This is a genomic window from Streptococcus parasanguinis CC87K, from assembly GCF_000507765.1.
GTDB lineage: Bacteria > Bacillota > Bacilli > Lactobacillales > Streptococcaceae > Streptococcus > Streptococcus parasanguinis_J.
The window spans coordinates 918,597-976,267 of the sequence record NZ_KI669401.1; the positions used below are offsets into that span (position 1 = coordinate 918,597).

At 43.1% G+C, this 57,671-nt stretch carries 55 protein-coding genes and 1 tRNA gene (1 of these 56 only partly in view); 10 read left to right on the forward strand and 46 right to left on the reverse strand.

Features of this window, described 5'->3' with window-relative positions; genetic code table 11:
• Positions 1–227: 227 nt before the first annotated feature.
• The 3 genes from HMPREF1195_RS04465 to HMPREF1195_RS04475 form a co-directional block, all read right to left on the reverse strand.
• Positions 228–959: a cyclase family protein gene (locus tag HMPREF1195_RS04465; RefSeq protein ID WP_023918690.1), complete on the reverse strand. Its 732-nt coding sequence runs from the start codon at positions 957–959 to the stop codon at positions 228–230.
• Positions 960–971: 12 nt separating this feature from the next.
• Positions 972–2,114 (reverse strand): 5-methyltetrahydropteroyltriglutamate--homocysteine S-methyltransferase, encoded by a 1,143-nt coding sequence (locus tag HMPREF1195_RS04470; RefSeq protein ID WP_014713636.1) that lies wholly within the window; start codon positions 2,112–2,114, stop codon positions 972–974.
• Between the two features lie 160 nt (positions 2,115–2,274).
• Positions 2,275–2,487, reverse strand: a complete 213-nt coding sequence (locus tag HMPREF1195_RS04475) for a YdbC family protein (protein WP_003002541.1) — start codon at positions 2,485–2,487, stop codon at positions 2,275–2,277.
• 90 nt (positions 2,488–2,577) lie between these two features.
• Between HMPREF1195_RS04475 and HMPREF1195_RS04480 the strand changes: the two genes are divergently transcribed.
• A complete protein-coding gene (locus HMPREF1195_RS04480) occupies positions 2,578–2,910 on the forward strand; it encodes a hypothetical protein (RefSeq protein ID WP_013903885.1) in 333 nt (110 codons plus the stop codon).
• 15 nt (positions 2,911–2,925) lie between these two features.
• On the opposite strand, the gene HMPREF1195_RS04485 is transcribed toward HMPREF1195_RS04480, so the two are convergent.
• Together HMPREF1195_RS04485 and HMPREF1195_RS04490 are read right to left on the reverse strand one after the other, a co-directional pair.
• A complete protein-coding gene (locus HMPREF1195_RS04485; protein ID WP_023918693.1) occupies positions 2,926–4,212 on the reverse strand; it encodes a peptidase U32 family protein in 1,287 nt (428 codons plus the stop codon).
• 96 nt (positions 4,213–4,308) lie between these two features.
• Positions 4,309–5,238 carry a peptidase U32 family protein gene (locus HMPREF1195_RS04490; protein ID WP_003015582.1) on the reverse strand — a complete coding sequence of 310 codons (930 nt, stop codon included), beginning with the start codon at positions 5,236–5,238 and terminating at the stop codon, positions 4,309–4,311.
• Positions 5,239–5,367: 129 nt separating this feature from the next.
• On the opposite strand from HMPREF1195_RS04490, the gene HMPREF1195_RS04495 reads away from it, so the two are divergent.
• Positions 5,368–5,661: a DUF3270 family protein gene (locus HMPREF1195_RS04495; protein ID WP_003013511.1), complete on the forward strand. Its 294-nt coding sequence runs from the start codon at positions 5,368–5,370 to the stop codon at positions 5,659–5,661.
• 370 nt (positions 5,662–6,031) lie between these two features.
• On the opposite strand, the gene HMPREF1195_RS04500 is transcribed toward HMPREF1195_RS04495, so the two are convergent.
• The 8 genes from HMPREF1195_RS04500 to HMPREF1195_RS04540 all read right to left on the reverse strand — a co-directional run bounded on the left by HMPREF1195_RS04500 (position 6,032) and on the right by HMPREF1195_RS04540 (position 12,117).
• Positions 6,032–6,490, reverse strand: a complete 459-nt coding sequence (locus tag HMPREF1195_RS04500; RefSeq protein ID WP_023918695.1) for a YtxH domain-containing protein — start codon at positions 6,488–6,490, stop codon at positions 6,032–6,034.
• Positions 6,491–6,504: 14 nt separating this feature from the next.
• Positions 6,505–6,888, reverse strand: a complete 384-nt coding sequence (locus HMPREF1195_RS04505) for a DUF948 domain-containing protein (protein ID WP_013903891.1) — start codon at positions 6,886–6,888, stop codon at positions 6,505–6,507.
• 3 nt (positions 6,889–6,891) lie between these two features.
• Positions 6,892–7,674, reverse strand: coding sequence for a prolipoprotein diacylglyceryl transferase (lgt, locus tag HMPREF1195_RS04510; RefSeq protein ID WP_021153590.1), 783 nt, complete (start codon positions 7,672–7,674; stop codon positions 6,892–6,894).
• The gene (gene hprK / locus HMPREF1195_RS04515; protein ID WP_023918696.1) at positions 7,671–8,603 is read right to left on the reverse strand and encodes an HPr(Ser) kinase/phosphatase; all 933 of its coding nucleotides are present in this window, start codon (positions 8,601–8,603) and stop codon (positions 7,671–7,673) included. Before hprK ends, lgt begins: the two co-directional genes overlap by 4 nt.
• Positions 8,604–8,775: 172 nt before the next feature.
• Positions 8,776–9,150 carry a hypothetical protein gene (locus HMPREF1195_RS04525; protein WP_023918698.1) on the reverse strand — a complete coding sequence of 125 codons (375 nt, stop codon included), beginning with the start codon at positions 9,148–9,150 and terminating at the stop codon, positions 8,776–8,778.
• 12 nt (positions 9,151–9,162) lie between these two features.
• Positions 9,163–9,444: a PspC domain-containing protein gene (locus HMPREF1195_RS04530; RefSeq protein ID WP_003005023.1), complete on the reverse strand. Its 282-nt coding sequence runs from the start codon at positions 9,442–9,444 to the stop codon at positions 9,163–9,165.
• Positions 9,445–9,518: 74 nt separating this feature from the next.
• Positions 9,519–9,974, reverse strand: coding sequence for a SprT family protein (locus tag HMPREF1195_RS04535; protein ID WP_023918700.1), 456 nt, complete (start codon positions 9,972–9,974; stop codon positions 9,519–9,521).
• Positions 9,961–12,117: a Tex family protein gene (locus HMPREF1195_RS04540; protein ID WP_023918702.1), complete on the reverse strand. Its 2,157-nt coding sequence runs from the start codon at positions 12,115–12,117 to the stop codon at positions 9,961–9,963. Before HMPREF1195_RS04540 ends, HMPREF1195_RS04535 begins: the two co-directional genes overlap by 14 nt.
• A 147-nt stretch (positions 12,118–12,264) precedes the next feature.
• Here HMPREF1195_RS04540 and HMPREF1195_RS11220 point away from each other — a divergent pair, with 147 nt between their 5' ends.
• From HMPREF1195_RS11220 to zwf, 4 genes are all read left to right on the forward strand, one after another.
• On the forward strand, positions 12,265–12,414 hold the full coding sequence (locus HMPREF1195_RS11220; RefSeq protein ID WP_023918704.1) for an SPJ_0845 family protein: 150 nt from the start codon (positions 12,265–12,267) through the stop codon (positions 12,412–12,414).
• Positions 12,414–13,319, forward strand: a complete 906-nt coding sequence (locus HMPREF1195_RS04545; RefSeq protein WP_023918706.1) for a permease — start codon at positions 12,414–12,416, stop codon at positions 13,317–13,319. The genes HMPREF1195_RS11220 and HMPREF1195_RS04545 overlap by 1 nt, the downstream gene beginning before the upstream one ends.
• Positions 13,316–14,131, forward strand: coding sequence for a TIGR03943 family putative permease subunit (locus tag HMPREF1195_RS04550; RefSeq protein ID WP_023918708.1), 816 nt, complete (start codon positions 13,316–13,318; stop codon positions 14,129–14,131). Before HMPREF1195_RS04545 ends, HMPREF1195_RS04550 begins: the two co-directional genes overlap by 4 nt.
• A gap of 193 nt (positions 14,132–14,324) precedes the next feature.
• On the forward strand, positions 14,325–15,791 hold the full coding sequence (zwf, locus tag HMPREF1195_RS04555) for a glucose-6-phosphate dehydrogenase (protein ID WP_023918710.1): 1,467 nt from the start codon (positions 14,325–14,327) through the stop codon (positions 15,789–15,791).
• 91 nt (positions 15,792–15,882) lie between these two features.
• On the opposite strand, the gene ftsY is transcribed toward zwf, so the two are convergent.
• From ftsY to yycF, 10 genes are all read right to left on the reverse strand, one after another.
• Positions 15,883–17,541, reverse strand: a complete 1,659-nt coding sequence (gene ftsY, locus HMPREF1195_RS04560) for a signal recognition particle-docking protein FtsY (protein ID WP_023918712.1) — start codon at positions 17,539–17,541, stop codon at positions 15,883–15,885.
• The gene (locus tag HMPREF1195_RS04565; RefSeq protein ID WP_023918714.1) at positions 17,542–18,363 is read right to left on the reverse strand and encodes a Cof-type HAD-IIB family hydrolase; all 822 of its coding nucleotides are present in this window, start codon (positions 18,361–18,363) and stop codon (positions 17,542–17,544) included. It abuts the gene before it with no gap.
• Positions 18,360–19,166, reverse strand: a complete 807-nt coding sequence (locus tag HMPREF1195_RS04570) for a Cof-type HAD-IIB family hydrolase (protein ID WP_023918716.1) — start codon at positions 19,164–19,166, stop codon at positions 18,360–18,362. Before HMPREF1195_RS04570 ends, HMPREF1195_RS04565 begins: the two co-directional genes overlap by 4 nt.
• Positions 19,156–22,692 (reverse strand): chromosome segregation protein SMC, encoded by a 3,537-nt coding sequence (gene smc / locus HMPREF1195_RS04575; protein ID WP_023918717.1) that lies wholly within the window; start codon positions 22,690–22,692, stop codon positions 19,156–19,158. The genes HMPREF1195_RS04570 and smc overlap by 11 nt, the downstream gene beginning before the upstream one ends.
• Positions 22,683–23,384: a ribonuclease III gene (rnc, locus tag HMPREF1195_RS04580; protein WP_023918719.1), complete on the reverse strand. Its 702-nt coding sequence runs from the start codon at positions 23,382–23,384 to the stop codon at positions 22,683–22,685. Before rnc ends, smc begins: the two co-directional genes overlap by 10 nt.
• 99 nt (positions 23,385–23,483) lie before the next feature.
• Positions 23,484–23,870: a YbaN family protein gene (locus tag HMPREF1195_RS04585; protein WP_023918721.1), complete on the reverse strand. Its 387-nt coding sequence runs from the start codon at positions 23,868–23,870 to the stop codon at positions 23,484–23,486.
• A gap of 33 nt (positions 23,871–23,903) precedes the next feature.
• The gene (locus HMPREF1195_RS04590; RefSeq protein WP_023918723.1) at positions 23,904–24,455 is read right to left on the reverse strand and encodes a hypothetical protein; all 552 of its coding nucleotides are present in this window, start codon (positions 24,453–24,455) and stop codon (positions 23,904–23,906) included.
• A 148-nt stretch (positions 24,456–24,603) separates the two neighbouring features.
• Positions 24,604–25,413 carry an MBL fold metallo-hydrolase gene (locus tag HMPREF1195_RS04595; RefSeq protein ID WP_023918725.1) on the reverse strand — a complete coding sequence of 270 codons (810 nt, stop codon included), beginning with the start codon at positions 25,411–25,413 and terminating at the stop codon, positions 24,604–24,606.
• A gap of 7 nt (positions 25,414–25,420) precedes the next feature.
• A complete protein-coding gene (gene vicK, locus HMPREF1195_RS04600; protein WP_023918726.1) occupies positions 25,421–26,773 on the reverse strand; it encodes a cell wall metabolism sensor histidine kinase VicK in 1,353 nt (450 codons plus the stop codon).
• Entirely contained in the window at positions 26,766–27,467 is a 702-nt protein-coding gene (yycF, locus tag HMPREF1195_RS04605; protein WP_003008151.1) for a response regulator YycF, read from the reverse strand. Before yycF ends, vicK begins: the two co-directional genes overlap by 8 nt.
• Positions 27,468–28,351: 884 nt before the next feature.
• Between yycF and HMPREF1195_RS04610 the strand changes: the two genes are divergently transcribed.
• Positions 28,352–29,401, forward strand: a complete 1,050-nt coding sequence (locus HMPREF1195_RS04610) for a DUF389 domain-containing protein (RefSeq protein ID WP_023918728.1) — start codon at positions 28,352–28,354, stop codon at positions 29,399–29,401.
• A gap of 211 nt (positions 29,402–29,612) precedes the next feature.
• Here the strand turns inward: HMPREF1195_RS04610 and thrS are convergent, their stop codons facing one another.
• The 4 genes from thrS to ccpA form a co-directional block, all read right to left on the reverse strand.
• Positions 29,613–31,556 (reverse strand): threonine--tRNA ligase, encoded by a 1,944-nt coding sequence (gene thrS, locus HMPREF1195_RS04615; RefSeq protein ID WP_023918730.1) that lies wholly within the window; start codon positions 31,554–31,556, stop codon positions 29,613–29,615.
• A gap of 353 nt (positions 31,557–31,909) precedes the next feature.
• Positions 31,910–33,232: a glycosyltransferase family 4 protein gene (locus HMPREF1195_RS04620; RefSeq protein ID WP_023918732.1), complete on the reverse strand. Its 1,323-nt coding sequence runs from the start codon at positions 33,230–33,232 to the stop codon at positions 31,910–31,912.
• Between the two features lies 1 nt (position 33,233).
• Positions 33,234–34,232 (reverse strand): LTA glycolipid anchor biosynthesis glycosyltransferase, IagA/BgsA family, encoded by a 999-nt coding sequence (locus HMPREF1195_RS04625; RefSeq protein ID WP_037599374.1) that lies wholly within the window; start codon positions 34,230–34,232, stop codon positions 33,234–33,236.
• A 141-nt stretch (positions 34,233–34,373) separates the two neighbouring features.
• On the reverse strand, positions 34,374–35,378 hold the full coding sequence (gene ccpA, locus HMPREF1195_RS04630; RefSeq protein WP_023918735.1) for a catabolite control protein A: 1,005 nt from the start codon (positions 35,376–35,378) through the stop codon (positions 34,374–34,376).
• Between the two features lie 160 nt (positions 35,379–35,538).
• On the opposite strand from ccpA, the gene HMPREF1195_RS04635 reads away from it, so the two are divergent.
• A complete protein-coding gene (locus HMPREF1195_RS04635; protein WP_003008166.1) occupies positions 35,539–36,621 on the forward strand; it encodes a M24 family metallopeptidase in 1,083 nt (360 codons plus the stop codon).
• Between the two features lie 240 nt (positions 36,622–36,861).
• On the opposite strand, the gene HMPREF1195_RS04640 is transcribed toward HMPREF1195_RS04635, so the two are convergent.
• From HMPREF1195_RS04640 to HMPREF1195_RS04655, 4 genes are all read right to left on the reverse strand, one after another.
• The gene (locus HMPREF1195_RS04640; protein ID WP_023918737.1) at positions 36,862–37,311 is read right to left on the reverse strand and encodes an Rrf2 family transcriptional regulator; all 450 of its coding nucleotides are present in this window, start codon (positions 37,309–37,311) and stop codon (positions 36,862–36,864) included.
• A 112-nt stretch (positions 37,312–37,423) separates the two neighbouring features.
• Positions 37,424–38,266, reverse strand: coding sequence for a metallophosphoesterase family protein (locus HMPREF1195_RS04645; protein ID WP_023918739.1), 843 nt, complete (start codon positions 38,264–38,266; stop codon positions 37,424–37,426).
• Between the two features lie 138 nt (positions 38,267–38,404).
• Entirely contained in the window at positions 38,405–41,128 is a 2,724-nt protein-coding gene (locus tag HMPREF1195_RS04650) for an ABC transporter permease (protein ID WP_023918741.1), read from the reverse strand.
• Positions 41,129–41,141: 13 nt separating this feature from the next.
• A complete protein-coding gene (locus HMPREF1195_RS04655; RefSeq protein ID WP_023918743.1) occupies positions 41,142–41,843 on the reverse strand; it encodes an ABC transporter ATP-binding protein in 702 nt (233 codons plus the stop codon).
• 168 nt (positions 41,844–42,011) lie between these two features.
• Between HMPREF1195_RS04655 and HMPREF1195_RS04660 the strand changes: the two genes are divergently transcribed.
• Entirely contained in the window at positions 42,012–43,358 is a 1,347-nt protein-coding gene (locus tag HMPREF1195_RS04660) for an Nramp family divalent metal transporter (RefSeq protein ID WP_003013089.1), read from the forward strand.
• Between the two features lie 493 nt (positions 43,359–43,851).
• The gene (locus HMPREF1195_RS04665; protein WP_023918746.1) at positions 43,852–44,394 is read left to right on the forward strand and encodes a TetR/AcrR family transcriptional regulator; all 543 of its coding nucleotides are present in this window, start codon (positions 43,852–43,854) and stop codon (positions 44,392–44,394) included.
• Between the two features lie 415 nt (positions 44,395–44,809).
• On the opposite strand, the gene tehB is transcribed toward HMPREF1195_RS04665, so the two are convergent.
• From tehB to HMPREF1195_RS04740, 15 genes are all read right to left on the reverse strand, one after another.
• Positions 44,810–45,670, reverse strand: coding sequence for an SAM-dependent methyltransferase TehB (gene tehB, locus HMPREF1195_RS04670; RefSeq protein WP_023918748.1), 861 nt, complete (start codon positions 45,668–45,670; stop codon positions 44,810–44,812).
• Positions 45,671–45,799: 129 nt separating this feature from the next.
• Positions 45,800–46,267 (reverse strand): SsrA-binding protein SmpB, encoded by a 468-nt coding sequence (gene smpB / locus HMPREF1195_RS04675; protein ID WP_003005443.1) that lies wholly within the window; start codon positions 46,265–46,267, stop codon positions 45,800–45,802.
• Positions 46,230–48,590, reverse strand: coding sequence for a ribonuclease R (rnr, locus tag HMPREF1195_RS04680; protein ID WP_023918750.1), 2,361 nt, complete (start codon positions 48,588–48,590; stop codon positions 46,230–46,232). Before rnr ends, smpB begins: the two co-directional genes overlap by 38 nt.
• Before the next feature lie 96 nt (positions 48,591–48,686).
• A complete protein-coding gene (gene secG, locus HMPREF1195_RS04685; protein WP_003008189.1) occupies positions 48,687–48,920 on the reverse strand; it encodes a preprotein translocase subunit SecG in 234 nt (77 codons plus the stop codon).
• Positions 48,921–48,961: 41 nt separating this feature from the next.
• Positions 48,962–49,111, reverse strand: a complete 150-nt coding sequence (gene rpmG, locus HMPREF1195_RS10685; protein WP_003005699.1) for a 50S ribosomal protein L33 — start codon at positions 49,109–49,111, stop codon at positions 48,962–48,964.
• On the reverse strand, positions 49,101–50,300 hold the full coding sequence (locus tag HMPREF1195_RS04690) for a multidrug efflux MFS transporter (protein WP_277612641.1): 1,200 nt from the start codon (positions 50,298–50,300) through the stop codon (positions 49,101–49,103). Before HMPREF1195_RS04690 ends, rpmG begins: the two co-directional genes overlap by 11 nt.
• 16 nt (positions 50,301–50,316) lie before the next feature.
• A complete protein-coding gene (coaE, locus tag HMPREF1195_RS04695) occupies positions 50,317–50,913 on the reverse strand; it encodes a dephospho-CoA kinase (protein WP_023918753.1) in 597 nt (198 codons plus the stop codon).
• A complete protein-coding gene (mutM, locus tag HMPREF1195_RS04700; protein ID WP_023918755.1) occupies positions 50,914–51,738 on the reverse strand; it encodes a DNA-formamidopyrimidine glycosylase in 825 nt (274 codons plus the stop codon).
• A gap of 46 nt (positions 51,739–51,784) precedes the next feature.
• Entirely contained in the window at positions 51,785–52,684 is a 900-nt protein-coding gene (gene era / locus HMPREF1195_RS04705; RefSeq protein WP_003004993.1) for a GTPase Era, read from the reverse strand.
• A gap of 29 nt (positions 52,685–52,713) precedes the next feature.
• A complete protein-coding gene (locus tag HMPREF1195_RS04710; RefSeq protein ID WP_037599376.1) occupies positions 52,714–53,112 on the reverse strand; it encodes a diacylglycerol kinase family protein in 399 nt (132 codons plus the stop codon).
• Positions 53,093–53,590, reverse strand: a complete 498-nt coding sequence (gene ybeY, locus HMPREF1195_RS04715; RefSeq protein WP_003005431.1) for an rRNA maturation RNase YbeY — start codon at positions 53,588–53,590, stop codon at positions 53,093–53,095. The genes HMPREF1195_RS04710 and ybeY overlap by 20 nt, the downstream gene beginning before the upstream one ends.
• A 97-nt stretch (positions 53,591–53,687) precedes the next feature.
• A complete protein-coding gene (gene tetB(46), locus HMPREF1195_RS04720; RefSeq protein ID WP_023918758.1) occupies positions 53,688–55,424 on the reverse strand; it encodes a tetracycline efflux ABC transporter Tet(46) subunit B in 1,737 nt (578 codons plus the stop codon).
• A gap of 1 nt (position 55,425) precedes the next feature.
• A complete protein-coding gene (gene tetA(46), locus HMPREF1195_RS04725; RefSeq protein WP_023918760.1) occupies positions 55,426–57,150 on the reverse strand; it encodes a tetracycline efflux ABC transporter Tet(46) subunit A in 1,725 nt (574 codons plus the stop codon).
• 393 nt (positions 57,151–57,543) lie between these two features.
• A tRNA-Thr gene (locus HMPREF1195_RS04735) sits at positions 57,544–57,616 on the reverse strand.
• Positions 57,617–57,666: 50 nt separating this feature from the next.
• Positions 57,667–57,671, reverse strand: the 3' end of a protein-coding gene (locus HMPREF1195_RS04740; RefSeq protein ID WP_023918762.1) for a GNAT family N-acetyltransferase. It continues 565 nt past the right edge of the window; only the last 5 of its 570 coding nucleotides appear in the window; its start codon lies beyond the right edge, outside the window — the gene reads right to left on this strand; it ends in the stop codon at positions 57,667–57,669.

Sequence of the window (57,671 nt, forward strand, 5' to 3'; positions counted from 1 at the left end):
ACCGATTTCTGTCCCACTCTCTTTTCTTTGTGTAAGCCCTATAAAGATTTGGCTTACACCGGTACGTCTACATCTCAAAACATTGACAAAATAATTAACGAATATCCTTTTTATTTTCTCTAAATCAGGTTTTTAGATGGAATATCAGATGATAACGAAAATAGTTTCGAAAATACAAAAAGACAAACGTCCAAATGCGACGTCTGTCTTCAAGCTTTTCTCTTTGTTTATGGTAAGATGGCAATGGCACGGACAGGTGAACCAGTTGCCTTGTCCCAGTGAGGGAAAGCAATCGAAATCAAAGCACCTACAGCTGGAACTTGGTCCAATTGGTTCAAGACTTCAACTTGGTAGATATTTTGTTCCAAGAGGTAGTATTCATTGACCAAGCCATGCTCTGCTGCTGGAATACCTGCATCGGTATCAAAGGTTTCATGACCCACAGCCTTAACATGGCGTTCATGAATCAAGAATTCCAAGGCTTCACGGCTCCATCCTGGACTTTGTTGAACCCCATTTTCATCAAGATTGCGCATAGCATCTTGATCTGGCCAACGTTTTGACCAATCACTACGGAAGGCAACAAAAGCACCCTCAGCAATTTGTCCATGCTCTGCCTCAAAGTCTAAGATATCTTGTTTACTCAAGATAAAGTTTGGATTGGCAGCAACTTCTTTAGACCTGTCGATAACATAAAGTGGCAAAAGGAGATCTTTGAGGTCAATCTCATCCAACCAACGACCCCCTTCTACAAAGTGAATCGGTGCATCAATATGCGTTCCGTATTGACCAACCACTGTAAATTTTTGAACATGGAAACCATCTTTTAATGTGAAAAGGTCTTCTTGTTGCAAAGCAGGAAGGGCTGGGAAGTGTGGACTTTCCGCATTGATTTGGTGACTCAAGTCCACCCATTTTTTAGCTTGCAATTCTTTATAAATACTTAGTAAATCTGACATGTTTCTTCCTCCTTATTCGCCCCAAACTTCAGCGACAATTTCCTTAATTAAACCGATTTTTTTCCATTGGTCTTCTTCTGTCAAAATGTTTCCTTCTTCTGTCGAAGCAAAGCCACACTGAGTAGACAGGTAAAGATTTTCCAACGGTACATACTGACTCGCTTCTTTAATACGAGCAATCACTTCGTCCTTGTTCTCCAATTGACCACTCTTAGATGTCAAGAGGCCTAATACCACACCTTTACCAGGGGTTACTTCTGCAAGTGGTTCAAAACCACCAGCCCGATCAGTATCAAACTCTAGGAAGTAAGCATTGACCGCTTCTTCTCCAAGGAGTTCTTTGGCAATCGGCGCATAGCCACCTGATGAAGCCCAAGTAGAATGGAAGTTCCCACGACAAACGTGCGTATTGACGGTCAAACCAGCTGGAACATGTTGGTAGACATCGTTGTTAAAGGTCAAGAAGAGATCAGCGAGTTCTCGGCGAACCTCATCTTTTGACTTGCCTTGAGCTGCTCCCCAAGCCGTCAAGAAATTATCATCTACCAAGACACCCCACGTACAATCATCTACTTGAAGAGTCCGAAGACCTGCATCATACAAATCTTGAATCACTTGAAGATAGGCTTGCTTGATGTCTTCACGAACAGCCGCAAAATCAGGATAGATGGTATTCAATTGTTCTACATGTTCTGCATCTCGGATCAATTCAAAATAGAATTGCGCAGGTGCTGGAATGGTATATTTAGCCTCTACACCATCTACATCTGCTACAAGATCCCGCAAGAACTTGTAATGCTCTACAAATGGATGATTGGCTCCTGTGATTTTTCCAACTACAAGCGCTGAGTCAGCCTTGGTTGTTTCATCATGGAATTGATAGCCTTGGGCAGCTTGGACATGATCAATGCCACCAAAGCCCCAGAAGAAATCCAAATGCCAATAAGCTCGGCGGAATTCTCCATCTGTTACTGACTTTAGACCAGCAGCAATTTCCTTTTCAACTAAGTCACGAATAGCCTGATCTTCTACTTTTGTTAAGTCAGCCTGACTGATTTTTCCAGCTGCGAAATCTTCACGAGCTTGAACCAAAGCTGCTGGACGAAGAAATGAACCAACATGGTCTACGCGATAAGGTGCATGTGTATGTGTCAATATGATTCCCTCTTTCCTATAAGTTTTACATTAATTCATTAATGCAACCATTATATCAGTCTAACACTTGATAAACAAGGGTTTGGGATAATCTAATATCTTTGATATCTATATAGCCTTAGACTATAACAAAAAAAGAAGTCCTTGAAGGACCCTTTTCTTAATTTTTAAATGCATCGAGCATGACTTGGAACTCTTCGTTTGTGAGTGTAATGCCTTTCCCCATTTTTGTATGGTCGGGACTCCAGGTCCGGATATCATACTTAGCAGGAGCACCATTAAAACTCACACGGTTCAATTCTTTGGTCCAACCCTTGTCGTTTTCTGACAAGACTAGCAAATGTTCTTCGATTTGGAATGAAAATTCTGCCATTTCACGACTCCTTTCTTGCCTTCTCATCTCTATTATTCGTAAATCATTTACAAAATCGTTGAAATTATCTATAATATATTGTATCAAGTTATGGAGAATTTAGCTATGAAAAAATTTCTCGAGATCGTTAAAGACCGAGCAAATGAATTTTTCAATGGAAAAGTCAGTACTCCTGCCCCATTAGAAGATGAGAGAATTATTGAAATCATTCAACAAGCATTGCGAAAAAAACAAGGGGTACATGTTATTTTTTCAAACAAGAGTTTTACAGGCGACATTGTCAAGTATGACCAAGAACGCCGACAACTGATCGTGAAAAATTTTAAAAAGAGTATGTCCACGATTATTCGGATTTCTGAGATCCAGAAAATCAGTTTGGTCCCCAATAATATTCGCATCGCTCAACAAAAAGGAGAGGTTTAACCCTCTCTTTTTTTGTTACACTCGAACGGTTTTACTTGCCCCATCTTTTGAGTAGAGATTGATTAAACCTTCCTGGCAAGAACGAATCATATCTCCTGGCTTGACTTCTTGTGGGACAGTGATCGTGAGAAGTTCCATCGGATTTGGTGCGCGATCAATCTTCACTCCATCCTTATCATGCAAGTCTTGGATCTGGCATTCAAAATGTCGGAAGCCCGGTCCGTAGAATTCCACTTGGTCCCCTTCATTGATCACATTTCGTTGACGAATCGTCGCGGTCATGGTAGATGGATCAAAGTCTACTACTTCTCCTACAAATTTGTATTGAGGAATCTTCCGACGTGCCCCAAACAATTGTTCATTTTCAGTCGGTGTTTGGTAGTAGAATCCAGTTGCCAATTCACGTTGAGCGACTTTCCACAATTCATTGATCAAATCATCCTTGATGGCATAAAAGGCTTCTGGACTTTCCATATAAGCATCGCAAGCAGCCTTGTAACAGTTAGCCACTGTTGATACGTAATGGACAGATTTCATTCGGCCTTCAATCTTCAAGCTATCCACCCCATTGTCAATCATGTCTGGAATATTCTCGATCATACACATGTCAACGGCTGACATAGAGTATTCTTCTGGGACTTGTCCTTTGATACTCTTACGTTCTTGGCCGAATGGCATGTCGTACAGGTCGTATTTCCAACGGCAAGATTGAGAACAGCCACCACGGTTAGCATCCCGGTCAGACATGTGGTTAGAAAGGGTACAACGTCCGGAATAGGAAATACACATCGCTCCATGAACGAAGGCTTCGATTTCAAGATCGGTACGCTTACGAATCTCTGCCAACTCTTCCATGGATACCTCGCGGGCCAAGACGACACGGGTCAAGCCATATTCTTTCCAAAAATGGAAAGTCTCCACATTGGTTGCAGAAGCTTGCGTAGACAAGTGAATATTGAGTCCAGGTGCATAAGTTGCACAGATTTCAATCAAGGCAGGATCTGAGACGATCACGGCGTCAAGGCCCATATCCCGCAATTCACGGAACCATTCTCCAGCCCCTTGTTCATTTCCTTCATGAGTTACCATGTTAGAAGCGACGTGCACATCTACGCCATGTGCATGAGCATATTCAATTCCTTCACGAAGCTCATCCATGGTGAAGTTTCCGGCACGACTCCGCAAACCATAGGCTTGTCCACCAACGAACACAGCGTCTGCCCCATAATTAACGGCAACTTTTAGTTTTTCTAATGTTCCAGCAGGTACCAAAACCTCTGGACGTTTTTTTGTATTTGTCATGTTTTCTCCAATTTACAAGATTGTCGATATGATGAATAGCCTCTTCGTTCCCTGAAAAAGGAAAACTCACAAACGAAGAAGCCCTAGTATTATTTGTTATTTTACACGATCTGGTTCATAATCGTAGAAACCAGTATCCAAACCACGATTAGCTGGATGCAATTTGCGGATTTCTTCATCAAACAGATAGGCTTGATCCTGTGTAAATGTTCCTTTTTGAATCAAATCACGGGCCTTGACAAAGTACTCTGTAATCTTGACAAAGTTTTCACCCGGACAGTAGACACCATCGAGTTTCCAATGATCAAAGCCATGTTCTACCAACTCAGACAATTTGGTCATCATATTCAAGTCATTATTTGAGAAGATATGGGTTCCATGTTTGTCTTCGTAGACCGAATAGTGAGAATTTGGATCTCCTGGTTCTGCTAAGAACAGATCGCGATCTTTGGTCACAGAGTCCTCTGTCTTGATGAAGTTGTAATAGTTCTGAAGAAGAGGTCGTTTTGAATGGTGAATAATGCTAGCACCGTAAACCAATACTTCTGCTGGAATCTGAAGATTCTCAGCCATTACGAATAATTCGGCAGATGGAATCTCACGAGCCAAAACAGCCTCAGAAGCTCCTGCTTGTTTTCCCCAGAAATTGATCTGGCGGCTAGAAGTGACCATGGTTGATGCATCGTAAATCGTTTTGAATGGATAGCCATCTCGTTTCAAGACATAAAAAACGCCCGCATCTCCGACAGTAATATAATCAGCCTGAATTTCCTTTAGAAAATCTAAGAAAGGCTTGATTGAATCCATCATCGATTGGTGCATGAGTGCATTTACAGCCACTGTCAATTCTTTGCCAGCAGCATGGACCAGTTGGGCAATTCGATTTATTTCGTCATAGCTTAAAGTTTGAGGCAATCGTAATCCGTAGTCTTTTTCACCGACATAGATTCGGTCAACCCCTGCATCAATCAGGGCTTGCGCTTGCTCAACACTCTCTGCTGTTGCTGTAATAATAATATTTTTCATAGAACCATTATAACAAAAATTCCGATATTCTAGAAAAATTTATTCATTTTGTAAAATTTGTAACATTTTTGTAACATTTATATACCTGAATTCATGATAGAATAATAGAGTACTGTTAGGAGAGAGAAAATGCCCGTAAGAAATTTAAGACACTATGAAGAAGAATTCGATTATATCGAATTAACCAAACAAACCCAAGAAACCCCTATTCAGGACTATGCTCCTGAAGTTGAACCCGCACCTCAATTAAGTGAATTGCTATATTTTTTAAATATCGCTATTTTCTGTGTGTTGACGGTTGTATTTAGTTTTATCTTTTTAGCAACAAAAATGAATACCTTCTTTGCGTTTGCTTTAGCGATTGGTTCTAGCTTTGCTAGTATTCAAGGGTTCCGAATTTACTACAATAAACGAAAAAAATAAAAATCAGGTTCGCCTGATTTTTTTATTTACTCGAATTTTATTAATTCCTAAGTTGTCAAATTAAGTTAGACTTTTCATGTAACTCAGAAAAACTTGGTATGTTGTTTGATAATTCAAAGACTTTCTAGGAATTCTATAAGAATAAATACTTTTTATGAGTTAAAGTTATTCAATGATCTTTTGAAACTTTCCGCCGTGAGAAAAGTGCCTGAAACAATTATGTTTCAGGCACTCGGGAGTTTTGAAACTTTAGGTTCAAAACTAAGTCATGGAACTTCTTTGAAGTTCGCTGACGTCCGTACTCACTTAAGGAAAGTTTCTAAGATGATTTTGTCTTCAATCTGAAATGAGGCTCTGTGAGCCTCATTTTTTATACTTCTTTTGTTTCTTCTTCAGCTGCTTCTTCAGAATCTTTTTCATCCAACTCTAACACGATGTCTTCAGATTCTGTTTGTTTGCGAATGGATTGAACCAAGTCATTGCCACTTAGATTTTCTTTTTGAAGTTTATCCTTAAATGAGTGATAGACTTCTTGAGATTTTTCAACCACATCTTGCGTCTTTTCTTTGACAGATTCCAAAACAGTTCCTGTCGTAATTTCTCCAGAACCAACTTTTTCTTTGGTTTGTTGGATCACTTCGGCTGCTTGTTTTGAAACATCCTTAGCAGTTTGTTTCACCGATTCATGTACTTCTTGAGGATCTTCTTGATAATCTTTTACGAAGCGCACCACCTTTTTAGTGACTTTCTTTCCTTGCTCTGTTGATAAATAGTAGGCTGCTGAAGCACCTGAAATCACACCAATTAATAAACTAGATAAACGTCCCATATTCTTCCTCGATTCTATTTAAATAATTTTGAAGCCATCTTAATCGCTTTTAATCCGATAGAGGCTTTCACTGTTTTTCCACCAGCTGATACAGCTTTGACACTCAATTGACGGGCTTGATCATTCAAATCTGAAACAGACTCTGAAAGATCCGCCACGGCTGTAAAGAGTGGGTCAATCGTTGCAACTTTTTGATTCAAATCATCCGTTAAAACATTGACTTTTGCCAATAGATCATTGGTCTGATGCAAGGTGACATTGACATCTGATGTCAAAACTTGGATGGTTTTTTGCGTCTCATCTACAACTTTTCCAATCTTTGAGAGGAAAAAAATCATATAAATGACAAGTGCTACTAAGGCAAGGCCTAAGAGACCGTAGGCAATTTCAATAAACATATATTACTCCTTTGCTTCTACATAATAAGGGGCTTTTTTGCGACGTTGATAGATGATGATGGCGAGTCCAACTAGAATCAGGATCATCGACAACCACTGGGAAACACGTAAGCCCGCAAACATCAGGCTATCTGTCCGCATTCCTTCGATGATCATCCGACCAAAACCATACCAGATAAGGTAAAAGGCTGTGATCTCACCTTGTCGCAAAAATTGGGGCTTCCTACGAAGAATCAAGATCAAGATAAATCCTAGCAGATTCCAACTGGATTCATATAAGAAGGTTGGTTGACGATAACTGCCGTCTATATACATTTGATCTCGAATAAAAGAGGGTAGGTAGTTGAGACTTTTGACAGCAGCTCCATAAGCTTCCTGGTTAAAGAAGTTTCCCCAGCGTCCAATACTCTGTGCAATCATGACGCTTGGGGCCGCAATATCTAAGAAATCAATTGGCTCAATCAAGCGTCTACGAGAGAATAGATAGAGGACAAGGGCACCTGTCAAGAGGCCACCATAAATCGCGATTCCTCCGTTCCAGATGGCGAAAATCTCACCAAGATGCTGGCTATAATAGCCCCATTCAAAAATAACGTAATAGAGTCGGGCACCCACAATCGCAAGCGGAAAAGCGATCAAAATGAAATCAATGATATCATCTGGATCAATTTTCTTACGGGGCGCTTCTTTCATGGAAAGATAAACGGCTAGAATTAAGCCAGAGACAATACAAATCGCATACCAACGAATACTGATCGGACCTAATTGAAGGGCTACTGGATTCATTCCTTCACCTCATTTTGACTAATCAACTGGGACAAACGTTCTTCAAAAGTTTTGGTAGCATCATAGCCCATTTCTTTGGCCCGAACATTCATCGCTGCGGCTTCGATCACGACCGAAATGTTCCGACCAGTCTTCACAGGGATGCGGATCCGAGGAATGGTCACACCACCGATTTCCAACTCTTCTGCATTATTACCAAGACGATCATAAACTTGATCCTTAGCATAATTTTCCAAGTAAACAGCGATTTGGACTTGTGAAGAATCCTTGACAGCACTTGCGCCGTAGAGACTCATGACATCGATAATCCCGACACCACGGATCTCTAGTAAGTGGCGTAGGATTTCAGCTGGCTCTCCCCAAAGGGTCATCTCGTCTCTCGCATAGATATCGACTCGGTCATCTGCTACGAGGCGGTGCCCCCGCTTGACAAGTTCCAGACCTGTCTCGCTTTTCCCGATTCCGCTATCTCCTTGGATCAAGACACCCATCCCATAAATATCCATCAAGACACCGTGTACACTCGTACGTTCTGCTAGGCGACTATCCAAATAGCTAGAAAGTTCTCCAGATAAACGACTCGTTGCAACATTGCTCTTCAAAATGGCTAGTTGCTTCTCTTCAGCAGCTCGCAACATTTCTTCTGGAATTTCTAAATTCCTCGCGACAATGATGACAGGTGTCTCTGGCTGGAACATCTTGCGCAGGACCTGATGACGGTTGTGAGAGCTCATCTTCACCAGGTAGGACCATTCTTTCATTCCTACAAGCTGAATCCGCTCAGGTGTGTAATAGTCGAAATAGCCCGTCATTTCAAGACCTGGACGTGAAATGTCCGCAGTCGTAATTTCCTTGCTTAAGAGGCTATCATCCCCATAAACAACCGATAGACGAAGCTTTTCCTGTAGATCGCGAACAGTAACTGCCATATCATTCTCCCTTTTCAAATTCTCTCTCTATTATAGCAGATTTTCTCTTCAGACGAGAGCCTGAAGTGTCATTTGAAAGATCCATTTTCAACTCCTTTTTAAGGCAAGCAAAAAGAGGCGAAGACAAAGGTCTCCAACCTCTAGGAAATGATGGGAACATATGAAAAATGCTCTAGCCTTCACCATGCAAGTAATCTGTAATCATGGATTTGATTCCGGTAGAGACCGCATAGACCACCGCATTTGAAGGGAATGCGATCAATCCGAGCATAAAGACGGCAGGTCCTCCCCCCAACAAGGAGAAAACCAGATACAAAACCGGCAGAAATAAAATCGAAAACCGATAAATTTGTGGCTTTCTAGCCATTTCTGTTGGCAGAAACAAGAGGTAGAAGAGACTATTCCAAATGCCCAGTGGAAAAAGGAGCATTCCGATCAAAACTGTTCCAACTCCTTCACCAAAAAAACGATTTAAAATGAAAAACTGTCCTATAAAACTGAAGAAGAGATATAGAATAAAAGCAAGGGAATAGAACTTCTGCTTCACTCAAATCTCCTTTTAGAAAAATGGACTATCATTCTGATCATGGATGGGTTCGGCCTCTTTTCTTCGACGAGGTCGAGGGCCATAGTCAAACATTTCCTGCTCCTCCTCGTCCTTATAAGGCAAGGTCGTATCTAACAGTAAATAGATAATCACACCGATAAAGGCATGAGAAACCGTAAAAAGAATAAACAAGAAGCGTAGGAGAGTTACACTAAGACCAAATTTATCGGCTAAGCCAGCTAGCACACCTGAAACCAGGCGATGTCGTTTTAATTTGTAAAATGATGATGTCATTTGATTTTCCTCTTTCTAGTTAGACCTATTTTAGCAGAGTCGAACTGGAAAGAGATCCGCCTAAAGACTGATTCTTACACTTGTCTCATTTCAAGAAATTGCAGGCGGCTGTGACAGCGACCGCAGGCATATTTCTTCAGATCGATTTTTCGCTTTCGTCTATACTCTTGGCCACAATGGGGACATTGATAGAGATAGATCCGCTTGACTCGCCCAGTTCTATCTGGTAGAGGAGGTGTGAAACGAAGACCGTCCACTTGCTGGAGAAGTTGCTTAAAGTCTAGATCTTTGTGGCGATAGCCTTTTCCTTGATCGTAAAGATGGTAATGGCAGAGCTCGTGACGGACGATTTTACGAAAGACCTCTAACCCGAAAGCTTGGTATATTTTCGGGTTGAAATCAAGGTGTCGATCTTTGGGAAAGAAACGACCCCCAGTAGTTTGAAGACGTGAATTCCACTCTGCTTGATGGCGGAATTCTCTCCCAAAATCTTCTAGGGATACTTGGCGTACATACTCAGTCAGATTCATTCGGAGCTACCAAACTGAGATTGACTTTTTCGCGTTCCACATCAATCTTCTTCACCCAGACGGTTACCAAATCACCTACTGATACGACCTGGCTTGGATGCTTGATAAACTGCTTGCTCATATGGGAGATATGAATCAAGCCATCTTCGTGAATGCCAATATCGACAAAGGCCCCAAAGTCAACCACATTGCGCACAACCCCTTCTAATTTTTGGCCTATATGGAGGTCTTTAATATCCAAGACATCCTGACGGAGCACGGGTGCATCAAAGGAATCCCGCAAATCGCGACCTGGTTTTAGGAGATCGGCAATAATATCTTTCAGGGTTTCTGGTCCCAGATCCAGCTGAGTAGACATCTCCTTTATGTTCACAGCTTTTAATTTTTCCTGAGCGGATGCATCGAGGTCGGTAATTTCAAGAAGTTGAAAAAGTTTTTCAACTTCCTTGTAACTTTCAGGGTGAACGCCGGTATTGTCCAAGATATTTTTACTTTCAGGAATGCGTAAGAATCCAGCCGCTTGCTCGAAAGCCTTGGCGCCGAGACGAGGGACTTTTTTAATCTGTGCTCGTGAAAGAATCATTCCTTCTTCTTCCCGGTATTTCACAATATTTTCAGAGATGGTTTTATTGAGTCCTGCTACATGGGCTAAGAGAGAGGGACTAGCCGTATTGATATTGACCCCAACTTGGTTGACGACAGTATCTACCACGAAATCCAAGCTTTCTGTCAGTTTTTTCTGATTGACATCGTGTTGGTATTGACCGACACCGATGGATTTGGCATCGATTTTCACCAATTCTGCTAGCGGATCTTGCAAGCGACGGGCAATGGAGATGGCCGAGCGTTTTTCAACGGTTAGCTCTGGGAACTCATGACGGGCCAACTCACTAGCTGAATAGACAGAGGCTCCGCTTTCATTGACAATAACATAGCGAACTCCTGGATGGTCATGAAGCACCTCTGCGACAAAGGCCTCACTTTCACGGCTGGCGGTTCCATTTCCAATCGCAATAATTTCTATTCCGAACTCTTTGATCAAGGAGGATAGATCCTTTTTAGCCTGCTCGATCTGAGCTGGTTTTGCAGGAGCAACTGGATAGATGACCTGGGTGGCAAGCATCTTTCCTGTCTCATCGACAACGGCTAGTTTAGCACCGGTCCGAAAGGCTGGGTCAAATCCAAGGACCACGCGCCCTTTTAATGGAGGAATGAGCAATAGATTCCGTAGATTTTCAGAGAACAATTGAATGGCTCCGTCTTCTGCCACCTCCGTTAACTCTGTCCGAATCCGACGTTCAATCGCAGGAACGATTTTTTTCTTAACCGCTTGTTGAATAACCTCATCGACATAGGCATTTTTCGTTTTAAAACGAGCCTCAAAAATACGAATGATCCGATCCAGTTGGTGCTCGAATCCGACTTTGAGAACGCCCAATTTTTCCCCACGATTGAGAGCTAGAGTCCGGTAGCCTTGCATATTCTTGATCTTCTCAGAAAAATCATAATAGATTTCAAAGGTTCTCTTAGGATCTAAGCTTTCATCCTTCAAGGTTGACGTCATGAGGGAATGCCCATGAATTTCTTGATAGGTGAGGGCCCGTAATTGGGTATCCTCTGAAATAGCCTCTACCAGAATATCCACTGCACCAGCTAATGCTGCGGTTTCAGTTGGGAAGGCCTCGCAGGTAAATTTCCGAGCCTCTGCTTCCAAGTCTGGACTATTTTGCAAAATGAGACGTGCCAAGGGGAAAAGTCCTGCTTCTCGTGCAATCGTCGCCTTGGTCCGCCGTTTTTCCTTATATGGGAGATAGAGCTCTTCGACATCCGCTAATTTTTCAGCAGCCTCAATAGCCTGCTTGAGCGCCTCTGTCAGTTTGCCCTGTTCCTCAATCTTAGCAAGGACAGTTTCCTTTCGTTCGGCTAGAGTCGTTAAGGATTTGTCCCGGTCAATAATGGCCTTGATCGCTACTTCATCTAAATTTCCCGTCATATCTTTTCGATAGCGGGCAATGAAAGGAATAGTTGAGCCTTCTGCGGTCAGACTCAATACGGTATCGATTTGTTTTAAGCTAACACCCAATTCTTGGGCTATTTTTTCATATTTATCCATAGCCTCTATTATAGCATATTTTGCTGCCATCAAGGGTGAGAGCGCCTGTTCTGGTCTCTGTTTCAGGGATTTTTCAGAGAATAATTTTGACCCTATGGTTCTTTCCTTTTATGCTCCATTTCCCCCTTGCTCTTTCCTTTTTGTTATAATGAAAGAAAATAAAAAGGAGGCCCAACAATGGCTATTAAATTCTCAAAAACAGATGATCTTGATAAAATGTTTGAAAATTTTGCGAGTTTTCCGGATGTAGAAAAGAAAGTAGAATTTCCTGAAGAAAAAAAGAAGGCAGAAACTGCTACCACTAAAGAAGCAAAGAAGGTTAAGTAATGACATTCTTTCAACACCTTCCCTCTAGCGTCTTGCAGGCTGGGGCTATTTTTCTCTCGATTATTATCGAAGCCCTACCGTTTGTCCTAATCGGAAGTATCATTTCAGGGATTATTGAGGTCTATATCACCCCCGAGAGGGTCTACCGCTTTCTTCCCAAGAATAAATTTGGGCGGATCTTCTTTGGGACCTTTATCGGCTTTATCTTTCCTTCCTGTGAATGTGGAATTGTCCCCATTATCAATCGCTTTCTAGAAAAGAAAGTTCCAAGTTATACTGCTGTTCCCTTTCTGGTGACAGCACCGGTCATCAATCCTATCGTTCTCTTTGCGACCTACTCAGCCTTTGGGAATTCTGTCAAGATGGCCCTCTACCGAGCCCTTGGTTCCCTACTGGTCGCAACGGTACTTGGAATCTTTCTTGGTTTTATTCAGACAGATTCGATCCAAAAAGAACATCGTAAGGCTGTACATGAACATGATTTTAGGGACTTGAGCAAAGGTCAAAAGCTCTTCCAAGTCTTGGTACAAGCCATTGATGAATTCTTTGATACGGGACGTTACCTGGTATTTGGTTGCCTCTTTGCCAGCCTCATCCAAGTCTATGTCCCAACACGGATCCTCACTTCGATCAGCGCGACACCGGTTATTGCTATTCTCCTTCTCATGGTCTTGTCCTTTCTCCTCTCACTTTGTAGCGAGGCGGACGCCTTTGTTGGATCCTCTCTTCTAACAAGTTTTGGAGTAGCGCCTGTTCTTGCCTTTTTGGTGATTGGGCCTATGCTTGATGTCAAAAATCTCCTCATGATGAAAAATTATCTCAAAACCCGTTTCATCTGGCAATTTATCGGGATTGTGAGTGGAGTTGTGCTCCTTTATGCTTGGTTTGTGGGGGTAGTGCTATGATTCGTTTCTTGATATTAGCTGGCTATTTTGAGCTCACCATGTACCTGCAATTATCTGGTAAGCTCAATCAATACATCAACTTACACTATTCTTACTTGGCTTATATTTCCATGTTCTTGTCCTTTGTTTTAGCTCTTGTGCAGCTAATCATCTGGGTCAAGCAGATGAAGATCCACAGTCATCTCTCTGGCTTCTGGGCAAAAGTAGCGAGTATTTTCTTGCTCTGTATTCCTTTGTTTGTCGGGCTATTTTTTCCTACTGTGACACTAGATTCCCAAACGGTTTCTGCCAAAGGTTATCACTTCCCGGTTGCTGCTGGATCTTCCAAGGAAATCCAGCAGGACGAAGGGACAACAACCCAGTATCTCAAACCAGATACTAGTAGCTATTTTACCAAATCTGCCTATGAGTCAGAAATGAAGCAGGCGGCAAAGAAATATGTTGATGAAAAAGTGATCCAGGTGACCACTGAGAATTATATGGAAGTCATGGAAGTTATTTATGATTATCCTGACCAATTTGCAGGAAAGACGATCGAGCTGACCGGCTTTGTATACAATGACCCCAATAACAAGGATAGCCAATTCCTCTTTCGCTTTGGGATCATCCACTGTATCGCAGACTCGGGTGTTTACGGTCTTTTAACAACCGGTGCCCCTCAACATTTTGAAAACAATACCTGGATCCATGCAAAAGGAACCTTATCCATTGAATACCACAAACAGCTCAAGCAAAGCTTGCCTGTCCTCCACGTGACGGATTGTCAAACCATTACACAACCAGATAATCCTTATGTCTACCGCGTATTTTAATGAATAGACTAAGTTCCTTCGATAGGCCTTAACCCCATGAAAGCTAGAACGCTCCTTCGTTCTAGCTTTTTCTATGCTTTCCTCTCAAATCCTCTAATCCAAGCGGAAAATATTCGGAACAACGATTCCATCAAAGAAATCTTGTGGATTTTATGGTAAAATATGGTTAATAAAATAGGAAATAGGTACTTAAATGTCTTCAAAAGTTATTGTAACCATTTTCGGGGCCAGTGGAGATTTAGCCAAGCGCAAACTCTATCCATCCCTTTTTAGACTCTATAAATCAGGAAATCTATCTGAAAACTTTGCGGTTATCGGAACAGCCCGCAGACCATGGAGCAAGGAATACTTTGAATCAGTCGTGGTAGAATCCATCACAGACCTGGCAGATAGCCCTCAACAAGCCCAAGAATTCGCCAGTCATTTCTACTACCAAAGTCATGATGTTAATGATACCGAACATTACATCGCCCTGCGCGAATTGCAAAATAGCTTGGATGAAAAATACCAAACGGAACACAACAAGGTCTTCTTCTTGTCCATGGCTCCTCAATTTTTTGGAACCATTGCTAAACACCTCAAATCAGAAGGCATTGTGGATGGACAAGGTTTTGAGCGCTTGATCGTTGAAAAACCTTTCGGTACAGACCTAGAAACGGCTAGTCAGCTCAACAAGGAATTGGAAGAAACCTTTGATGAAGAACAAATCTTCCGTATCGACCATTACCTTGGAAAAGAAATGATCCAAAATATCTTTGCCATTCGTTTTGGAAATCTTATTTTTGATAATCTTTGGAATCGAGATTTTATTGACAATATCCAAATTACCTTCGCTGAACGCTTAGGAGTTGAAGAACGCGGTGGCTACTATGATCACTCGGGGGCCCTTCGAGATATGGTGCAAAACCATACCCTTCAGCTTTTGTCTTTGCTTGCCATGGATAAACCAGCTACCTTTACCAAGGATGCGATTCGGGCTGAAAAAGTAAAAGTATTTGAGCAATTGCACAATCCAACAGATGACGAATTGAAGAAATTCTTTATCCGTGGTCAATACCATTCAGGTACGATCAAAGGGAAAAAAGATATCTCTTATCGCAGTGAGCCCAATGTCGACCCTGAATCTACTACGGAGACCTATGCTTCTGGTACGTTCTTTGTTGATAGCGATCGCTTCCGCGGTGTGCCTTTCTTCTTCCGTACCGGAAAACGCTTGACGCAAAAAGGAACCATGGTCAATGTGGTCTTCAAGCAAACCGACTCCATCTTTGGACATAGCTTGCAACCAAATGTCTTGACAATTTATATCCAACCAAATGAAGGTTTCTCATTGAGCATCAACGGAAAAGAGGTCGGAGAAAAATTCAGCATCGCACCAATTTCCTTTGATTATGAAACAGATGCGACTGCAACTGGGGCTTCACCAGAGCCTTATGAAAAATTAATTTTCGACGTTTTGAACAATGACTCAACCAATTACAGCCACTGGCACGAAGTCCGTGCTTCATGGCAATTGATTGACCGGATTGAAAAACTATGGGCCGAAAATGGAGCACCGCTCTATGAATACAAGTCTGGATCCATGGGACCAACTGCATCCGATGATCTCCTTGCAGAATACGGAGCCGAATGGGTTTGGAAACCTGAACCTAAGAATTAAGGAAAGCCACCTTCGGGTGGTTTTTTTGATAGCGCAAGGAAACAAAAAGACAAATTGTCTTTTAAACAATTTGTCTTTTTCTATTTGACTCTTAAATCAAGCCTTCCAAGAGGCCTCTCATGAAGTTTTCTGAGTGGAATGGTCCGATGTCATCAATCTTTTCTCCGAATCCAATCAACTTCACTGGGATATCCAACTCTTCTCGAATCGCAAGGACGACCCCACCTCGAGCCGTTCCATCGATCTTGGTCAATACAATTCCTGTCACAGGTGTAATTTTTGAAAATTCTTTAGCTTGCACCAAGGCATTTTGACCAGTTGATGCATCGAGGGCCAGCAAGGTTTCATGCGGTGCATCAGGTACCACACGCTTGATAATGCGGCCGATTTTTTCAAGCTCCGCCATGAGGTTGTCCTTGTTTTGCAGACGACCCGCCGTATCAATCATCAGAACATCGATGTTTTCAGCGATCGCACGTTCCATTCCATCAAAGACGACGCTAGCAGGATCTGATTTTTCAGGACCTGTTACAACTGGAACATCTACGCGGCGTCCCCATTCTGCCAGTTGAGCTACTGCTCCTGCACGGAAAGTATCTGCTGCAACCAACATGACTTTCTTGCCTTCTTGTTTGTAGCGGTGGGCTAACTTCCCGATAGAGGTTGTTTTACCAACTCCATTGACCCCAACAAAGAGCATGACCGTAAGACCGTCTTGAAAACGAATGGCTTCATTAAATTGGCCATCCTTTTCATACAAGTCCACCAATTTTTCGATGATCACGCGCTTGAGAGCATCTGGTTTTTTGGCATTTTCCAAACGGGCTTCATAGCGCAACTCTTCGGTTAAATTAGAGGCCACTTGAACTCCAACATCACTCATAATCAAGAGTTCTTCCAATTCTTCAAAGAATTCTTCATCGACTGAACGGAAATTGGCAAAGAAGGCATTGAGGCGTGCTCCAAATCCAGTCCTTGTCTTTTTCAAGCTACGATCGTATTTTTCCTGAATGGTTTCTTGCTGAGGCTTAACCTCGTCTGGAATTGGCTCTTCTGCCTCTTCAACAGTCCTTTCCTCAACGGCTGATGCAGCTTCTCCTTCCGGAAGTCTGGACTCAGCTTCTGCTACTTCTGAAGTTTCCTCCACTTGAGCGATCGCTTCTGATACTTCAGGTTCTGGGACCTCATCCTGAGCTTCTACTAGTTCTGGAGACTCCTCTTCTGTCGTGCTCTCTTCTACTGGCTCAGCGTCAGATGATGGAGAGGCAATTGGTGACTCTTCTTCCATTTCTGAACCGTTAGCCCCATCTGCTTCCTCACCATCTTCATTAACTTCCGCTTCAATTTTCACTTCTTCAAGAGACTCAGTCTCCGTGTCATCAGCTAGTGGTGAAACTTCTTCAGGAATTGCTTCTGTTTGAGCAGGTTCAAAGGCAACTGGAGACTCCTCTACCGGTTCTTGAACTTCAGGAGTCTCTGAAGTTCCTATTTCTTCAACAAGAGGTTCCTCTGCCGGCTCTTCTTGAGCAACGGTTGAAACAGGTTGATGAGTGGCTGCAATTCGCGCTTTAAGCTCTTGGTAATAAGCCTCCATATCTGCGATTTTTTGCTCTTCCTTGTCATTTAAGGTAGCCGCCGGCTCCTCTTTGACAGTTTCTTCAACCTCAGTACTTTCCGTCACTTCTTCCGAAGACGGAAGCACTTTTTCAGTTTCTTCTTTTTTTCCAAATAAACGATCAAATAATCCCATTTATTCACTCTCCTTTAGCACATAATTTTCAATCGCCCATGCGACGGCATCCTGGTCATTGGTCACAGGAGCCACAAGCGCTGCAACTTCCTTCACTGCTGGAATCGCATTGCCCATGGCAACCCCCAGTCCAGCCCATTGGATCATAGACAGGTCATTGGCTTCATCTCCACAGGCCATGACTTGATCTGCCTCAAGACCCAAAATAGTTGCCAGTGCCTCTAAACCTGTCGCCTTGTGAACATTTTTAGGACACCATTCCAGCAACATCTCCCGAGATTTAAAAATTTCATAGTCTTGAAATAACTCCGGCTTGATCTGTTTTATCGCTGCATCTAAAAAGTCTTGATCGACGGCTGTCACACACTTGTTGTAGGAAATCGTGGATGGCAGGTCTTTAAAATCTGTCTCAATAAAGTTTAGGTAGGGATTGTAAAGGGAATAGAGAGACTTTCGCTCTGCATGAATCTCATAAACCGTTCCCTCACTGATAGCATCCAGCGGAAGGCCTAGACGGGCTGTTTCATCATGAATGGTTTCGACATCTTCAGGTGCCAAGACAACTTTTGAGAGGATTTCTCCATTATTTCGCTGCACTAGACCACCGTTGAAGGTAATCGTATACTCTTCTTTGAGGCCTGCTGTTCCCAATTCTTCCAAAAGAAAATCCATGGCTTTCAAGGGGCGACCAGTGGTTAGAACCACCTTGACACCTTGGGCCTGTGCAGCAGCGAGGGCTGCTCTATTGCGAGGGGAGATCTTTTTTTCAGAATTGAGAAGGGTCCCATCTAAATCCAGCGCAATCAAGGAAATCTGACTCATACAATTTCCTCCATGTAGCGTAGGGCAGAACCCGTCGTATGGTGGCCGATGACTTTTTCAGCAATCGCTAAGATTTCAGGACGTGCATTTTCTGGCGCTACAGGATGGCCCACGACTTGCATCATATGGAGGTCATTTAAGTTATCCCCGAAAGCCATCACCTGATCCATCGAGATCCCTAGTTTATCCGCTAAGGCGGTAATGGCCACTCCCTTATCGACATAATCGAGGACAATATCAATTGATTCAAAACCTGTCGTCATCGCTTTGACACCGGGGATATTCTCAGTGACCCATTGCTCACCTTCAAGCACAAGAGCTGCATCAAAGTTGGTGGTCAATTTGAAAATTTCATCCTGAATATCCGCTAGGCTTTTCACTTTTTGAATGTTTTCATTGTAGTGCTGACTCAAGGCCAGATAGTCGGGATCTACTGTTTCTAAGACATAGCTCCCTTTTTTCCCCGTCAAAAGCAATTTATTGGGGTCTGCATAAGGGGAGGATTTCAAGGCCTCAAAAACACCCAAATAAAAGTCTTTGGACATGGTTGCTTCATAAAGATCTTCTCCATGAAATTCTACCACACTACCATTTTCAGCAATGAAAATCATCTGGTCCTCAAATCCTTTAAAGAGGGATTTGAGAGAAAGAAGGGCACGGCCACTTGCAGCAGCAAAATAGATGCCTTTTTCTTTGCAACTTGCTAATACCTTGCGTAAAAGGTCTTGATCGTACTGATGTTGGTCATTTAGAAAGGTTCCATCCATATCCGTAGCGATCAATTTAATATCATTATTCTTCATTTTCTAAGTCTTTCAATTTTACTGAGACGATTTTAGAAACCCCAGATTCCTGCATGGTCACACCATAGATGGAATCTGCAGCTGACATGGTTCCCTTCCGGTGCGTCACGACAATAAATTGGCTTTCCTTATCAAAGCGGTTCAGATAATCCCCAAAGCGCTTAACATTAGCCTCATCTAGGGCAGCCTCTACCTCATCCAGAATGACAAATGGAATGGTCTTGACACGAATAATCGAGAACAAGAGGGCCAAGGCAGACAAGGCCTTTTCTCCACCACTCATGAGGTTTAAGGATTGGATCTTTTTACCAGGTGGCTGCACAGAAATCTCAACACCAGCTGTCAGAAGATCTGGCTCTGTCAGAATCAAATCAGCAGCCCCCCCACCAAACATTTGACGGAAAGTGACTTTAAAGGATTCACGAATGGCTTCAAAAGTTGATTTAAAGCGTTCCTTGACTTCATCATTCATGTCGTTGATGGTAGACAAAAGCATGTTTTTCGCAGCCAAGACATCCTCACGCTGGCTGGAAAGGAAATCAAAGCGCCCCTTCACCTCATCGTACTGCTCGATCGCATCCACATTGACTGGACCAAGTGCCTTAATATCTTTTTCGATGCTCTTGAGCTGGTTTTCAGCTGCTGCAAGATTTTCAACAGGTTTGGCCTGTTCTTTGGCTTGGTCAAAGCTTTGCATGAATTCATCGGTAATTTGCGTTAAGAGCTTGTTCAAACGATCTGCATGCTTTTCACGTGTCGCTTCAGCCTTGGCTTGTTGACGAATCCACTCTTCGTTTTTCTTGCGAGCTTGTTCCATCTGTTCTGCCACATCTTCGGCCTGGCCTTCCAAATCATCCAGCTCAAAGCGTTTCCGAATAACCCCTTGTTCCAAATCCGTTTTCTTGGCTTGGGCCTGTGTCAATTGATTAGCTAGTTGCTCCACATCGACTGTCTGAACTTGGGCCTCGCCTTGTTCAATCAGCAATTGCAACTGATGCTCTTCTACTTCCAACTGGGAGATCGTTTCTTCCAAGCGACGAGCATCTGTTTGCTCATAGCTTTGTTGGCTCTTATATTCGGTCTGTTGAAGTCGCAATTCTGCCAATTGCTCTTGCAAGTTTTGTACTTTTTGTTGCAGAACATCTTTGTCCGACTTCATGGTTTCAATATCGCGGTTCAATTTTTCTTTTTGAAGCTCAATTTCTGCCAATTGCTTGGTAAGGGACTCCAGCTCTTCTTGGAGAGACTGGGTCGCATCTGTTGCCAATTCTGACTTCAAAGCTTCTAAGAGTTCCTGAATTTCTTTCAGTTGCTCTTGGCTTTGTTGGTAGGCCAATTGGGCCCGCTGTTGTTCCAGACGAGCTTGCTCACCCTGGCTTTGAATAGAAGCCAGGTATTCTTGCGCCTGCTTGAGCAGATTGTCCTTGGTCTCTACCTCCTGCTCTGCTTCTCTCAAACGAGCATCCAGAGCTTGCATTTCCTGCTTCAAACTATCTAATTCTGGTTTGACAAAGACTGTATTTTGGGAACGATTGGCACCACCAGCGTACGATCCTCCGGTCCGCAATTCGGTCCCATCCAAGGTCACCATTCGGACTTGATAATTGACTGTACGAGCTGCCTCACGCGCATGCTCCGTCGTGTCAAAGATGGCCGTTACTCCAAGCAAGTTTTGGAAAATCTGTTCAAAACGATGCTCATAGGTCACTAAGTCACTCGCGATTCCTAGAAATCCTGCACTTGCTTGAATCAATTCCAGATTCCGAGGGGATAGTTGACGGGCTTTGATCGTCGTTAGCGGAAGGAAAGTTGCCCGTCCCAAGCGATTGCGTTTCAAGAAATCAATCGCTCGCGTTGCAGCCTTTTCATCCTCGACAATGATCTGTTGGCTGCTAGCCCCCAGAGCAATTTCAAGCGCTGTTTGATAGTCTTTTGAAAAACTCAAATTCTCACTAACAGCCCCGCAGATGCCTCCTAGACGGTCTGCTTCTTGTAAGACGCTCTTGACGCCTGCATAGAAGTTACTATGGTTCTTCTGAATGGCTTCCAAACTATTGATCCGCGCCCGTTTGTTTTTGCTCTCATCCATCAAGTCAAACATAGCCGTTTGAGCCTCTTGGTAGGCAGCTTTGGCCTGCTCCACTTTTACCAATTGATTTTGGTATTCTGCTAATAGGTCTTTGACCGTCGCTTGTGCCTGATCCAACTCTTCCAATTGGCGAACTTCTTTTTCCTTGGCAGCTTCAAAATTGGATTGCGCCTTGATCAAGTCCTCTTGACGATGGCTAGATTCTTGCAGGAGTGCTTGGATCCGGCTCTCAATAGCTGTCCGCTCATTAGATTTTTCAGCTTCTGTCTGTAAGAGCTCCACATACTGCTCACGTAGATGCTCAATGACTTGTTCCGGATCTTCTTCATAGTTGGCTAATTCTTTTTCCAGCTTTTCTTGTTGCTGACGGTTCTCTATCAGTCTTTGTTGAAGAGTTGCTAGCGTCTCTTGTTTTTGAGACAGCTCTTTTTTCGCTTCTTCCAGACGGGCCAAAACAGCATCCAGTCGCTCTAGATTTTCCTTGCGACTATGGGCTGCTTGACTCGATTGCAACTTAGCGACTTCAATTTGCTTTTCCAAATCACTGATCAAACGAGTAACCTCTAGCAAGCTCGCCTGATCCTCAGCTAAGCTTTCATCCAACTGATGGCGGGCTTTCTTAATGCGCAAGTTATCCTCTTCCAAGACCTGACGACGTTGGTAATAAGAGGCCAACTGTTCTTGAATGGCTTTTTCTTCTTGATCAGCCTTTTCATAAAGGTCCTTTGTCAGATCGACTTGAGCGACCAAAACGTCCAGTAAGAGAACCTGGCGTTCTTGGTCTAATTCCAAGAAACGACGAGCAACCGTCGCTTGCTTTTCAAGAGGCTGGATCTGTCCTTCTAATTCATAGAGGATGTCCTCTAGACGGTCCAAATTCTCCTGGGTTTGGTTGAGTTTGGTCTCCGTTTCCTTGCGCCGCGTCTTAAATTTCAAGACACCAGCAGCTTCCTCAAAGATAGCCCGGCGTTCTTCCGGTTTGGAGTTAAAGATTTCCTCTACACGACCTTGGGAGATAATCGAGAAAGAATCCCGTCCCAATCCCGTATCCATGAACAAATCATGCACATCTCTGAGACGTACTTTCTTACCATCGATCTTGTACTCGCTGTCTCCCGAGCGATAAATATGGCGTTCGACCCGAATTTCTTTACCTGCCTGCTGGATAAAAGCATCCTGGTTATCTAAGACAACTGTGACACAAGCATAATTCAGCGGTTTACGCGATTCTGTCCCTGCAAAAATGACATCGGGCATCTTGCCTCCACGTAGACTCTTGACACTGGATTCCCCTAAGGCCCAGCGCAAGCTCTCTGTGATATTTGATTTTCCAGATCCATTAGGCCCTACAACGGCAGTAACCCCTTTGTCAAATACGACCTTAGTCTTATCCGCAAAGGATTTGAAGCCTTGGATTTCAATCTCTTTTAGATACATGGCCCATCATTCCTCGTTTCAACTGCATTGCGGGCTGCTTCTTGTTCCGCTAATTTCTTGGAGCGACCATGACCGTGCCCTAGGGTTTTACCGTTCACGAACACTTCCACTTCAAACTCCTTTGCATGAGCGGGACCAGACTCATTTACCACTTGGTACTGAATTTCCACATCCCCGTGAACCTGCAACAGTTCTTGCAAACGGGTCTTGTAGTCAATAACTTGGGAAAATTGACCCGTTTCCACTTTGGGAATCATGACCTGATAGACAAAGCGCTTGACTGCTTCCACTCCTTGATCCAGTAAAAGAGCACCTAAAAAGGCTTCAAATAAATCGCCAAGAATCGTATCGCGGTCTCGACCACCAGATTTTTCTTCGCCTTTGCCTAGTTTGATATAACGGTCAAATTGGCAATCCCGAGAAAAACCAGCCAAACTTTCTTCACGGACAATCATGGAACGGAATTTAGACAAATCTCCCTCAGGTCTGTTTGGGTGTTCCTTATACAAATATTCGGAAATAACTAATTGAAGAACAGCGTCTCCTAAAAATTCCAAACGTTCGTTATGTGAAATTTTTAAGAGGCGGTGCTCATTGGCATAAGACGTGTGTGTAAAAGCTGTATCTAATAAACTGCTATCTGAAAAAACGATCTGAAACCGTTCCGATAACAGGGCTTGTAATTTCTCCATAGGAAGCCTACTTTCTAATAAATTCATACCTTTAAGTATACCAAAAAAGAAGCACGAACGCACTTCTTTTCCTAGTTCTAGGGCCTGAATTCTCCAATTTTAATCAGGATTTTCCTCTGTTGGATTTTCAGGCTTATTAGGGATCACTTTTAAGAGATAATAGGTGATAAAAATCGTCAAAGCACCTAGAGCAAGCTTCACCCAAATAATCGGGGCCAGATAGATGGAAATGCCCATCAGAATGTAGATCTGAAGAAGGATCCATTTCTTCCGTTCTTTGGCAATCGATTTGGTCTCTCGGTAATCCGCTACATAGGTTTGATAAAGCTTGGTTTGGTAAAGCCAAGTTTCAAAGCGTTTGGAACTTTTAGCAAAGCAAGCCATGGACAGCAATAAAAAGGGGGTTGTCGGTAAAATTGGCAATGGAATCCCAATAATTCCTAGTCCCAATGATATAAAACCAATCGTAAGATAAACAAGGCGCATTTACTTCTCCTTTGTATGTTTCTTGTTTCATAATCACTCTACAGTGTTCACATCTGACATTAGAAGCTTCATCTTAGATGGATCTGACATTCCATCCACAATATTCTGTTGTTCCTCATTTAATGGCAATAATATTATAGTTGCTGTATGAGAAGGTAATTCCCCACTATCCTTGATAAAATAGCTAACCTTTTGATTCTCAAAAATAGCCTTTCCATCATAAGACCAGGTAATTGAAAAGTTCAAATCTTTCTTGATATCTACATCTGTCTTATTGACCAGCATGAGTGCCGCCCTGCCATCTGAAACAGCCCCGGTAAAATAGATCGCCATATTCCCCTCGCTACCAACTTCAGGATGTTCTTTAACCAATTTCTTCCCTAACTCAATAAGATCAGACGTCTTTCCTTCATTTTGAGGGGCCACCACAAATTTCAAACCTTTTTCTTCTTTATCTTTAGAAGACTCTGATACTTTTGTTTCCTTCGTCGTTTGATTGGAAGTCGACTCTTTCGTAGCTTGCTTAGACTGACTACAAGCAGTTAAAGCAACCAAACCAGCCAGTAATAACACCATTTTTTTCATTTATTATCTCTCCTCTACTTTCGTGATTCTCACTCAGAATTCGTTCTTTCCTATCATACACGAATTTTGGGTAAAGAGCAAATTCATTACTAGATATAGATTTCCTCAAATAGGCAGATAAAAAACCACCCGAAAGTGGTTTTCTATCTTATATCTTCGTCAAAGGGGTCGCGGTATCTGGCGAGGTATCTAACACCTCAAAATCATGGCCAACAGCTAGATCTGCTCGAGCCAGTTGATTCTCCATGGTCATATGGGCCAATTCTTTGATATTGTTCTCTTTTGACAAATGACCCAGATAAATCTTCTTGGTGCGATTTCCCAAGGTCCGGATCATGGCATCCGCCCCGTCTTCGTTAGAAAGGTGGCCTAGATCTGACAAGATCCGCTGCTTCAAGCGCCAAGCGTAAGAACCTGCTCGAAGGATCTCTACATCATGGTTGGACTCAATCAGATAGCCATCTGCATCCGCGACGATGCCTGCCAAGCGATCGCTCACATAGCCTGTATCCGTCAGCATGACGAAGCTTTTGCCATCCTTCATAAAGCGATAGAATTGAGGGGCAGCAGCATCGTGACTGACCCCAAAACTTTCGATATCGATATCGCCAAATGTCTTGGTCTTCCCCATTTCAAAAATGTGCTTTTGAGCATCATCGACCTTGCCTAGATACTTGGTGCCTTCCATAGCCTTCCAAGTTGCTTCATTAGCATATAGATCCATGCCATATTTTCGCGCTAAAACACCCACACCATGGATATGGTCTGAGTGTTCGTGCGTAATCAAAATGGCATCTAAGTCTTCTGGTTTACGATCAATTTCAGCCAATAGTCCCGTAATCTTTTTCCCTGATAGCCCTGCATCAATAAGCAGTTTTTTCTTTGGCGTCTCAAGGTAGAAAGAATTCCCACTAGAACCTGAAGCTAAAATACTATACTTAAATCCCTCTTCTGTCATTGACTCCTTATTCTTCCTCTTCTGTATCCCAGTCGTCTTTAATAGCGTCTTTGTCGTACGGCAAGACAATGGTAAAGGTAGATCCCTTGCCATATTCACTCTTGGCCCAAATAAAGCCTTTGTGTTGCTTCACGATCTCCTTAGCAATGGCTAAGCCCAGACCAGTCCCTCCTTGGGCCCGGCTACGTGCCTTATCCACTCGGTAAAAGCGATCAAAAATGCGAGGCAAGTCTTTCTTGGGAATTCCCAAGCCCTCATCTGAGATGGAGATAATCAACTGGGCATCTGTCGTTTTCATCCCTACCTTGATCTTTCCACCATCAGGTGAGTACTTGATGGCATTGTTCAAGATATTGTCGATCACCTGGGTCATTTTATCCGTATCAATTTCAACCCAGATCGGGGTGATCGGGTATTCCCGGATCAGTTCATACTTCTTAGTATCTTCTTGCGATTGACTCTTGATCTTATCAAACCGGTTCAAAATAAAGGTGATAAAGGCCGTAAAGTTGGTCAACTCGATGTCCAACTGACTGGTTTCATTATCGATTCGTGACAAGCTCAATAGATCTGTGACCATGCGCATCATGCGGTTGGTTTCATTGAGTGAAACTTTGACAAAATCTGGTGCTACCGGCTCTGACAAAGCGCCATCGTCTAGGGCTTCCAGATAGGATTTCACACTGGTCAAAGGTGTCCGTAATTCATGACTCACATTGGAGACAAAGAGGCGACGTTCCCGCTCTTCCTTGTCCTGCTCTGTCGTATCGTGCAAGACAGCTACCAGACCAGAGATAAAACCTGACTCGCGACGAATCAAGGCAAAGCGCACACGAAGACTTAAGTATTCCCCATTTTCATCCTGGGAATCGATGGTCAACTCTGGTACTTCTGTAATCAAGCTGCGCAGATCATACTCGTCTCCAATCGAAAGCAAATCCAGAATACTGGTATTAAGCACCTCATCTGGATTGACATTCAATTGCTTGGCGGCCATTTCATTGACCATGATGATCTGACCACGTCTATTGGTCGCAAGCACCCCATCTGTCATGTAAGAAAGGATACTGGTCAAACGCTTGGTTTCTTGTTCCAAGTTTTCATGCGTCAGGCGAATAACCTCAGACAGATCATTGATACTATTGGTCATATCTGTCAATTCTGGACTCCCTTGCATGTCGACCACTTCAGAATAGTCCCCTGCAATCAGATCCTTAATTTTGGCGTTTAATTGTCTGAGCTTAATATTGTCCCTACGGTTTTCTAACAAAAGCAAGGCTACCACAATGATAAACCCAACCGTAATCAGAACAAAGACAAAGTTCGACGACATTACAAATTGTTTTAGTTGATCAATCATTGTTTCTCATATAATATCCAACACCACGGCGGGTCAAGATATATTCTGGACGTCCCGGTGTGTCCTCGATTTTTTCACGCAAACGACGAACCGTCACGTCTACTGTCCGAACATCACCAAAGTAATCATAGCCCCACACCGTCTCAAGAAGGTGCTCACGGGTCATCACTTGACCGACATGGGTCGCAAGGTGATAGAGCAATTCAAATTCGCGATGGGTCAAGTCCAATTCTTTGTTGCCTTTTTGAACCAAGAAGGCATCTGGAAGAATGTGAAGATCACCAATGACAATTTCCGTATCGGCCTCATTTTCAAGCTGAGGATCAGCCGCAAACTCAGAACGACGCAACAAGGCTTTCACACGCGCTTGCAATTCCCGATTCGAGAAGGGTTTGGTTACATAGTCATCCGCCCCGATTTCAAGCCCGATAACCTTATCAAATTCCGTATCCTTAGCAGATAGGACAATGATCGGCACATTGCTAGTCTTACGAATCGTACGCGCCACTTCCAAACCATCAATCTCTGGCAACATCAAATCAAGAATAATAATATCCGGATTTTCAGCCGCAAAGACCTCTAAAGCTTCCCGACCATCAAAGGCTGTCAATACCTCATAGCCTTCTTTTGCCATGTTAAATTTGATAATATCTGAAATTGGTTTTTCATCATCAACTACTAATATTTTTTTCATCTTACATACCTGTTTCTAATGATACTTTTCCTTATCAATCTCCATCTTCTTATTATATCAAACTTATGAAGAAATGTGGAGCCTCAATTGCTGGACTTTCCAATAAGAAAGGTTAAAAAAGACCGAGAAGTTAAAATCTCCGTCTCAGAAAAAACGAATGATATGTAGAAGATAAAATCACTTGAGTTATTCTAAAAATAGTTAATTTTCTACTTGCTAGAATGAATAAATCATTTATTAAAAACTTTCCGTCGTGAGAAAAATGAGAGTGGGACAGAAATCGGTCATTCGTTAGAATTCGATTTCGTCGTCCCACCTCCGCACAGTTGAGTAGGGCTGTAAAAGCTGATGAAATCAGCGTAGTAGAGCCCACTCAACCACTGCGTATTGCTCGACAATCCAAAGATAATTGAGAGGCTAGGACTTTTGTCCCAGCCTCTCTAGGGAGTTTTGGAACTCCATAGAAGTTCGCTGACGTTCTTACTCACCTAAGGGAAGGGTTTTTAGATTGTTTTATCCTCAATCTTTTTATTTTTTCATTATTTCTCAACACGTGATTTGTTGGCGATATCAGCTAGGATTGCTGCTACAAACTCATCATCTTTAAACATTAAAACGGTATCTACTTTCAGAGGAGATATCGTTTTTCTTCTTCAGATAAGGAGACAAAAATTTCTTCCTTTCTCTATCTTTTAAATGAATTGATTTCTTCAGAGAAAGACTGTAAACTTTTTGATATAATATCAAGGATGGACTGATGGATATTTAAAAAATTATGTTCAAAAGAATGACAGGTGAGAATTAAAAATATGTAAGATTGGACAGAAGTCTCTCTACCATCATCCATGCAGAAACAAGATTATATGAAATAAAAGGAGTAACCAATGTCCGGAAACTATTCAACACGTGAATTCCGCGAGAAACTATATGATGACCTTCATGTTCGATTAAGAGATACAGTGATTTTGATGTGTTCGATTTTTATTGCCTCTATAGGTCTAAATATGAATTCAACAGCTGTCATTATTGGAGCCATGCTGATTTCCCCTCTTATGACACCGATTATTGGACTGGGGTTTGGTTTAGCTATTTTTGATACGCGTTTAATCAAGCAATCTCTAGGGGTTTTATTTACTCAAGTATTGGTCAGTTTGCTTGTCTCGACTCTATATTTCTGGATTTCTCCCTTATCTTATGCAAGTAGCGAATTGATTGCACGAACCTCTCCAACCATTTGGGATGTTCTCATTGCTATTGCGGGTGGGATAGCAGGTGTCATTGGTTCAAGAAAAAAAGAAGCAAACAATATCGTGCCAGGAGTAGCTATTGCAACAGCTCTGATGCCACCTATCTGCACTGCAGGCTATGGTTTAGCTAATGGAAATGTACGATTTTTATTTGGGGCTCTCTATCTTTTCTTGATCAACTGTGTCTTTATCATGCTAATCAATATTGTTGGAACAAGAATTTTGATGAGACAATCTCCCTTAAGTTCATTTAAAGAGCTAAACATGAAAATGAGAATTGGGTTGATCTCCTTGATTGTATTATTGGTTCTTCCAGCCAGCTATTCAGCAGTCACTCTGACGATGGATCAAGCACGAAAAGAAGGGATCAAACAGTTTGTAGGAAAAGAGTTTGCCAATCATACGATCATTAATCAAGTCTACAAGTCAAGTAGCAATGAATTGGTCTTGACAGTTGTTGGAGATCCGATTTCAGAAGAAGAATTAGAAACCATTCGCCAAAAACAAGACTCTTACGGTATTCAATCTGTTCAATTGAAAGTCAATCAAGTCCATAATTCGACAAAATTAGATAGTGAGACGACCAAGGAATTTTACGAAAACATTGACAAGTATATCGATCAAAAACTCTCTGAAAAAGATTCACAAAACGATCTCGTAAAAGAAAATGAAGCAGACAAGGATTGAGGATAGTCAACTTATCTAACTCATGGAAGCAAATCTTGGGAGGATATCCTATATCCAAAAGTTAATGGATAGAAAGGATTGTTGATGAGGATACTATTTGTGGTGGTTTGACAGATCACTACTAGCTCAGCTTAATCAAAATGTAAAAAAGCAACAACTATTTCAGTTGTTGCTTTTTAGGTGGCTGAGATTTTGTTCTAGGTTAAATGGTTTATTTCTCAACACGGGATTTATTTGCAATATCTGCAAGAATCAATTCTACAAATGCATCCACTGACATGGTTTCTGTTTCTTTTTGACCATAACGACGTACGTTTACAGCCTGGTCTTCCATTTCCTTGTCCCCAACGATCAATTGATAAGGAATTTTTTGAGTTTGTGAAGCACGGATCTTGAACTGCATTTTTTCATTGCGTTCATCCACATCTGCACGAACACCACGGTCACGAAGTTTCTTAGCCACTTCCCAAGCATAGTCCACGTGTTTTTCGTTCGATACTGGGATAAGGGTTACTTGGTGAGGAGCAAGCCAGGTTGGGAAAGCTCCCTTGTAGTTTTCAATCAAGATCGCAGTAAAGCGTTCCATCGTTGAGATAACCCCACGGTGGATCATGACTGGACGGTGTTCTTCTCCATCTGCTCCAATGTAATGAAGATCAAAGCGTTCTGGAAGCAAGAAGTCCAATTGGATGGTAGAAAGGGTTTCTTCTTTACCAAGAGCTGTTTTCACTTGGATATCCAATTTTGGTCCGTAGAAGGCAGCTTCCCCTTCTGCTTCATAATACTCAACACCCATATCATCAACAGCGGCTTTCAACATGCGTTGAGCATTTTCCCACATCTCGTCGTTGTCAAAGTATTTGTGTTTATCTTCAGGATCACGGTAAGACAAGCGGAAACGATAATCCGTCAAGTTAAAGTCTTCATACACATCGATGATCAATTGAAGGATCTTTTTGAATTCTTCTTCGATTTGTTCTGGAGCCACAAAGGTATGACCATCATTCAGTGACATTTCACGGACACGTTGCAAACCAGTCAGAGCACCAGATTTTTCATAACGGTGCATCATCCCAATTTCAGCGATACGGATAGGCAATTCACGGTAAGAGTGCACATGGTGTTTGTAGACTTCAATGTGGTGAGGGCAGTTCATTGGACGAAGAACAAACTCTTCTCCATCACCCATATCCATTGGTGGGAACATGTCTTCACGGTAGTGATCCCAGTGACCTGAAGTTTTATACAGTTCTACAGAAGCAATTGGTGGAGTGTAGACGTGTTGGTAGCCTGCTGCTACTTCTTTATCAACGATGTAGCGTTCCAACTCACGACGGATGGTCGCACCATTTGGCAACCAGAATGGAAGACCTTGACCAACTTCTTGAGAAATCATGAACAAATCAAGCTCTTTCCCAAGTTTACGGTGGTCACGTTCTTTAGCTTCTTCACGCATTTGAAGGTAGTTCTTCAAGTCTTTCTTGTCAAACCATGCTGTACCATAGATCCGTTGCATCATGGCATTGTCGCTATTACCACGCCAGTAAGCACCAGCAACGTTAAGAAGGTGGAAGATTTGGATGCGACCAGTTGATGGGACGTGTGGGCCACGGCAAAGGTCAACGTATTCACCTTGACGGTAGATAGTTAACCCACCTTCGTCTTCTGAGTGTTCTTCGATCAATTCTAATTTGTATGGATCGTTTTTGAAGATTTCACGCGCTTGGTCTTTGGTCACTTCTTCACGAATAGATGGAAAGTTTTCTTTGACGATTTTCTTCATTTCTTCTTCGATACGAGGAAGGTCTTCGTTAGAGATTTGACCCGCTTGGTTGTCTGTATCGTAGTAGAAACCATCTTCAATCGCTGGACCGACACCCAAGTGGATATCTGGGAAGAGGCGACGAGCTGCTTGGGCAAACAAGTGTGCTGCTGAGTGACGCAAGATTGGAAGAGCATCTTCGTGATCAGGTGTCACGATTTCAATGCTTCCATCTTCGGTGATGGCACGAGTTGTGTCAATCAATTTGCCGTTGAATTTACCAGCAAGGGCTTTTTTAGCCAAAGAATTGCTGATAGATTGGGCAATTTCAAAAGTAGTAACGCCAGATTCGAATTCACGAACAGCGCCATCTGGGAAAGTAATCTTAATCATGATTTTCTCCTTATAAAGTTTTTAGTAGCTAAATGGGTGGAAGGTGTCTTTGAACATTGGAATCGTCACTCCTTTTGATGTCTTCATTAAGAAATCAAAAAAGCGACCTCCTCGAAAGGACGTCGCAACGTGGTTCCACCTTCATTTATGTTCCTCAAAAAAGAGGGACACCTCTGATTGGCTCTAACGTAGCCACCGTTTTATGTTTGCATAAAAAGAATACGAGTAGTCCCAAACCTATCCTCTACGCGATTTCCAGCTCCACGCGCTCTCTATTAGATTTCCTAGATTTGATATGTCTCTTTCAGTTATTATAGCACGATTGAAAAATTTTGCAAGAAAAAGTTTTATTTTCAATCAAAGAAATGCGTAATTTTACGGATTTTCTTCACCTGTTTGACAGACGCCTTCATTATCTTCACAGATCCATTAACCGGAAGAGCAATCACCTTGGTTGGGATTTTCACAATGGTCTTAGACATCCGCTTGACCCGACTTTGCTCTGGGTTCAAGTCATTTGAGAAGTCTTTAGAGATGATTTTATCCAGGTAAAATTCATAGACTCGACGGCCGAAGGTTGCTGCAGAAATATCATCGATCTTTTCTGCCCACTTGGTCTCGTCGATTGCAGGCATCTCGTCAATCGCTTCAAGAATCGCTTGGGCCAGATCGCTCTCCTCATAAAAGAGTTTCCCAAACATAGGGTCATCAATCACATGATCGAGATAAGGATTGCCATGAGCGATGATCGGGGTACCACTCGCAATACTCTCTAAAAAGGTCAAGCCTTGCGTCTCACTCGTTGAAGCTGAAATAAAGAAGTCAGCCGCCTTATAATAGAGAGCTGTTTCATTGGGTGGGATCATTCCTGTAAAGACAACCGCATCTGAAACGCCAAGTTTCGCCGCTTGTTTTTTCAGATCATCCAAATAAGGTCCATCCCCAGCCACAATCAACTTAACTTTAGAATTGGCTTGAAGGACATCAGGAAGAGCCGCAATAACAGCCTGAATATTTTTTTCATAAGAGACCCGCGACAAGCTCAATAAAAGCGTTTCATCTTCTGCGACTTCATATTTTTCACGAAGAGCCGCAGTCTCTGTCGGAGTAATTTCTGGCCGGTCAAACTTGGCCAAATCAATCCCTGTCGGAATAATGCGTTTTTCTGCCTTGACCTTGTACTTTTGGAGCAAGTCATAGACGATCTCGCTTGGGCAGATGACGCCGTCCAGATCATTCATATAACTTCTCACAATGTATTTGACCATACTTGGGCGAATGACCATGCCTCTCGCAATATAGCGGACATAGTCCTCATACTGGGTATGGTAGGTATGAATGACTGGAATCCGCAATTCGCGTCCAATCCAAACTCCCAAAAGGCCTAATGAAAACTCAGTCTGGGTATGGATAATATCCAACTGGTATTGCTTGGCAATGGCAAGTGCCTTTGAAAAACCACGATAAGCAACGCGGCGGTCCTTAAAGGCGAAGAAAGGCACACTTGGAATCCGAATAATTTGCCAATCTTCATAGCGGTTCACATCTTTATCCGTTGTCGTAAAGATAAAGACCGTGTGACCCAATTTTTCTAATTCTGTTTTGAGCGTCCGAATGCTGGTCGCCACTCCCGAAACTTGCGGGAAATAGGTATCTGTAAATAATCCTACACGCATCTTACATCTCCAAAACTGTTTGATAGGCTTCGACCAATTGATGAGCCACTAAGTCGATCGAACGACTCTCAGCGACCTTGTAGCCAGCCTCCCGCTTATCTACTTGTCCGTTCAAGACCTTGTTCAAGGAATCCACAAATTCATCCACATTGTGGCACAATTCAGATGAGCTTTCGTCGATCCAGCCATTGTATACGGGAATGTCCCGCAAGACCGTATGCTGATGACTAGCCAAGGCTTCTAAAACAACGATTCCTTCCGTTTCTTCATAAGATGGGAAGAAGAAAGCATCTGAACCCGTCATAGCTCCTTGGAAGACCGCTCCCTTGAAATAGCCAGGGAATTCCACATTACTAGGATGATCCTTTTCCACTATGCGACGAATCTTACGCGGAATGATCCATTTGTTAATCGATCCAAGCCAAATAAAGCGCACATCCGGCATGCGACGGGCCACTTCTACGAAATCTTCAATTCCTTTGCGTTTAAAATACAGCCCCGCACAGATAACAACTTTTTGGCCTTCTTGGATATTAAAATGCTTGCGAAAGACTTCTTCTTTTTTCGGATCCTTCTTGTATTTTTCCAAATCAATTCCATTGGAAACCGCGATAATCGGTGTAGTCACCCCATAAGACTGAATCAGGTGTTTGGAATACTCAGATGGCGTGATCACATAGTCTGCCTTTTGGTACATGTGAGCCAAATACTTTCCAAACAAGGGCGCAAAAAAGTTAGACCCGATAAAGGAATTTTCAAAATCCTCACGGGTTGAATGGCCATGCATGATGACTTTCTTTCCACGACGCTTTGCTGCATGGAGCAAAAGGAAACTCCGTGGGCCATAGGTATTGATATGCACCACATCATAATCTCCTAAAATATCTGTCGTATACGGAATCCCAGCCAAATCAAGCGCATGCATTTGGTGCTGCAAGGCTCGACCAATTCCTGATTTTTGTAATACGGATTTTCCTTCTAAATACAGTAAAACTTTCATACCTTCTATTATACCGAAATAAAGAGTGCCCAGCAAGTCTCTACCTGTTTCTAGTATAAAAAAGAGGCTAGAACAGTTTTGTTCTAACCTCTCAGACTAGTAGACACGTCTTCCCAAGTCGAGACTCTAGTCAACTAATCCCTATTTTTTCGTCGTACCACGTTGGTTGATCGTATGAGACAACAACACTTCGCGTTCTTCCAACTCTTCTTTGTGCATGATCTTGGTCAACATACGCATACTAATCGCACCAAGGTCATACAAAGGTTGGCCAATCGTTGATAGATTTGGACGCGTGTAACGTGTTACTTGTGAATCATCACTAGTAATGATTTCAAAGTCTTCTGGTACTTTGATACCGTGATCAGACAAGCCATTCAAGAGACCTGCAGCCAATTCATCACCTGTCACAAAAGCAGCTGTTGCTTTTGACGCAATGATGCGTTCTGCCAAGTTGTAACCTTCATCATAACGGTATTTCGATTCAAACACAAGCCCTTCGCTATAGCTCAATTTTTTCGCTTTCATAGCTTCCTTATAGCCTGACAAACGAATTTTTCCATTGATATCGTCCACCAATGGACCACTTACAAAAGCAATTTTCTTGTTGTGTTTTGCCAATTGTGCAACAGCATCCACAGTCGCTTGCTTGTAGTCGATATTGACACTTGGTAATTGATGTTCTACATCGACTGTCCCAGCAAGGACGACTGGCGTCCGAGAGCGTGAAAACTCTGAGCGAATCTTTTCTGTCAAGTGATAGCCCATGAAAATGATTCCATCCACTTGTTTTGAAAAGAGGTTGTTTACTACTGAAACTTCTTTGTCATCGTCTTCATCGCTATTTGCAAGGACGATGTTGTACTTGTACATTTCCGCAATGTCATCAATCCCCTTAGCCAAGGTAGAGAAATAGCTGTTGGTAATGTTTGGAATCACAACACCGACTGTTGTGGTTTTCTTACTGGCAAGACCACGCGCAACAGCATTTGGACGGTAATCCAAGCGTTCGATCACTTCCAAAACTTTTTTACGTGTATTTTCTTTAACGTTCTTATTTCCATTCACTACACGACTAACGGTTGCCATTGAAACCCCTGCTTCACGGGCGACATCATAAATCGTTACTGTATCGTCTGTATTCATAAGATTTCCTTTCATTATTGAAAATTTCGTTTTCACTCTCTAATTAATCCTATTTTATCATGGATTGTAAACACTTTCAAGTATTTTGGTAAAATTTTGTAAACTCTTGCTTTTTTGGGGAAAATTTGACAAAATAGATCCATAGAAAGAAGGTAGCATTATGTCTAAATTAGATCAAATCGTCGATTTTCTTGAAACTGAAAAAACAGATGTCGCTGTTGTATCTGATCCTGTCACCATCAATTACTTGACTGGATTTTACAGTGATCCCCACGAACGTCAACTCTTCTTGTTCGTATACACAGACCACGAACCCCTTCTCTTCGTTCCTGCACTTGAAGTGGAACGGGCGACTGCAGTTGTCGATTTCCAAGTGGTTGGCTATGTGGATTCTGAAAACCCTTGGGAAAAGATTAAAGGGGCTATCGCAAAACCAGATGCCAAAACCGTTGCACTTGAATATGATAACTTGATCCTTACCAAATACAATGGCTTGCGTACTGTCTTTGAAAAAGCGGAATTTACTAACTTAACACCACGAATTAACCGCATGCGCTTGATCAAATCTGCTGATGAAATCCAAAAAATGTTGGTGGCTGGTCAATATGCAGATAAGGCTGTCAATATGGGATTCGACGCCATATCACTGGATAAAACTGAAACTGATATCGTAGCAGAAATCGACTTTGGTATCAAACGCTTGGGTTATGAAATGAGCTTTGAAACCATGGTCTTGACGGGAAATAATGCAGCTAACCCACACGGAATTCCTGGAAGCAACAAAGTCGAAAACGATGCTCTCTTGCTCTTTGACCTTGGCTGTATGGTGAATGGTTATGCGTCAGATATGACTCGTACTGTTGCTGTTGGAAAACCTGATGATTTCAAAAAAGAAATCTACCACTTGACTTTAGAAGCTCAACAAGCAGCCATTGACATGATCAAACCAGGTGTAACAGCACATGACGTAGACCGTGCTGCACGGAGCGTCATCGAAAAAGCTGGCTATGGTGAATACTTCAACCACCGCCTCGGACACGGGATCGGAATGGATGTGCATGAATTCCCTTCTATTATGGAAGGAAATGACATGGTACTTGAAGAAGGCATGTGCTTCTCAGTTGAACCAGGAATCTATATTCCAGGTAAAGTCGGTGTCCGTATCGAAGATTGTGGGTATGTCACAAAAGACGGATTTGGACTCTTCACAGAAACCAGCAAAGACTTACTTTACTTTGACTAATCCTTTTGTAGGTCCAAGTCGCACCATGCAGAATGTTTCGTTAATAATTATAAAAAATGAGGCTGGGACAAAAGTCCTAGCCTCTCAATTGTTTTTGAATTGTCGAGCAAGACGCAGTGGTTGAGTGGGCTCTACTACGCTGATTTCATCAGCTTTTACAGCCCTACTCAACTGTGCGGAGGTGGGACGACGAAATCGAATTCTAACGAATTACCGATTTCTGTCCCACTCTCATTTTTCTTATGAAACCGATTCGAGATTCATTCTTTTCTGCGTATCTTCCACGACGTCTTTTAAAGTGGTTTGGGACATTTCTTTTTCCATAGCAGTCTGAATGTCCTCAAGCTTTCCATCTAAAACATTATGGATATTGTGGCCAATTGGGCAGGCTGGATTCGGATTGTCATGAAAACCAAATAATTGACCTGTCGAACCTAAGCATTCTACTGCTTGATAGATATCCAGCAGGCTGATCTCATCGGCTGCTTTTGCAAGCTCAGCTCCGCCTGTCCCACGCGCTACATGAATCAATCCAGCTTTCTTCAACTGAGACAAGGTCTTTCGAATAATAACAGGGTTCACGCCGACACTTCCTGCCAAAAAATCACTGGTTACTTTTGTTTTCTCTCCTTGTAGAGCAATCATGATCAAGACATGAGTCCCAATGGTAAAACGACTCGAAATTTGCATAACTTCACTCCTTTCTACCCGTTTTTGAAGGTAGAGTCTATTGAACAACCGTCAAGGGACGACTTTCGTTATTCCTATTATACTCTTTTCAGTTGTAATGTCAACAGTTACACTATTGGAAGAAGTCCTCTAACCAAGCATCGATTTCTCGATCATGACCTTCTCTCTGCTCAATCTCATGAAGAAGCTCATGATTGTGGGTATGATGAATGCCATTGACCAAACTTTCATAATACACTTGGTAATAAGGAAGATGGAGGTCTTTTGCAAGTTTCAGTTCTTTTTGGACATCATAGTCCACCCGTCTAAAATCTACATCTTTTAACCCCATTTGATCAAATTCAAGAATAGCATACATGGCCCGAAGGTCCTTGCGAAGATTCTTTTCCAAAAAGAAAGGTTGACCGATTGAGCCAGGATTGATAATCAGTTCTCCTCCTGTCCCGTAGCGGAAAAACTGCTGGTGAATGTGTCCGTAGACTGCAATATCACAAGACGGGTTTGTCACCAAGCGATCAAAATCCTTCTGCTCACCAATGTGGATCAATTCGCGCCCCCAATTCTTATCAGGTAAGTGGTGGGTAATGCCGATCTTTAAACCTGCGATTTCTCTATGGACCTGCATGGGCATTTTCTGCATGTCTTCAATTTCCTGGGGCGTGATTTCTTCAAGAATATATTGACACTGGCGCATGAGGTAGCGATGACTTGGTCTGGTCTCATCCAACATCCCCCTCATGGCCCGCCAAAGACTATCTTCCCAGTTTCCAAGGACTTTAACCGTAATCGGTAACTCCTCTAACATCTCCAAGAGGGCCCGTCTCCCTGTCCCAGGCATCAAACTATCTCCCAAGAGCCAATATTCATCCACCTTGGCTTTTCGACTATCCCCTAGAACAGCTTCCAATGCTGTCGTATTTCCATGAATATCTGAAAGTAAAGCAATTTTAGTCATGATCTTCTCCTTCTCTCCATTATAACAAAGAGAAGAAAAACTTCCACCCAAAGGTGAAAGTTTTATGAACATTCCATGCTACTAGAAATGAAAACTCAGGCTAGAGGGCCTGTCGCTATCAGCTACAGGCTTTGTATCTTAGTCTACTGATTTGAGGGCTTCGAGCATGTCTACTTTTCGGAGATAATGGTCAACATAAATTCCTAACAGGATCAAGAGAAGGATCATTCCTCCGACAGGAAAGAGAAAAACTCCAAGTCCCACTTTAGGGTAAAAGAGAATGGCATCTGGTGCAATCATGGCAATGAGGAATTGGTGAAGATAATAACCACCCACTAATCCCAAAAGGATCCCTATGATAGACAATAAGATAGTTTCGCGGTAAATATAGAGCGTCACTTCCTTATTATGGAATCCTAAGACCTTAATGGTCGATAATTCCCGGATCCGCTCCGCCACATTGATATTGGTTAAATTATACAAGATCACGATGGCTAGCAAGATCGATACGACTACTAGAATCATCATAGTGGTGTCCAAGGATTTGGCAACTGAATTAAAGAGGGAAATCATCGAAGCATTCTGACTAACCGCCTTCACAGCTGCAAGATTCATCATATCCCGACTGACAGCCTGTACTTGTCGTGTAGAAGGATTTTTCAACTGCACCAAATAGCTATTTGCTGAAGTCCGCTTTCCGTAGATTTTTTGGTAACTTGCCTGATCCATATAGACAAAATGGCCTACATAATTTTCAGTGATTCCTGCTACCGTAAAAGTATGGCCATCTAAGGTCAGTCGATCACCGACTGTAACCCGGGCTAGTTGTGCTAGTTTACTACTGATGATAACCCCTTTCTTGAGAGACAAGGGCTCTCCTTGCTTGAGAGAACGCAAGCTGACAAAGGGAGAAAAATCTGCACGATTTGTAACCATCATCGTAATGGTCTGCTTGTCGCGTCCACCCTTTAAAGATGCTTCGATGACCTTACTATAGATCGGTCGATAATCTTTGATATCTGATTTTTCCAGACGATTGGTTAGTTCCTTGCTTTCTTGGCTTGATGCATTCGTTTTTTTGGCTACAATCAACTCATATGATAGGATCTCTTGAAATTGGCGTTTGGGAACCCCTCCTACAGAAGATTGAATCCCTAGCCCTGCGAAGAGAAGAGCAACAGAACCTGCCACTCCAAATATGGTCATCAGCATCCGTTGTTTGTAACGAAAGAGATTGCGAGCAGTAACCTTGTGCGTGAAATTCAGACGTTTCCAAATAAAATGGAGACGCTCCAGAAAAATTTTCGAACCGGATACCGGTGGCTTGGGCAGTAATAAGAGATTGGCTTCTTCTTTTAATTCCTTACGAGCAACCCAGTAAGCTGGAAGCACACTTGCAATGAAAGACAGTCCGAGCGCAATCAGAGTTATATCCCTATAAAAATACTCTCTGCTCTCTCCTATAACCATCCCTTGCATAATAATGTTGGAGATGATTCCCGATAGGAAATAATGCCCCAACAAGCTTCCTAGAAGGGTTCCAATCGTACCAGCAAAGAATCCATAGAGGACAAATTTGAAAATGATGTCCTTGGTTCGATAGCCCAACGCCTTAAAAACGCCTGCATTGGTCCGCTCTTCATCGACAAAGCGCGTCATCGTGGTGAAGGTCACCATGGCGGCTACCAGATAAAGAACGACTGGAAAAATATTTCCGACAGCAGAGATACTGCTACTAGCATTGCTATACATCAGGTAACCTTGTCCGCCTGGCATGGTCTTGCGATCATAAACATGATAAGTTGGAATTCCCAGCTGATCTCGCTCGGTTTGGGCTTTTTTTAGCTCCTCCTCTTTTTTTGCAAGCTCCGTTTCACCTTTGGTCCAGTCCTTCTTTTTCTGATCTAGTTGTTCTTTAGCTTGATGGATTTTTTCTTGGCTGGCTAGGTGCTCTTTAGCTGGCAGAAATGGAGCTAGTTTACTGAGCTGCGTCTCCTGCAAGTCTAATTGCTTTTGAGCCTGATCGATCTGATTCTTGGCTGACTGGAGTGTTTCCTTGGCACGACTGAGTTCTTTCTGGCCTTTTTGGATCTGCCCATCCGCCTCCTTCTTGAGTCTTTGATAGCGAGCCCTTCCATTGTCTTTCAGAAGTTTTTCTAACTCTTCTTGGTGAGCTTCGAGCCGTTTTTGGTAGACTTGCGAAAAAGAATCCAAAGATCGCAGATCATCAAACTGGATCCGCGCTATCACAGGAAGTTTAGTCGTAAAGACCTCTTTTGAAACCAGAGCATAGGCATCCAGATTCCCACTGCCACTCATGGCAGTGCCTAAATTCTTTTGAGACCACAGCTCAGAAGATTGAACAAAACCAACAATGGTGAATTGCTTTTGCTTTAAACTAGAGCGAGTTCCAGCCTTTTCTTCAAGTGTGAGGGTATCTCCTATCTGATAGCGAGCCTCCAAAAAACTAGCTAGAGCGAGTTCCTCTTCTTTCTTTGGTAGGCGACCCTTGGTCACACGAAAAGAAGAAAGGCTCTTTGGGGCAGAAAAAAGTCGAATTGCCTCTCCTGTTCCTTTCACTGTCAGATCTAGCAGTGAACCAAATTCGACACGCGCCCCTTTGACTCCTAAAAGCTCTTCTTGATCTGCCTGGTCTAATCCCAAGTCCCCCATGACAGCAAGATCTAGCATCTTTTGTTGCTGAATAAACTGGTTAGCCGTTCGGTGCATATTTGGAGTGGTCACCTTTAGACCTACCAAGGCCAAGCTTCCCAACAACATCAAGGTTAAGATGGAGAGAAAACGTCCTTTTGAATGTGTAAAGGAAGCAAATAGATCCTTCCAATAGACTTTTCGTTTCATGCTACCACCTCTTCTAATATTCTAGCGTAGCAATATCTTGAGGAAGCTCATTGATTTCTACCGACTTGACCTTGGCATCATGCATGCGAATCACACGGTCTGCAATCGGAGCTAGGGCACCATTATGGGTTACGATGATGACCGTCGCTCCCTTTTTTCGAGACATATCCTGTAAAATCCCCAATACTTGCTTACCCGTCTGGTAATCCAAGGCTCCCGTTGGCTCATCACAAAGGAGAATTTTTGGGTTCTTAGCCACTGCCCGAGCGATCGCCACCCGTTGTTGCTCGCCGCCTGACAATTGGGCAGGAAAATTATCAAGACGATTGCCAAGTCCTACTTCTCTTAAAACAGCTTCCGGATCCAGAGCATCAGAAACAATTTCTGAAGCCAACTCAACATTCTCCTTAGCTGTCAAATTAGGGACCAAATTATAAAATTGAAAGACAAAGCCAACGTCATCTCGTCGATAATCCGTCCGTTGATGGGAATTTAGCTTTGCAATATCCACCCCATCAATCAGAACCTGACCCTCGTCATTGGTGTCCATCCCCCCTAAGATATTGAGAACCGTTGATTTTCCAGCTCCTGAAGCTCCTAAAATAATGACCAACTCGCCTTTTTCAATCTCAAAGGAAACATCCCGGTTAGCGAAAATCTCTGTCTCTCCACTCGTATAGCGCTTGTAACAGTGCTGCATTTCAATGTAGGCCATTTCCTCTCCTCCCTCCTACTTCCTATCTATATTATAGTCCTTTTCTGATAGATTACAAAGAAATCGAGGTAGTAGAAAACAAGGTTATCCTAAATTATCATGAACTATTATAAATTTTATGCTATAATTAGAGATAAATTTGAATTATTCTTAGAAAGAAGGCTCATTGTGAGTTTACAACAGTTTGAAAGGAAATCACTTCAAGAAATCAACCAATCTATTGACGTGCCAAAAGGGATCCCTTTTTGGAAGACTCTTCTGCTCTTTTCGGGGCCTGGAAGTCTAGTAGCTGTCGGCTATATGGATCCGGGAAACTGGATTACCAGTGTCGTCGGAGGGGCCCAATACCGCTACCTCCTCTTATCAGTGGTTCTTCTCTCGTCTTTAATCGCCATGCAATTGCAACAAATGGCTGGTAAACTAGGGATTGTCCATCGTAAGGATCTGGCCCAAACAACCGCCCATCATTTACCAAAATGGCTTCGCTATACCCTTTGGATTGTGATTGAGCTTGCCTTGATGGCGACAGATTTAGCGGAAGTCATCGGATCAGGGATTGCCCTCCACCTTCTTTTTGGCTGGCCCTTGCTCTTTTCTATCCTGATCACCATCTTTGATGTCTTCCTATTACTGGGGCTCATGCATCTAGGATTTCGAAAGATCGAGGCCATCGTATCAACCTTGATCCTCACGATCCTTGCAATTTTTGGCTATCTGGTTTTCCTATCGAAACCTGATATCGGAGGAATCTTCGCTGGCTTCCTGCCTCAAAAAGAGGTGCTAGGAATTGGGCTTCCAAAAGGAAATGAAGCCTTAACCTTGGCGCTTGGGATCATCGGTGCAACCGTAATGCCCCACAACCTCTATCTCCACTCTTCCATTTCGCAAACGCGAAAAGTCGATTACAAGGATCCAGCAGATATCAAACGGGCAGTTCGCTTTATGACCTGGGATTCAAATATTGAATTGAGTCTGGCTTTCGTCGTCAACTCCCTCCTCTTGATTCTTGGAGCAGCCCTCTTCTTTGGCCACGGAGATAAGATCGGTGCTTTCTCTAGCATGTACAACGCCCTCAAGGATAACCATATTGCCGGTGCTATCGCCAGTCCCTTCTTATCCACCCTCTTTGCCATCGCTTTGTTAGCCAGTGGTCAAAATTCAACCATTACTGGGACCCTAACCGGTCAAATCGTTATGGAAGGTTTCTTGAGATTCCGCTTACCACAATGGGTCGTTCGTCTCATGACTCGGATCATTGCCCTTCTTCCTGTCATCATCGTTGCGATCTTATTTGGAGATCAGGAACATGTCCTCGACGACCTTCTAGTCTACTCTCAAGTCTTCCTATCAGCGGCTCTTCCATTCTCCATCTTCCCTCTGGTTTATTTCACCTCCAACAAGGAAATCATGGGAGAACATGTTAATGCGAAATGGAATACTTTCTTAGGTTATCTCGTTGCGATTGTCTTAACTATCTTAAATTTCAATCTGATCGTGACAACTTTTATCAAATAAAGAGAGAGTGGGACAGAAATCGGTAATTCATTAGAATTCGATTTCGTCGTCCCACCTCCGCACAGTTGAGTAGGGCTGTAAAAGCTGATGAAATCAGTGTAGTAGAGCCCACTCAACCACTGCGTCTTGCTCGACAATCCAAAAATAATTGAGAGGCTAGGACTTGTGTCCCAGCCTCTTTTGGTTTATCACACTGCTTTTTCCATCTTGTTCCTCCTTTTCCTAAAAATTTCCTGACCATTTTTTTAGGAGGGAATTATTTTAAATCACTAATTGTTGTGAGGTTTTCACAAAATCTTGCCAGTGCCCGTCATTCATAAACTTATAAAATTTTTGTACATTTTTCGTTATCTGTACAAAAATGAGAATTGTTGTCTAATTTATTCTTTTGGAGTATAATGCTCTTTGTTAGTGTCGTGAAATTATTTAACATATAAATTATTTTAACGTCAAATAAATAAGAATAAATTTATACAACTACAGAAAGGAACATATGGTACGCCAAAGACAAACAACAACCAAGTCAGACTTACGAAATGCGCTCTCAAAACTCCTCTTGCAACAACCTTTTGAAAGCATCACTATTCGACAATTAACTGAAACCGCTGGGATTAACCGCGGGACCTTCTACTTGCACTATGTCGATAAATACGACATGTTTGAGCAAATGAAAATGGACATGATGCAAAAATTGGATAGCCTCTTCGTTGAAGGAAGCCCTGTCAAGGTAAACTTTCTCAATGTCTTGACTACTATTAAAGAGAATTATGATTTTATTTATGCATTGTCACAATCCTGTTGCTCGGACTTCCGTAAATTGGTAAGAAGTTTTACCCTTCATGCACTAGACGATACTCCCCATGCGAAAGAACACATCATTTCAGACTTTCAAGTTCCATACAAGTATGGGCTAGAAATTTTCATCGCTACGATTGAATCTGTGATTGTGACCTGGTTAGAATCCGGTGCCAAGGAAGAGCCAATCGAAATCGGGACGATCATTCTTAGCGTCTGCGACTTTGCTAGCTGGAACTAAATCCCCCAACCTTTTCCTAGCTTTATGGAGAAGGTTTTTCTTTTGGCAAATGAACAAAATGTAGATCACCTAGTTCAACTTGTTTGTAGACAAGCAAAAAGGCAGGATCCTAACATCCTGCTTTTAGAATGTAGACAAATTACTTTAAAGTAAAATAAGTTAAGCGATTTTGCAAAAAAAATAAAAATGAGTTCCAATTTTTAAATCGATTCAAGAAAATATCGAAACTTTCCGCTGTGAGAAAAGTGCCTGAAACAATAACGTTTCAGGCACTCGGGAGTTTTGAGACCCTAGGCTCAAAACTAAGTCTTGGAACTTCGAAGAAGTTCGCTGACGTCCGTACTCACCTAAGGAAAGTTTTTTATATGACTTTGTCTTCAATATGAAGGCAGGATCTTAACATCCTGCTTTTTCTTTATTTTTTCTTTGCCAACATGGTTGCAAATCGAAGTTGAATCCGATGGCCATTCTCATCTCGACGATGGAGATGGCCTGGATTTTCATTGTACTTGACCAATTCCCAATCCTTGTAATACTCCACCAATTCTCCTTCTTTAAAGGTAAACGAGAAGGGCATCTGGCAGGGATAATCTTCCGTATCCATGGCACAGACAATGAGATTATAGCCCCCTGGATTGGTATGCTCTTGCATATTGCGGATGATCGCTGGAATCCGATCAGCGTCTAAAAACATGAGGACCACAGTTGATACGATAAAGTCATAGTTTTGGGTAAGAGCTGCAGCATTAATATCATAAAGGCCCACTGGCATCTCTAGATCTTCCTCAGCGACAATACTTTGTAAAATCTCAAGAGCCAGTTCATTTTGATCTACAGCTGTCACGTCAAAGCCATGTTGGGCCAAAAAGAGGGCGTTGCGACCTTGCCCGCATCCTAGATCCAGCGCCTTTCCAGCTGGGACAATTTCCACTGCTTCTAGTACTTCTGAATGGACAGGATTGGTGTTGTATTTTTTTGGGAAATAGTCTTTTGGCTCACAGTAAAATTCTAGGTACCACTCCACATCGTCAGTCGCTGCTTCCACACGGTGCCAGGCCTGGGGTTCGGCCATGGGGTTTTCTGCTCCTGCTTCAAAGAGGTGGCTCGCGATTTCTTCCCCCTCTTCGGTCAATTCAATAAATCGTAACTGACCTTTTAAAACTGTAATCTTCCCCCAGGTTCCCACCTTGGTATTGTGCTTTCTTTGAAGAGCTTCTGGCATGCTATCCTTGGTCCAGATAGGCATGCGCTTGTAGGCGATCAATTTTTGTGTCATGCTGCTTCTCCTTTTTCTTTCACTATCCTTATCATACAGAAAAAAGCCCCTTTTTACAAGTTGAAAAAGGAGAGCCCATCTCTAAGAAAAAAGACAGTTCTGAAACAAGTTTCAAAACTGCCTTTTTCTTTAACGTGTATTGTATTGTTTCATGACCCGTGCGATGTCCCGGTTCTGTTCCCGACGTTTGATGGATTCACGCTTGTCATAATCATGTTTCCCTTTAGCGAGCCCCAAAAGCAATTTGGCATAGCCATCCTTGAGATAGACCTTCAAAGGCACCAAGGTCATTCCGGTCCCTTTGGTGTCTTGGTCCAGCTTTTGGATTTGCTTTTTATGAAGAAGGAGCTTGCGACGACGGTCTGGATCTTGGTTCCAGATATTGCCTTCCTCATAAGGGGCAATGTGGACATTGCTAAGCCAAACTTCGCCATTTTTAACTTGTGCAAAGCCATCTTTCAAGTTAATGCGTGCTGCACGGACACTTTTGATCTCTGTCCCCGTCAGCACCATCCCTGCTTCAATCGTATCCACGATGGTGTAGTCATGTCTCGCCTTTTTATTTTGCGCGACTACCTTTCCTTCGCCCTTTGCCATGTTTGGCTCCTTTCTTTGCTACTTCCTTGTAAAATGGTTTCTTCCCTTTTTTCTTTTTGGATTTAGAGGAAGAATCTTTCCGCTTGTCATCTTTTCTAGCGGTTGATCCCTTAGAAACTTTTTTGTCCTTGCGTCTGCGCTCCCTACGATTGCCATCTCGGTCACGCCCTTTAGCCTTGAGGCCTTTTTCGACGACATCCCATTCACTTGGAATATAAGAGAAATCAATCTCTCCTGTCATCTTGTCGGCTCTTTCTACCTTGATCCGGATTTGCTGACCGACACGGAAGGTCACTCCTGATTTTTCTCCGCGAAGGGTTAGATCTCGTTCGTTAAAATGGTAGAATTCAGGAAGATTGGTAATATGGATCAAGCCTTCAACCGTATTTGGCAACTCCACAAAGAGGCCAAATTTCACCACACTGGAAACCACGGCATCGTACTCTTCTCCAACATAGTCTTCCATGTATTCAGCCTTCTTCATGGCTTCTACTTCGCGCTCCGCATCAATAGCCCGGCGTTCCCGACTAGAGGATTGGTTGGCAATGTCTGGAAGGACTTGTTCAAAGTGCTCTGCCACTTCTTGGGATTTTCCATATTCGCGCACCATTCGATGAACCATCAGGTCCGGATACCGACGGATGGGACTGGTAAAGTGGGTATAATACTCAGCAGCAAGCCCATAGTGGCCATGGTTGTGCTCTGAGTAGCGGGCCTGTTGCATCGAGCGCAACAACATCATCGAAAGGACATCTGCATAGGGTTCTCCTTCGACCTTGCGCATAATTTCTTGCAGGGCTTCTTGGCTCATCTCACTAGCCGTTCCGTAGATTTGGATTCCAAAGCTGGAAGCATAATCGATAAACTTCTGTACTTTTTCTGCTTTTGGATCTTCGTGGATCCGGTAGATAAACGGCAGTTTCAGTCGCGTAAAGTGCTCCGCCACTGTTTCATTGGCAATCAACATAAAGGACTCAATCATCCGCTCGGCAATTCCTCTTTGACGCAAAACGATATCGACCGGTTTTCCTTCTTTATTGACCAGGATTTTAGCCTCATTGGTATCAAAATTAAGGGCGCCGCGACAAATCCGCATGCTTTCTAGAATGCCATGCAAGGTGGCCATTTGATGAATACTTGGGACAATTTTCTTAAAGGTTTGAGCCTTTTCTTCGTCTCCCGCTAAGATATCATTGACTTCGCTATAGGTCATTCGGAAGGTTGTATTGATCACTGTTTGGGTAATGGTATGCTTGACGACCTTGCCATGAGGATCGATCTCCATGATGGCAGACTGGGTCAGGCGGTCCACATTCGGATTTAAAGAACAGATCCCATTGGAGAGACGCTCTGGCAACATGGGTACTACTCGGTCGGTCACATAGACAGAGGTTGCCCGATTTAGAGCTTCCTTGTCGAGTGCTGTACCTTCTGTAACATAATAAGAAACATCTGCGATGTGAACACCCAGCTCAAAGTTGCCGTTCTTGAGTGGCTTGATATGGACTGCATCGTCCAAGTCTTTGGCATCTGCCCCGTCGATCGTAAAGGTGATCTCCTCTCGCAGATCTAATCGTCCCTCTAAATCCTTTGCAGACGGTGCATCTGGAACCTGTTCAGCCTCTTTCAGCACTTCTTCTGGAAATTCTGAGACAATGTCCATGGATTCTAAGACTTCCAAGACATCGATTCCTGGATCTGTTACATGACCGACCACATCCCGCACAGTCGCCACAAAATAATTGTGTTTGCGGCTCGGGTATTGATCAATTTCGACTTTGAGGATTTCGGTCCCTTCCAATTGGATGGCTGGCTTCTTCACATAGATCAGCTGGCTGATCTTTTGATTTTTCGAACGAATGTAGCCGGCATATTTAGGCTTTTCCTCATCCAGGACAATTTGTCCAACTACCGTTTTGATGCTATGCTCCAAGACATCAATAATCTTAGCTTCTGCTGCCGTTCCCTTGTTTCGGTCTGCTACCTTGGTAATGACGATCTCAACGGTGTCACCATCGATAGCGTGGTTGACATCATTTCGGCCAACAAAGAGGTCTTCTTCTTCGCCTTCTAAACTGACAAAGCCAAAGCCATTCTTATGCGCATGAAAGATCCCCTTGAGGGTAATAGCTGGGGCCTTCTTTTGAGCCAAACGAAGAGAGCCATCATCTTCGAATTTCAACTCATGGCGGCGTTCCATCATAGAGATGGTCTTGACCAAGTCACGGAAATCCTTTGACCCTTCTTTTCCTAGAGCTGCTGCTAGATCATTGATCTGGACTTTGTCATGCTCTTGTAAATATTCTTTAATACTTGTTTTCATTGATTTATTTGCTGGTTATCCAGCCTCCTTTTTTCTATCTACTTGTGTCTTTGTTTTGCAAAATAAAAATAGGCAAAGACAATGTCTGAGCCTATCTTATCTACTAGAAAGTACCATTAAGATCATCGCGATCAATAACCAAAAGAAGATCATAATAGCTGTTAAACGCTGCATCACGGCTTCAAACCCGCGCGCTTTTGAACGTTCAAACAAGTCATTTGAGCTTGCGTCAAAGACGTTGCTCGATTGGTTTTTTGTTGGTTGCATAAAAATTGCGATAATAATCAATACTGATAATACTAGTAAAATAGTTGTTAATGCTCCGCTCATATTCAAAACTCCTTAAAATCTTCACTATTATACCATGAAAATCATTTTGATTCAATATGTAAGGTTACTTTTCTTTCCTTGGGACAATACTTCAAGACCTCGATCTTTTCAGGATGGGTTTTGGTATTTTTACTGGTCAAATAATTCTGACTCCCACAGCTGGTGCAGGTCAATTGAACTTTAATTCGCACGTACGTCTCTCACTTTCAAATACTTTCTAAATAAGAATAAGAGGAACATCAAATCGGTAAAGGCCAAAAGGGCTGTACCGTAAAATACCCAATGATAGCCAAAATGCATGAAAATACTCGAGCCCATCATTGGCCCTAATACACCACCTAAGTAATAAAAGAGCTGGTTGTAGCTAAAGATCCGAGAAATCCCTTCAGGAGGGGTTAAACGATTCAATAATGCAGAAACTCCAGGTAGTAGGGCTCCTGTCCCGATCCCAAAGAGGAAGCGTAAAATCCCTAATTGAAGGGGTGATTGCGCTTGGGCACAAAGGATATAGAGACAGCCACTATAGAGAAGGGCGATTAATAAGAGCCGGTGATTCCCGATTCGGTCTCCGAGTTTTCCCATCCAACCTGAAAAGAGCATACTAGAGACTCCCATAGCTGAAACAATCATCCCCGATACAAAGATCAGGTTATCTCTTTGTCCCAAAGCTCGCACATAAAGAGGCAGGATCGGAGAAATAGATTGGGCGATCATTTGAATGGTCATGCTGGTCAAAAAGAGTCCCAAGAGGATATCTTTTTGCTGAATGGACATGAGCAACTCCCAACTGGATTTTTGTTCTTCTTTTGGAAGGGGCTCATAGTCTTCCTCAATGCCCCAGAAGGTTAAGAGGGAAACCAAAAATAAGAAGAAGCCGACCAAGAGAAAGACATTGCGCATGCCTAGATTTTCAGCAATGAGTCCCCCAATCAAAGGCCCCATCAAGGTTCCAGCCACGACACCAGTCGATAAAGTCCCTAGAGCGTAGCCAGATTGGTCCTTTGGAACTTGACTGGCAATCAGGGCTGTACTATTGGGGACAAAGCCTGAAAAGACCCCATTGAGCAAGCGTAGGACCAAGAGCCAAAAGACGGATGGTACAAAGGCAATGCCTCCCATGGTCAGTGTCATGGCAATGGAGGCTCTAAGCATCATGGGTTTTCGACCATAGCGGTCGGCTAAGCTCCCCCAGATGGGAGACATGATCGCAGAGGTCACAGAAGAACTCGCAACGGCTATGCCAGCATAAAGGGGAACAGCCTTGCCCGTAACACCCAACTCTTCCACAAAGAGGGCCATAAAAGGAACGACTAAAGAAAGGCTGGCTCCGATGAAAAAGCAGCCGATCCAGGCAATATATAGATTTTTACGCCAATTGATTTCTCTTGTGATAAGATCATCTTCTTTCTAATTGTTGTAGGGCTGCATCTAATTGGGCATAGAGGGCCGTTAGATCGTCATTATTGTCTAAGACCAGATCTGCATGGGCGCTTTTTTCATCTAGCGGCATTTGAGACGCAATGCGTTCTTGGGCCTGCAGTTCTGATAAGTGGTTGCGTTCCATCAGGCGTTTGAGCTGGGTTTCTTTTGATACAGCTACCAACCAGACAGATTCAAACCACTCTTCATAGCCTTGCTCGATTAAGAGTGGAATATCCATAAAAAAGAGATCGGATTGTGCAGCTTGTCTATCTCTTACCTCAGCTAGAGCCTCACGAATAAGCCTGCCTTGGACGCGATTGGACCAGTTTCTTTCACTAGGATTTGAAAAGATCCGCTGACCCAAAGCGACGCGGTCCAGCTCTCCTTCTTTGGTAAGGATCTCTCTCCCAAAATGATCTACTAAGACACGGTAGAGAGCTCCTCCTGGTGCTTGCAAGTCATGGACCACTCGATCAGCATCAATTACCGGATAGCCTTTTTCTCTCAAATAGGAGGTGACAGTGGACTTTCCTGAAGCAATCCCTCCTGTTAATCCAATGATTCTCGCCATCTAGTTCTCCTTTTGGCAGTGAGGGCAAAAATGGGTTCCACGTCCCCCCAGCTGAATTTTCTCAATCGGCGTCCCGCAGCGCAAACACGGCTGGCCTGTTTTTCCATAGACCTGGTGTTCTTCCTGCATAGTGCCGTCTTCTCCAAAAGCATTGCTGTAGGAGCGAATGGTGGAGCCACCCTTTTCAACAGCTTGAGCAAGCACAGCAATCGTTTCTTTGCGGATTACTTTGGCTTCTCTAGCAGTCAGGCTTTGACCCAAACGGGCTGGATGAACCTTGGCTCGATAAAGGACCTCATCCACATAGATATTGCCCAGACCAGCCACTAATTTTTGGTCTAAAAGAGCTGATTTAATTGGTTTCTTTGATTTTTTAAGAGCTGCTTGGAAGGCTGGTTCTTTAAAATCCGCTTCCGTTGGCTCTGGACCAATCTTTTTCGCCAAAAAATAGCTCTCGACAAGCTCAGGTATGATGACTTCCATGGTCCCAAACTTGCGGACATCTTCATAGACCAGAGTGCTACCATCTGTAAAATGAAAGAAGACATGGGCATGCTTGCGAAGAGGAACCTCGTCTGGATAAAAGAAATACTTGCCTTCCATCCGCAAATGCGAGATGAGGACCAGATCCCTCAGATAAAATAAAAGGTATTTCCCACGGCGCCCCATGACCCGAATTTCTTGGCCTGGGAGATCTTGACGAAAAGTATCCAGATCCGTCTGAATCATCTTTGGATACTTTACTTCCACGGACTGGATGGTTTTCCCAAGAATTAATTTCTCAAGACCGCGTCGAACCGTCTCTACTTCTGGTAATTCAGGCATAGAACTCCTTTCAAAAACAAGAAGCAGGCCTTCTGCCCACCTCTTCTTAATATTCTTTTTCGTTGTATCCGAAATCAGCTAGGTCTAATTTCTTATCCCGCCAATTTTTCTTGACCTTAACCCAAGTTTCTAGGAAGACCTTATCCCCCAGCATGAGTTCGATATCCTTGCGTGCAAGGGTTCCGATCTTCTTGAGCATGGCGCCGCCTTTTCCGATGACAATCCCTTTTTGGCTATCGCGCTCGACCATGATGGTTGCTCGGATATGGACTTTATCTGTCTCTTCATCCCGCTTCATAGAATCCACCACTACGGCAACAGAGTGGGGAATTTCTTCCCGCGTCAAATGCAAAACCTTTTCACGGATCATTTCAGAGACCAAGAAGCGCTCTGGGTGATCGGTGATTTGATCGGCAGGGAAATATTGGAAACCTTCTTCTAAGTTTTCACTTAAAATATCAATCAAACGTGAAACATTGTTTCCTTGAAGGGCTGAAATCGGCACGATTTCCTTGAAATCCATTTGACTACGGAAGTCATCGATTTGCGCCAAGAGTTGGTCAGGGTGCACCTTGTCGATCTTGTTGACCACCAGAATAACCGGCACCTTAGCAGCCTTGAGGCGCTCGATGATCATGTCATCGCCCTTCCCACGTGGCTCATCTGCTGGCACCATAAAGAGAACGGTATCCACTTCACGAAGGGTGCTATAGGCCGACTCCACCATGAAGTCTCCAAGCGCTGTCTTGGGTTTGTGAATCCCTGGGGTATCGATAAAGACGATCTGTTCCTTATCCGTCGTATAAATCCCCATAATCTTATTGCGCGTTGTCTGCGCCTTGTCACTCATGATGGCAATCTTTTGCCCCATGACGTGGTTCAAAAAAGTTGACTTCCCAACATTGGGACGTCCTAAAATGGCTACAAAACCTGATTTAAATGTCATAACATCCTTTCACGAGGGCATGCTCCCTCTTATCCAAATACCAAGGCCCAGAATTTGGGCACAAAAATCACCAGTCCTGTTAGTAGGGCAAAACCTGATACGACAAGGACTGCTCCAGCCGCCATGTCTTTGGCATTCTTTGCCAACATGGAGAAATGGTAGTTACTAGCTAAATCCACCACATTTTCAATGGCTGAATTCATAATCTCAAAAGCAATCACCAAGGTAATGCTGAGCAATAAAAAGAGCCATTCTGTCGCAGAAATCCTAAATACCAAACCAGCAAGCATTGCTGCAAGGGCTGATAAGGCATGCTTGCGCATATTGCGCTCTTCCTTGATCGAAGTAAAAATTCCTGTTATCGCAAACTCCAGGCTTGAAGTGAAGTCTCGATTTTTCCATTTTCGCTTATTGTCTTGTGAGTCCATAGGCTGTCAAAATCTCTTCCTGTAAGCCAAACATTTCCTTTTCTTCTTCTGGCGTATAGTGATCATAGCCATTGATGTGAAGAAAACCATGTACTGCCAAAAATCCCATTTCGCGCTCAAAGCTATGGCCATATTCTTCCGCTTGCTCCCGCGCCTTGTCAATTGAAATAAAGAGCTCACCAATATAGGTATCGAATTCCGCCATCATCTCTGCCAATTCTGGATTTTCTGCAAGGTCTTCCTCGTCAAAAGAAATCTCCATCTCTGGCTTGTATTCTAAACTGATGACATCTGTCGGACGATCCGTATCACGGTATTCAAGATTTAGTTCATGACTGCGTTCATTGGTCACAAAAGTCACAGCCATTTCCTTGTCTTCTTTCCCAATTTTTTGAGCAGCAAATTCTAAAATTTCTTGCGTTTGTTTTAAGATTTCGTCAGAAACTTGGCCCGTCTCATCTACCATTTCAATATACATCTGGATCACCTCACTATTATCACTTTATTATATCACAAAAACCAGCCTATATACTAGATACAGGCTGGTTTTCAAACTTTTTCTTTGCATGATCATCTTACACCACTGTTTGCTGGATGGCATTCATCTGGGCATAGATCCCGCCTTGTGCAACCAGTTCCTCATGTCTACCACGCTCTACAATGCGTCCTTCAGATAAGACTAAGATCTGATCCGCATCTTGGATAGTGGACAAGCGATGGGCAATGATAAAGGTGGTCCGGCCCTTTTGCAGGACCGCCATAGCTTGTTGGATGACCTCTTCTGTTTCCGTATCGATATGAGAGGTTGCCTCATCCAAAATCAGTATTTGCGGATTCATATAGAGCGTCCGCGCAAAGGAAATCAACTGGCGCTCGCCACTTGAAAAGGCAGATCCTTTTTCTACGACTGGATGGTCGATTCCCTTTTCAAGGCGCTCTACAAAGGGCCAAGCCCCGACCTTTTTCAGCGCCTCTTTAACCGCATCCCGGTCAATATGATCCTGACTCATGGCCACATTACTGGCAATGGTGCCTGTAAATAGATACGGATCTTGCAGAACAATGCCCATGTGGCTTCGCAGGCTCTCACGAGAGACTTGGCGAATATCTTGCCCATCGATCAAAATCGCTCCTTCTTGAGGATCATAGAAACGATAGAGCAGATTCATAATAGAAGACTTACCCGATCCAGTATGGCCCACAAGAGCGATGGTTTCCCCGGGACTCGCCTGAAAGGCAATATCCTGTAAAACTGGCTTGCCTTCTTCATAAGCAAATTGAACATCATCAAACACGACTTGAGCCTTTTCTATCTTCAGTTCCGATACACCATCGGCCTCTAAGGGTTGATCCAAGAAGGCAAGGACGCGACTCCCCGTTTCTAAGGATCGCCGAATATTTGGGAATTGACGACTAAGATTGGCCATGAGATCAAATAGATTAATGACATAGTTAATATTGATAAATAAGAAACCAGCCGTCACACCGATATTGCCTTGTAGGAAAGAAATCCCAGCGATGGTCAAAATACCTGCAATCACTAAAAACTTGAGCAATTCCGTCAAGGTCCAAGAAGCAATGGAATCGGCTAAGAGGATTCGATCATTAGCTCCTAGCATCTTCTGAGTAGTGGCTTCAAACTCATCCACCACACCAGGCTCTTGATGATAGAGTTGAATCATACTGGCACCATGCAAGAGTTCATTGACCTGGGTATTGACCTCGCTTCTCGCATCAAAGAAATCCTTCATAGGCTGGTCCGTCATGACCTTGTAGAGATACTGGATCCCATAAAAAATCGGAAAGACCAAACACAAGAGAAGGCCCATCATAGGACTCAGGTAAAAGAGAATCCCTAGGATAAAGAGGAAACGCACCAAGTAGATGACTAAAATCATACAAGAGTTATAAAACTGGGTCCGCAAGGTCTCCGTATCATTGACAATTCTTGTCGCGATCTTCCCAGCCGGCTTATCATCAAAATAAGAAATAGGCAGCCCTTGCATGACTTGAAAGGCTTGATCTCTCAGACTAGCGGTTACTTGATTACTTCCATGTAGCAAGATCCGATTGCCCATGTAGCTAATCAGCTGCCCCAGGCTCAAGACCAAGAGATAAAAGCCTCCCATCTGAAGCAAGTCCCCTTGCCCGCCACCGTGGGTCAGTGCAGTCAAAGGTCCATCGATCATCTTTTGGAGAAGAAAGGGTGACAATTCAGAAAAAATAGTGGCTAGCAAGAGGCAAATAAAGCCAGCAAGAAAGACAGTTGGATAAAGTGTGATCCTCGATAATAATCGTTTTAAAACTTTCATATTATTCTCCTTCCTGTTTTTGTTGCCGTTGGTATTGTTCATAATACCAGCCCTCTTGAGCCAATAAATCACTAGCTCTTCCTTCTTCTACAATACGACCTTGATCCAAGACGATGATCCAATCCGCCTGATGAACAGCAGACAAGCGATGAGAAACAATGATGGTCGTCTTGTCATTTCGTTCTTTTTGAATCGTGTCAATGATGGCCTGTTCAGTCTTAGCATCTACTGCCGAAAGGGAATCATCTAACAGCAAGAGCTCAGCATCTCTTAAGAATGCACGCGCCAGGGAGATCCGTTGTTTTTGACCTCCTGATACAGAGACCCCTTTCTCACCGATCAGGGTGTCCATTCCCTGAGACATCCGCTCGAGATCATCCACAAAAGCAGCTTGGGCTATCGCTTCCACCAAGTCTTCTTGGCTGGCTCCTTTTTTACCAAGCGCTATATTATCACGGATAGACTTGGAGAATAAAATATGTTCTTGGGAAACATAACCAATTTTTTCTTCAATCGAGTGTCGGTTGTAGTCCACGATCGGTTGCTGGTTGATCAAAAACTCTCCCTCACCAACTGGGTACTGCCGCAAGAATTGTCGAACCAGGGTAGTCTTTCCTGCTCCAGTACGACCAACAATCCCAACCGTCTGTCCTTTCTGGATGGTCCAATCAATGCCTGACAGGCTCTTTCGCTCAGCACCAGGATAGCTGAAAGAATAGTCCTTAAACTGCACCAAATCAATCTGCTCTAAGTAGTGAGGACCATCTGGCTCCAGATCATCCGTTTCATCAATCACTTCTTTTAATTTTTTATAGGACATTTGACCTGTCTGGTAGACCAAGATCAAGTCTGCCATCATCCACATAGGCTCAATTAAAAAGACCAAATACAGCTGTAAAGCCAATAACTTGCCAAGGCTCAACTGCCCGCTTGCCAGGGACTGGCCTCCAAATAGCAGGAGCAAGACTGTCGAGAATCCAATAAACAACAGGGCTAAAGGTCCAAAAGAGTACTGGATAGAAGCAATCTTGTCCCCTGTTTTGGAGAGACTGGCTGTTTTTTTCTGAAACTGTTTGACCTGCTGGTCCCGTCTACTATAGGCCCGCATGACACGGATCCCCTCGATGGACTCCAAGACTTCATCGTTCAACTGAGCGACCGCTTCCCGGTTTTGCTCAACATACTCCTCCTGCTTTCTACTCAAAAAATAGGTCGAGACGACGAGGAAGATCATAGGAATAAAGGAAATCAAGGTTAATTGCCAAGAAATGAAAAACATGGTCGGAATAATAAAGGCAAACAAGCCACCGCCAAACAGGAGCACCATCATCCCGTAACCCGCCATATCAGCCATCCCATCCACATCTGTCGTAAAGCGCGTCAAGAGGTCCCCTGAACGGAATTTCTCAAAAAACGGACGCCGCATAGCTACTAGCTTACGAAAAGCTTGTCCCTGAAGGGTCGCCTTGAAATGGACTGACGACTGAAAGAGTCGCAACTGCCAATAAAAAGCCGTTAGGTAATTGAGGATAGCTGATCCTACCAAGAGGACCATATCCCATACAAAGTTCGATTGCGTCAGCGTCCGCTGACTCAAATGATCCACTAAGCGCTGGATGACTTGCGTCGGGATCAATAAGGTGTAATCATAAAGAATCAGGACCATAGCGATCTTCACATATCGCCATTTGCGCTCCCTGATATACTCCCAAATAGCTCTGATCATATATTCTCCTTTTCAAAATGGCACAGAAAAAACCCAAGCAAGGAGCTGAGTACGTGCTCAGTCCACACTTGGGCCTTCTGATGCCTATCACCAATTCAGTTAAGGCAGGTAAAAATGCATACAAAAAACCCAAGACAGACTCCTCCATCTTGGGTTCCATTTATAGTTTACATCGAACTCAACTGAGATTGGAGAAGCTTTGTATTCAATTGTGTCATCAAAACATCTACTTTGTTCATGATGGTTTTCTCCTTTCTCTTTGTTGTTATAACTCTACCACTTATTTCCTTGCTTGTCAACGCTTTTTTGAAAATTATTGAAAAAAGCAAAATTTTTAAGATGGACTCGCAAAAAAAGAAGCCTAGATCGTCTCTAAGCTTCTCTCTTCTGCTATGCTAGTTGCCGGGATTGAACCGGCGACCTCATCCTTACCATGGATGCGCTCTACCGACTGAGCTAAACCAGCAGTACCTATCTACTATATCATGGAGATAGGTCTTTTGTCAATATCCTGACTCATT

Excerpts from the sequence above, each read along its gene's own strand:
- HMPREF1195_RS04465 (WP_023918690.1), bottom strand. The coding sequence starts at position 959 with ATGTCAGATTTACTAAGTATTTATAAAGAATTGCAAGCTAAAAAATGG.
- HMPREF1195_RS04475 (WP_003002541.1), bottom strand. The coding sequence starts at position 2,487 with ATGGCAGAATTTTCATTCCAAATCGAAGAACATTTGCTAGTCTTGTCA.
- HMPREF1195_RS04480 (WP_013903885.1), top strand. The coding sequence starts at position 2,578 with ATGGAGAATTTAGCTATGAAAAAATTTCTCGAGATCGTTAAAGACCGA.
- HMPREF1195_RS04485 (WP_023918693.1), bottom strand. The coding sequence starts at position 4,212 with ATGACAAATACAAAAAAACGTCCAGAGGTTTTGGTACCTGCTGGAACA.
- HMPREF1195_RS04490 (WP_003015582.1), bottom strand. The coding sequence starts at position 5,238 with ATGAAAAATATTATTATTACAGCAACAGCAGAGAGTGTTGAGCAAGCG.
- HMPREF1195_RS04495 (WP_003013511.1), top strand. The coding sequence starts at position 5,368 with ATGCCCGTAAGAAATTTAAGACACTATGAAGAAGAATTCGATTATATC.
- HMPREF1195_RS04500 (WP_023918695.1), bottom strand. The coding sequence starts at position 6,490 with ATGGGACGTTTATCTAGTTTATTAATTGGTGTGATTTCAGGTGCTTCA.
- HMPREF1195_RS04505 (WP_013903891.1), bottom strand. The coding sequence starts at position 6,888 with ATGTTTATTGAAATTGCCTACGGTCTCTTAGGCCTTGCCTTAGTAGCA.
- lgt (WP_021153590.1), bottom strand. The coding sequence starts at position 7,674 with ATGAATCCAGTAGCCCTTCAATTAGGTCCGATCAGTATTCGTTGGTAT.
- hprK (WP_023918696.1), bottom strand. The coding sequence starts at position 8,603 with ATGGCAGTTACTGTTCGCGATCTACAGGAAAAGCTTCGTCTATCGGTT.
- HMPREF1195_RS04530 (WP_003005023.1), bottom strand. The coding sequence starts at position 9,444 with ATGACATCATCATTTTACAAATTAAAACGACATCGCCTGGTTTCAGGT.
- HMPREF1195_RS04535 (WP_023918700.1), bottom strand. The coding sequence starts at position 9,974 with ATGAATCTGACTGAGTATGTACGCCAAGTATCCCTAGAAGATTTTGGG.
- HMPREF1195_RS04540 (WP_023918702.1), bottom strand. The coding sequence starts at position 12,117 with ATGGCAGCAAAATATGCTATAATAGAGGCTATGGATAAATATGAAAAA.
- HMPREF1195_RS11220 (WP_023918704.1), top strand. The coding sequence starts at position 12,265 with ATGGCTATTAAATTCTCAAAAACAGATGATCTTGATAAAATGTTTGAA.
- HMPREF1195_RS04545 (WP_023918706.1), top strand. The coding sequence starts at position 12,414 with ATGACATTCTTTCAACACCTTCCCTCTAGCGTCTTGCAGGCTGGGGCT.
- HMPREF1195_RS04550 (WP_023918708.1), top strand. The coding sequence starts at position 13,316 with ATGATTCGTTTCTTGATATTAGCTGGCTATTTTGAGCTCACCATGTAC.
- zwf (WP_023918710.1), top strand. The coding sequence starts at position 14,325 with ATGTCTTCAAAAGTTATTGTAACCATTTTCGGGGCCAGTGGAGATTTA.
- ftsY (WP_023918712.1), bottom strand. The coding sequence starts at position 17,541 with ATGGGATTATTTGATCGTTTATTTGGAAAAAAAGAAGAAACTGAAAAA.
- HMPREF1195_RS04565 (WP_023918714.1), bottom strand. The coding sequence starts at position 18,363 with ATGAGTCAGATTTCCTTGATTGCGCTGGATTTAGATGGGACCCTTCTC.
- HMPREF1195_RS04570 (WP_023918716.1), bottom strand. The coding sequence starts at position 19,166 with ATGAAGAATAATGATATTAAATTGATCGCTACGGATATGGATGGAACC.
- smc (WP_023918717.1), bottom strand. The coding sequence starts at position 22,692 with ATGTATCTAAAAGAGATTGAAATCCAAGGCTTCAAATCCTTTGCGGAT.
- rnc (WP_023918719.1), bottom strand. The coding sequence starts at position 23,384 with ATGGAGAAATTACAAGCCCTGTTATCGGAACGGTTTCAGATCGTTTTT.
- HMPREF1195_RS04585 (WP_023918721.1), bottom strand. The coding sequence starts at position 23,870 with ATGCGCCTTGTTTATCTTACGATTGGTTTTATATCATTGGGACTAGGA.
- HMPREF1195_RS04590 (WP_023918723.1), bottom strand. The coding sequence starts at position 24,455 with ATGAAAAAAATGGTGTTATTACTGGCTGGTTTGGTTGCTTTAACTGCT.
- HMPREF1195_RS04595 (WP_023918725.1), bottom strand. The coding sequence starts at position 25,413 with ATGACAGAAGAGGGATTTAAGTATAGTATTTTAGCTTCAGGTTCTAGT.
- vicK (WP_023918726.1), bottom strand. The coding sequence starts at position 26,773 with ATGATTGATCAACTAAAACAATTTGTAATGTCGTCGAACTTTGTCTTT.
- yycF (WP_003008151.1), bottom strand. The coding sequence starts at position 27,467 with ATGAAAAAAATATTAGTAGTTGATGATGAAAAACCAATTTCAGATATT.
- HMPREF1195_RS04610 (WP_023918728.1), top strand. The coding sequence starts at position 28,352 with ATGTCCGGAAACTATTCAACACGTGAATTCCGCGAGAAACTATATGAT.
- thrS (WP_023918730.1), bottom strand. The coding sequence starts at position 31,556 with ATGATTAAGATTACTTTCCCAGATGGCGCTGTTCGTGAATTCGAATCT.
- HMPREF1195_RS04620 (WP_023918732.1), bottom strand. The coding sequence starts at position 33,232 with ATGCGTGTAGGATTATTTACAGATACCTATTTCCCGCAAGTTTCGGGA.
- HMPREF1195_RS04625 (WP_037599374.1), bottom strand. The coding sequence starts at position 34,232 with ATGAAAGTTTTACTGTATTTAGAAGGAAAATCCGTATTACAAAAATCA.
- ccpA (WP_023918735.1), bottom strand. The coding sequence starts at position 35,378 with ATGAATACAGACGATACAGTAACGATTTATGATGTCGCCCGTGAAGCA.
- HMPREF1195_RS04635 (WP_003008166.1), top strand. The coding sequence starts at position 35,539 with ATGTCTAAATTAGATCAAATCGTCGATTTTCTTGAAACTGAAAAAACA.
- HMPREF1195_RS04640 (WP_023918737.1), bottom strand. The coding sequence starts at position 37,311 with ATGCAAATTTCGAGTCGTTTTACCATTGGGACTCATGTCTTGATCATG.
- HMPREF1195_RS04645 (WP_023918739.1), bottom strand. The coding sequence starts at position 38,266 with ATGACTAAAATTGCTTTACTTTCAGATATTCATGGAAATACGACAGCA.
- HMPREF1195_RS04650 (WP_023918741.1), bottom strand. The coding sequence starts at position 41,128 with ATGAAACGAAAAGTCTATTGGAAGGATCTATTTGCTTCCTTTACACAT.
- HMPREF1195_RS04655 (WP_023918743.1), bottom strand. The coding sequence starts at position 41,843 with ATGGCCTACATTGAAATGCAGCACTGTTACAAGCGCTATACGAGTGGA.
- HMPREF1195_RS04665 (WP_023918746.1), top strand. The coding sequence starts at position 43,852 with ATGGTACGCCAAAGACAAACAACAACCAAGTCAGACTTACGAAATGCG.
- tehB (WP_023918748.1), bottom strand. The coding sequence starts at position 45,670 with ATGACACAAAAATTGATCGCCTACAAGCGCATGCCTATCTGGACCAAG.
- smpB (WP_003005443.1), bottom strand. The coding sequence starts at position 46,267 with ATGGCAAAGGGCGAAGGAAAGGTAGTCGCGCAAAATAAAAAGGCGAGA.
- rnr (WP_023918750.1), bottom strand. The coding sequence starts at position 48,590 with ATGAAAACAAGTATTAAAGAATATTTACAAGAGCATGACAAAGTCCAG.
- secG (WP_003008189.1), bottom strand. The coding sequence starts at position 48,920 with ATGAGCGGAGCATTAACAACTATTTTACTAGTATTATCAGTATTGATT.
- coaE (WP_023918753.1), bottom strand. The coding sequence starts at position 50,913 with ATGGCGAGAATCATTGGATTAACAGGAGGGATTGCTTCAGGAAAGTCC.
- mutM (WP_023918755.1), bottom strand. The coding sequence starts at position 51,738 with ATGCCTGAATTACCAGAAGTAGAGACGGTTCGACGCGGTCTTGAGAAA.
- era (WP_003004993.1), bottom strand. The coding sequence starts at position 52,684 with ATGACATTTAAATCAGGTTTTGTAGCCATTTTAGGACGTCCCAATGTT.
- HMPREF1195_RS04710 (WP_037599376.1), bottom strand. The coding sequence starts at position 53,112 with ATGGACTCACAAGACAATAAGCGAAAATGGAAAAATCGAGACTTCACT.
- ybeY (WP_003005431.1), bottom strand. The coding sequence starts at position 53,590 with ATGTATATTGAAATGGTAGATGAGACGGGCCAAGTTTCTGACGAAATC.